General features: G+C 38.7%; 57 protein-coding genes (1 of these 57 running past the window's edge). 18 read left to right on the top strand and 39 right to left on the bottom strand.

The window, feature by feature from the left end:
• From HC179_RS21195 to HC179_RS10180, 7 genes are all read right to left on the bottom strand, one after another.
• Window positions 1–4203, bottom strand: the beginning of a protein-coding gene (locus HC179_RS21195) for a S8 family serine peptidase (RefSeq protein WP_168864240.1). 4554 nt of this gene lie to the left of the window's left edge; the window shows 4203 of its 8757 coding nt (coding positions 1–4203); the start codon lies at window positions 4201–4203; its stop codon lies off the left edge, out of view.
• A 1294-nt stretch (window positions 4204–5497) separates the two neighbouring features.
• Window positions 5498–6877, bottom strand: a complete 1380-nt coding sequence (locus tag HC179_RS10205) for a sugar transferase (protein WP_168864239.1) — start codon at window positions 6875–6877, stop codon at window positions 5498–5500.
• 171 nt (window positions 6878–7048) lie between these two features.
• On the bottom strand, window positions 7049–8155 hold the full coding sequence (locus tag HC179_RS10200; RefSeq protein ID WP_168864238.1) for a glycosyltransferase family 4 protein: 1107 nt from the start codon (window positions 8153–8155) through the stop codon (window positions 7049–7051).
• 28 nt (window positions 8156–8183) lie between these two features.
• Complete coding sequence (locus tag HC179_RS10195) at window positions 8184–9437, bottom strand: O-antigen ligase family protein (RefSeq protein WP_168864237.1); 1254 nt, start codon at window positions 9435–9437, stop codon at window positions 8184–8186.
• Window positions 9430–10899: an oligosaccharide flippase family protein gene (locus HC179_RS10190; RefSeq protein WP_168864236.1), complete on the bottom strand. Its 1470-nt coding sequence runs from the start codon at window positions 10897–10899 to the stop codon at window positions 9430–9432. Before HC179_RS10190 ends, HC179_RS10195 begins: the two co-directional genes overlap by 8 nt.
• A 35-nt stretch (window positions 10900–10934) precedes the next feature.
• The gene (locus tag HC179_RS10185; RefSeq protein ID WP_168864235.1) at window positions 10935–11564 is read right to left on the bottom strand and encodes a polysaccharide biosynthesis tyrosine autokinase; all 630 of its coding nucleotides are present in this window, start codon (window positions 11562–11564) and stop codon (window positions 10935–10937) included.
• Window positions 11557–12282, bottom strand: a complete 726-nt coding sequence (locus tag HC179_RS10180) for a YveK family protein (protein WP_168864234.1) — start codon at window positions 12280–12282, stop codon at window positions 11557–11559. Before HC179_RS10180 ends, HC179_RS10185 begins: the two co-directional genes overlap by 8 nt.
• A 291-nt stretch (window positions 12283–12573) precedes the next feature.
• Here HC179_RS10180 and HC179_RS10175 point away from each other — a divergent pair, with 291 nt between their 5' ends.
• Entirely contained in the window at window positions 12574–13512 is a 939-nt protein-coding gene (locus HC179_RS10175) for a DMT family transporter (protein WP_168864233.1), read from the top strand.
• A 23-nt stretch (window positions 13513–13535) separates the two neighbouring features.
• Window positions 13536–14231 carry an N-acetylmuramoyl-L-alanine amidase gene (locus HC179_RS10170; protein ID WP_168864232.1) on the top strand — a complete coding sequence of 232 codons (696 nt, stop codon included), beginning with the start codon at window positions 13536–13538 and terminating at the stop codon, window positions 14229–14231.
• Between the two features lie 43 nt (window positions 14232–14274).
• Here the strand turns inward: HC179_RS10170 and HC179_RS10165 are convergent, their stop codons facing one another.
• The 7 genes from HC179_RS10165 to HC179_RS10135 all read right to left on the bottom strand — a co-directional run bounded on the left by HC179_RS10165 (window position 14275) and on the right by HC179_RS10135 (window position 19944).
• Window positions 14275–15225 carry a TRM11 family SAM-dependent methyltransferase gene (locus HC179_RS10165; protein ID WP_168864231.1) on the bottom strand — a complete coding sequence of 317 codons (951 nt, stop codon included), beginning with the start codon at window positions 15223–15225 and terminating at the stop codon, window positions 14275–14277.
• A gap of 29 nt (window positions 15226–15254) precedes the next feature.
• Window positions 15255–15494 carry a glutaredoxin family protein gene (locus tag HC179_RS10160; RefSeq protein ID WP_168864230.1) on the bottom strand — a complete coding sequence of 80 codons (240 nt, stop codon included), beginning with the start codon at window positions 15492–15494 and terminating at the stop codon, window positions 15255–15257.
• Window positions 15495–16179: 685 nt separating this feature from the next.
• Window positions 16180–16812 carry a response regulator transcription factor gene (locus HC179_RS10155; RefSeq protein ID WP_168864229.1) on the bottom strand — a complete coding sequence of 211 codons (633 nt, stop codon included), beginning with the start codon at window positions 16810–16812 and terminating at the stop codon, window positions 16180–16182.
• Between the two features lie 6 nt (window positions 16813–16818).
• Complete coding sequence (locus HC179_RS10150; protein ID WP_168864228.1) at window positions 16819–17862, bottom strand: sensor histidine kinase; 1044 nt, start codon at window positions 17860–17862, stop codon at window positions 16819–16821.
• Window positions 17859–18584 (bottom strand): cell wall-active antibiotics response protein LiaF, encoded by a 726-nt coding sequence (gene liaF / locus HC179_RS10145; RefSeq protein ID WP_168864227.1) that lies wholly within the window; start codon window positions 18582–18584, stop codon window positions 17859–17861. The genes HC179_RS10150 and liaF overlap by 4 nt, the downstream gene beginning before the upstream one ends.
• A gap of 336 nt (window positions 18585–18920) precedes the next feature.
• Entirely contained in the window at window positions 18921–19574 is a 654-nt protein-coding gene (locus HC179_RS10140; protein WP_168864226.1) for a PspA/IM30 family protein, read from the bottom strand.
• 22 nt (window positions 19575–19596) lie between these two features.
• Window positions 19597–19944, bottom strand: a complete 348-nt coding sequence (locus HC179_RS10135) for a lmo0954 family membrane protein (RefSeq protein ID WP_168864225.1) — start codon at window positions 19942–19944, stop codon at window positions 19597–19599.
• Window positions 19945–20219: 275 nt separating this feature from the next.
• On the opposite strand from HC179_RS10135, the gene HC179_RS10130 reads away from it, so the two are divergent.
• Window positions 20220–21194, top strand: a complete 975-nt coding sequence (locus HC179_RS10130; RefSeq protein WP_168864224.1) for a S8 family peptidase — start codon at window positions 20220–20222, stop codon at window positions 21192–21194.
• A gap of 36 nt (window positions 21195–21230) precedes the next feature.
• Here HC179_RS10130 and HC179_RS10125 read toward each other — a convergent pair whose 3' ends face one another.
• Together HC179_RS10125 and HC179_RS10120 are read right to left on the bottom strand one after the other, a co-directional pair.
• Entirely contained in the window at window positions 21231–21779 is a 549-nt protein-coding gene (locus HC179_RS10125; RefSeq protein ID WP_168864223.1) for a DUF6944 family repetitive protein, read from the bottom strand.
• A 24-nt stretch (window positions 21780–21803) separates the two neighbouring features.
• Window positions 21804–23363 carry a multicopper oxidase family protein gene (locus HC179_RS10120; RefSeq protein WP_168864222.1) on the bottom strand — a complete coding sequence of 520 codons (1560 nt, stop codon included), beginning with the start codon at window positions 23361–23363 and terminating at the stop codon, window positions 21804–21806.
• Window positions 23364–23526: 163 nt separating this feature from the next.
• Between HC179_RS10120 and HC179_RS10115 the strand changes: the two genes are divergently transcribed.
• Window positions 23527–24921: a YjiH family protein gene (locus HC179_RS10115; protein WP_168864221.1), complete on the top strand. Its 1395-nt coding sequence runs from the start codon at window positions 23527–23529 to the stop codon at window positions 24919–24921.
• Window positions 24922–25164: 243 nt separating this feature from the next.
• On the opposite strand, the gene HC179_RS10110 is transcribed toward HC179_RS10115, so the two are convergent.
• The 12 genes from HC179_RS10110 to HC179_RS10055 form a co-directional block, all read right to left on the bottom strand.
• On the bottom strand, window positions 25165–26607 hold the full coding sequence (locus HC179_RS10110) for a DEAD/DEAH box helicase (protein ID WP_168864220.1): 1443 nt from the start codon (window positions 26605–26607) through the stop codon (window positions 25165–25167).
• A gap of 3 nt (window positions 26608–26610) precedes the next feature.
• Window positions 26611–27681, bottom strand: coding sequence for a metallophosphoesterase (locus HC179_RS10105; RefSeq protein WP_168864250.1), 1071 nt, complete (start codon window positions 27679–27681; stop codon window positions 26611–26613).
• A gap of 275 nt (window positions 27682–27956) precedes the next feature.
• Window positions 27957–28256, bottom strand: coding sequence for a DUF3817 domain-containing protein (locus tag HC179_RS10100; protein ID WP_168864219.1), 300 nt, complete (start codon window positions 28254–28256; stop codon window positions 27957–27959).
• 134 nt (window positions 28257–28390) lie between these two features.
• Window positions 28391–28807 carry a hypothetical protein gene (locus HC179_RS10095; protein WP_205825286.1) on the bottom strand — a complete coding sequence of 139 codons (417 nt, stop codon included), beginning with the start codon at window positions 28805–28807 and terminating at the stop codon, window positions 28391–28393.
• Window positions 28804–29109: an antibiotic biosynthesis monooxygenase family protein gene (locus tag HC179_RS10090; RefSeq protein ID WP_168864218.1), complete on the bottom strand. Its 306-nt coding sequence runs from the start codon at window positions 29107–29109 to the stop codon at window positions 28804–28806. Before HC179_RS10090 ends, HC179_RS10095 begins: the two co-directional genes overlap by 4 nt.
• A 260-nt stretch (window positions 29110–29369) precedes the next feature.
• Entirely contained in the window at window positions 29370–29507 is a 138-nt protein-coding gene (gene sda, locus HC179_RS10085; protein ID WP_168864217.1) for a sporulation histidine kinase inhibitor Sda, read from the bottom strand.
• 395 nt (window positions 29508–29902) lie between these two features.
• Window positions 29903–30640, bottom strand: a complete 738-nt coding sequence (locus HC179_RS10080) for a LytR/AlgR family response regulator transcription factor (RefSeq protein WP_168864216.1) — start codon at window positions 30638–30640, stop codon at window positions 29903–29905.
• Window positions 30641–30668: 28 nt separating this feature from the next.
• On the bottom strand, window positions 30669–32333 hold the full coding sequence (locus HC179_RS10075; RefSeq protein WP_205825285.1) for a sensor histidine kinase: 1665 nt from the start codon (window positions 32331–32333) through the stop codon (window positions 30669–30671).
• Between the two features lie 595 nt (window positions 32334–32928).
• Window positions 32929–33963, bottom strand: coding sequence for an alpha/beta fold hydrolase (locus HC179_RS10070; RefSeq protein ID WP_168864215.1), 1035 nt, complete (start codon window positions 33961–33963; stop codon window positions 32929–32931).
• The gene (locus tag HC179_RS10065) at window positions 33956–34399 is read right to left on the bottom strand and encodes a hypothetical protein (protein ID WP_168864214.1); all 444 of its coding nucleotides are present in this window, start codon (window positions 34397–34399) and stop codon (window positions 33956–33958) included. Before HC179_RS10065 ends, HC179_RS10070 begins: the two co-directional genes overlap by 8 nt.
• Before the next feature lie 31 nt (window positions 34400–34430).
• Complete coding sequence (locus tag HC179_RS10060) at window positions 34431–35207, bottom strand: SDR family oxidoreductase (protein ID WP_168864213.1); 777 nt, start codon at window positions 35205–35207, stop codon at window positions 34431–34433.
• A 488-nt stretch (window positions 35208–35695) separates the two neighbouring features.
• Window positions 35696–35893 carry a cold-shock protein gene (locus tag HC179_RS10055; protein ID WP_060665583.1) on the bottom strand — a complete coding sequence of 66 codons (198 nt, stop codon included), beginning with the start codon at window positions 35891–35893 and terminating at the stop codon, window positions 35696–35698.
• A gap of 464 nt (window positions 35894–36357) precedes the next feature.
• Here HC179_RS10055 and HC179_RS10050 point away from each other — a divergent pair, with 464 nt between their 5' ends.
• Entirely contained in the window at window positions 36358–37518 is a 1161-nt protein-coding gene (locus tag HC179_RS10050) for a dicarboxylate/amino acid:cation symporter (RefSeq protein ID WP_168864212.1), read from the top strand.
• A 54-nt stretch (window positions 37519–37572) separates the two neighbouring features.
• On the opposite strand, the gene HC179_RS10045 is transcribed toward HC179_RS10050, so the two are convergent.
• On the bottom strand, window positions 37573–37758 hold the full coding sequence (locus HC179_RS10045; RefSeq protein ID WP_168864211.1) for a hypothetical protein: 186 nt from the start codon (window positions 37756–37758) through the stop codon (window positions 37573–37575).
• A gap of 399 nt (window positions 37759–38157) precedes the next feature.
• Window positions 38158–38343, bottom strand: coding sequence for an H-type small acid-soluble spore protein (locus HC179_RS10040; RefSeq protein ID WP_148989290.1), 186 nt, complete (start codon window positions 38341–38343; stop codon window positions 38158–38160).
• Between the two features lie 131 nt (window positions 38344–38474).
• Between HC179_RS10040 and HC179_RS10035 the strand changes: the two genes are divergently transcribed.
• Both HC179_RS10035 and HC179_RS10030 read left to right on the top strand, forming a co-directional pair.
• The gene (locus HC179_RS10035) at window positions 38475–38723 is read left to right on the top strand and encodes an atypical membrane-integrating protein (Mistic protein) (RefSeq protein ID WP_168864210.1); all 249 of its coding nucleotides are present in this window, start codon (window positions 38475–38477) and stop codon (window positions 38721–38723) included.
• Window positions 38724–39734 carry a potassium channel family protein gene (locus tag HC179_RS10030; protein ID WP_168864209.1) on the top strand — a complete coding sequence of 337 codons (1011 nt, stop codon included), beginning with the start codon at window positions 38724–38726 and terminating at the stop codon, window positions 39732–39734. It begins immediately after the preceding gene.
• On the opposite strand, the gene HC179_RS10025 is transcribed toward HC179_RS10030, so the two are convergent.
• From HC179_RS10025 to HC179_RS10015, 3 genes are all read right to left on the bottom strand, one after another.
• A complete protein-coding gene (locus HC179_RS10025) occupies window positions 39731–40138 on the bottom strand; it encodes a YugN-like family protein (RefSeq protein ID WP_168864208.1) in 408 nt (135 codons plus the stop codon). The two genes, HC179_RS10030 and HC179_RS10025, sit on opposite strands and share 4 nt — an antisense overlap.
• A 296-nt stretch (window positions 40139–40434) precedes the next feature.
• Window positions 40435–41784 carry a glucose-6-phosphate isomerase gene (locus HC179_RS10020; RefSeq protein ID WP_088019341.1) on the bottom strand — a complete coding sequence of 450 codons (1350 nt, stop codon included), beginning with the start codon at window positions 41782–41784 and terminating at the stop codon, window positions 40435–40437.
• A gap of 187 nt (window positions 41785–41971) precedes the next feature.
• On the bottom strand, window positions 41972–42220 hold the full coding sequence (locus tag HC179_RS10015; RefSeq protein ID WP_168864207.1) for a hypothetical protein: 249 nt from the start codon (window positions 42218–42220) through the stop codon (window positions 41972–41974).
• A gap of 345 nt (window positions 42221–42565) precedes the next feature.
• Here HC179_RS10015 and HC179_RS10010 point away from each other — a divergent pair, with 345 nt between their 5' ends.
• Genes HC179_RS10010 through mnhG form a run of 7 tightly spaced genes read left to right on the top strand, consistent with a single transcriptional unit; the run spans window position 42566 to window position 48357 of the window.
• A complete protein-coding gene (locus tag HC179_RS10010; RefSeq protein WP_168864206.1) occupies window positions 42566–44977 on the top strand; it encodes a Na+/H+ antiporter subunit A in 2412 nt (803 codons plus the stop codon).
• Entirely contained in the window at window positions 44961–45386 is a 426-nt protein-coding gene (locus HC179_RS10005) for a Na(+)/H(+) antiporter subunit B (protein WP_205825284.1), read from the top strand. Before HC179_RS10010 ends, HC179_RS10005 begins: the two co-directional genes overlap by 17 nt.
• Window positions 45386–45727, top strand: a complete 342-nt coding sequence (locus tag HC179_RS10000; protein ID WP_168864205.1) for a Na(+)/H(+) antiporter subunit C — start codon at window positions 45386–45388, stop codon at window positions 45725–45727. The genes HC179_RS10005 and HC179_RS10000 overlap by 1 nt, the downstream gene beginning before the upstream one ends.
• A complete protein-coding gene (locus tag HC179_RS09995) occupies window positions 45720–47201 on the top strand; it encodes a Na+/H+ antiporter subunit D (protein WP_168864204.1) in 1482 nt (493 codons plus the stop codon). Before HC179_RS10000 ends, HC179_RS09995 begins: the two co-directional genes overlap by 8 nt.
• 6 nt (window positions 47202–47207) lie before the next feature.
• On the top strand, window positions 47208–47684 hold the full coding sequence (locus HC179_RS09990) for a Na+/H+ antiporter subunit E (protein ID WP_168864203.1): 477 nt from the start codon (window positions 47208–47210) through the stop codon (window positions 47682–47684).
• Window positions 47685–47981, top strand: coding sequence for a Na(+)/H(+) antiporter subunit F1 (locus tag HC179_RS09985; protein ID WP_168864202.1), 297 nt, complete (start codon window positions 47685–47687; stop codon window positions 47979–47981).
• Window positions 47965–48357, top strand: coding sequence for a monovalent cation/H(+) antiporter subunit G (gene mnhG, locus HC179_RS09980; protein ID WP_168864201.1), 393 nt, complete (start codon window positions 47965–47967; stop codon window positions 48355–48357). The genes HC179_RS09985 and mnhG overlap by 17 nt, the downstream gene beginning before the upstream one ends.
• A 48-nt stretch (window positions 48358–48405) precedes the next feature.
• Here the strand turns inward: mnhG and HC179_RS09975 are convergent, their stop codons facing one another.
• The gene (locus tag HC179_RS09975; RefSeq protein WP_168864200.1) at window positions 48406–49569 is read right to left on the bottom strand and encodes an iron-containing alcohol dehydrogenase; all 1164 of its coding nucleotides are present in this window, start codon (window positions 49567–49569) and stop codon (window positions 48406–48408) included.
• A gap of 183 nt (window positions 49570–49752) precedes the next feature.
• Here HC179_RS09975 and HC179_RS09970 point away from each other — a divergent pair, with 183 nt between their 5' ends.
• Window positions 49753–49986: a DUF378 domain-containing protein gene (locus HC179_RS09970; RefSeq protein WP_060665566.1), complete on the top strand. Its 234-nt coding sequence runs from the start codon at window positions 49753–49755 to the stop codon at window positions 49984–49986.
• A 498-nt stretch (window positions 49987–50484) separates the two neighbouring features.
• Here the strand turns inward: HC179_RS09970 and yugI are convergent, their stop codons facing one another.
• Complete coding sequence (gene yugI, locus HC179_RS09965) at window positions 50485–50892, bottom strand: S1 domain-containing post-transcriptional regulator GSP13 (protein WP_060665565.1); 408 nt, start codon at window positions 50890–50892, stop codon at window positions 50485–50487.
• A gap of 287 nt (window positions 50893–51179) precedes the next feature.
• Here yugI and HC179_RS09960 point away from each other — a divergent pair, with 287 nt between their 5' ends.
• Complete coding sequence (locus HC179_RS09960; RefSeq protein WP_168864199.1) at window positions 51180–51542, top strand: helix-turn-helix domain-containing protein; 363 nt, start codon at window positions 51180–51182, stop codon at window positions 51540–51542.
• Window positions 51543–51666: 124 nt separating this feature from the next.
• On the opposite strand, the gene HC179_RS09955 is transcribed toward HC179_RS09960, so the two are convergent.
• Both HC179_RS09955 and HC179_RS09950 read right to left on the bottom strand, forming a co-directional pair.
• Window positions 51667–52827: an aminotransferase gene (locus HC179_RS09955; protein ID WP_168864198.1), complete on the bottom strand. Its 1161-nt coding sequence runs from the start codon at window positions 52825–52827 to the stop codon at window positions 51667–51669.
• Window positions 52824–53324, bottom strand: coding sequence for an Lrp/AsnC family transcriptional regulator (locus tag HC179_RS09950; RefSeq protein WP_168864197.1), 501 nt, complete (start codon window positions 53322–53324; stop codon window positions 52824–52826). Before HC179_RS09950 ends, HC179_RS09955 begins: the two co-directional genes overlap by 4 nt.
• Before the next feature lie 164 nt (window positions 53325–53488).
• Here HC179_RS09950 and HC179_RS09945 point away from each other — a divergent pair, with 164 nt between their 5' ends.
• Complete coding sequence (locus tag HC179_RS09945; protein WP_168864196.1) at window positions 53489–54328, top strand: alpha/beta fold hydrolase; 840 nt, start codon at window positions 53489–53491, stop codon at window positions 54326–54328.
• An 80-nt stretch (window positions 54329–54408) separates the two neighbouring features.
• Here the strand turns inward: HC179_RS09945 and HC179_RS09940 are convergent, their stop codons facing one another.
• The gene (locus HC179_RS09940; protein ID WP_168864195.1) at window positions 54409–54672 is read right to left on the bottom strand and encodes a DUF1871 family protein; all 264 of its coding nucleotides are present in this window, start codon (window positions 54670–54672) and stop codon (window positions 54409–54411) included.
• Window positions 54673–54777: 105 nt separating this feature from the next.
• On the opposite strand from HC179_RS09940, the gene HC179_RS09935 reads away from it, so the two are divergent.
• Window positions 54778–55947, top strand: coding sequence for a MalY/PatB family protein (locus HC179_RS09935; RefSeq protein WP_168864194.1), 1170 nt, complete (start codon window positions 54778–54780; stop codon window positions 55945–55947).
• 267 nt (window positions 55948–56214) lie between these two features.
• Here the strand turns inward: HC179_RS09935 and HC179_RS09930 are convergent, their stop codons facing one another.
• Window positions 56215–56820: a histidine phosphatase family protein gene (locus tag HC179_RS09930; protein ID WP_168864193.1), complete on the bottom strand. Its 606-nt coding sequence runs from the start codon at window positions 56818–56820 to the stop codon at window positions 56215–56217.
• Between the last annotated feature and the right edge of the window lie 851 nt (window positions 56821–57671).

The following is a 57671-nucleotide window of genomic DNA, read 5'->3' as shown; positions in this document are numbered from 1 at the left end:
ATCGCTTGCATCCATTGTAACCGCATAAGTGCCGGCTGTATTTCCAAGCCATTCAACGGTGTTCATGCTAGTTGTAGGATTATCGGTTATAAAGGAATTATCATTTGCATCTGTTACCGTAACTTTTGCACCTGATTCTACTGAAACGTTCATGTAAGCACCGCTAAGCGTATTCACTTTGAATCCTTCTGCAAATATACCACCAGAAAGTATAGAAATTGGTTGTTTCAAATATGGCCAGTTTGCCATGAAGGCAGGAACCTTCGTATCTTTACCTGATAATGTTAAACTTGATTTTTTCACTTCAAATTCCCAAGGTCCTGTAAGGGCTTCAGGATTGGTATTTGTCACATCTACTTCTATTATGTTCATATCTTGATTTAGTGCACCAGCAGCATCAATACCAGATATTGTAATATCTATGTTATTTGATGAGCCAATACTTAAATCTAAATATGGATCACTCACTGTTATAGTCGGTGTAATCCCTTTGCTATCTAAATATTGTTTATATTCATCTGAAAGTCGAACATTACTGAATTCGTACACTTTATTATCATTAAGAGTAAACGTACCACCTGTCATGCCCATACCATTTTTCGTTGCGATTGTTGCTTTAAACGCTTTATTCGGTTCCACTACAACCTTACCTTGACTTTCAAGTTCTGAGTCAACACCACCTGAAGATGTAAGCGTTACATATGGTGAACCTTTTTTGATAAAATAAAAGCGTTGCTGTGAATAGATATCTCCAGCCCCAGAATAGTCAGCTGCATACATCCGAACCACACTACCATGACGGGTAATGTCCTCAGGGGCAAGTCCAAATTGAAAACGACCATTCGCATCTGGTTTGAAAGAATGAGTTGGGTAAATCTGATCTTGGTAAGCCCAAACCGTATTCAGACTTTGGTCTGCAGGCACAAATTTAGTAGAATCACTAAGATCTGGTACCGAAGTATCACCATTATTTTTCATGACCTCGATATTTGAATCGTAGACAGTACCATAAAATCTCTTAATCTCTTGACCTGGTTGATAGCCTGCAGGGTCGATTTCATAAATTCCTGGTTGTGAATCTGGATCCATTGTAAGAGTTGGCACATGATAGTCAACATAAATTGTATCTTCATCTCTATATTGGTTACCCGCAGCATCGATTGCAACCATCTCGACTGAATAGGCACCATGTTTGGCAACAGCTACCTCTGTTGCAAGTCCGGATTGATCCAGTGATCCGTTATACGGCTTTGTAAATGGAAGATATCTTCCGCTTATAAGCATTGGGTTTCTAGTGTAAATAACACCTGGATTCTTATGACTGATTCCAGATTCATTTTGAACGATTCCTAAATAATTTCCTTCATTGTCTTTTAACAACAGATACATACTTTCCATTTGACTATTGACAGTGTATCGATAGCCTAATCCAGGCGCACCACCATTTGGATTAAAGTAACCTGAATCTCTAAATAAAACTGTCGTTGACTTGATGTCTGCAACAAAATCAATCCCTTTTTCTGCGATTGAAATGGTGAAAGGAATGCGATAAGACTCGGTTGAGTCGGAAGCATTTACAAGATAAATATACCCTTCATAAGTGCCTTCCATAGCATTTGATGGAATCGTAATGCTTGCTGTTGCTTTAACTGTACTAGCTCCGTCTACCTGAATGCTTGTCCTATTGTCATTATTAACGGAAACATCAACTTTCACATCATTTCCTGTTCCAGGACCTACTTCATTTGATTCAGCAAATTTTGTTGAAATAAATGTTGTACTCACATTAAAGGTCTTACTGCTAGTTCCTTGATTGATTATGTTAAAGTCTTTAGATGATACTACATCATCAGATCCATCGGTTGCGCCTTCTCCCCTACCTTTAAATCCGAAGAAAATGCTTCCTCTAATATCATCAATTTGTTTCATTATAGGGTCATTCTCATAAATATATCTTGGGTCATCATAATGATTTGCTTTGTCTAATACTTGGATTTTCACATCCGCTTTTATTGCTCGAGCAGGATCAACACGTCCAGCTCCAACTTGGTATACACTATACGTCGTTGATTCTGTGTTAACATCCTTCGCCGTGTTCATTAAAGCTGTTTTAATATCTGCCGGTTTATAATCCGGATTAGCAGCTAAAACCAAAGCGGCAATCCCTGTGACATGTGGTGCTGCCATAGACGTACCGGACATTGATTGATAAGCATACGTATAATCATGTGGTTGACCTTCCTGAGGCTCCCATGTATCAAATGGCATGGTGGAAATAATGTCAACACCAGGTGCAATAACGTCTGGCTTTATATCATAGTTATTAACCGGACCTGTAGAACTAAAGCCAGCCAATTCATCCGCTTGTTTCATGATTGGTGTATCTAGTGTAGATGGGAAAGTAATGGTTGTTTCTTTACTTGGATTATTGGCAATCACATCTAAAAGAGCTTGGCCTTGTGATTGTGTCAATGAAACGGCATAAATATTGTCCATGCTTGTGCCTAAGAAAGCAGAAATATAACCTTGGTTTTCTTCATCTGCGGCATTATTCCAAATAATCATTCCCTCTGCGCCAGCAGCCTTGGCATTACCCATCTTTTCTGTCAATGTGAACCCTCCACGTTTCACGAGGGCAATTTTCCCTGACAAATCCTTTCCATTGTAATTTGATGGTTTCCCTAAACCAACATCTACTATAGAAAATGTCTTTCCTGCAAATGCATCATCACTGTGTGTAAAACTTTTACCAAATAAACGAACTTGGTAAGGAGTTGTACCATTTTTAATCGTCATTACCGGTATCTCAACTGGAATCGTACTGGCACCAATTGTTATAGCTAGCGCTGCAGTTCCCGGAGAACCTACAGTGGCCGGACTTGGCCCTGCATTTCCTGCTGATACAACACATGTAACCCCAGTTAATGTAGCATTGTTAATGGCGATACTTGTTGGGTATAATGGGTCATTATTAAGTGAACCAAGAGAAAGATTGATGACTTGCATCCCATCTTTCACTGCTTGATCAATACCATTCAAGATAGCGTCCGCAAAACCTATTCCACCTGGACCAAGCACACGATAGCCATGAAGCTCCACATCTGGTGCAACACCATTAGCTGAATAGATTAGGTTGTTATCTGTAGTATTTGCAGCAACTGTCCCTGAAACGTGTGTTCCATGCGCTGTAATATAATTTTTATAATCCGGTGTCGCCGGATATAGTACTGATGATGGATTTTCCTTCGCATGCAGCCAGTCTGAGTAAATCGTTTCCATCGGGTCATTGTCATCACTGAATACGACAGTACCATCTGAATTGACCACTGCATTAATAAAGTCATGTCCACCATATCGTTTTCCGTTTTCATCGTGTGTTACTTTGTATAAATCAGGGTGATTGTAGTCAATACCAGTATCTAATACACCGACCTTCACTTTCTCCCCTGCATTAGGACCTGATTTAATAATTCCTGTATGTCCTTCTGCTTGAAGCTTATCAAGACCCAATAATTTAAGCCCTGACGTAGGTTTACCTGCCATACCACTTGTCTGTGCAGCATCTGCTGTGTTAGTTAGTTGTGGAACTTCAAATGTTTCTGAAGTCCAAATCGATGCAACATTTTCAAACTCTGCAATACTTGTAACGAGGTTTGCAGGTAGTGATAACGCAACACCATTGAATGCTTCGGAGAATTCTCTCGTAATACTCATACTATTGTTAATAGTTTGTCCGCCAATGATTTGCGTTTTGGGCTGCGAATTTACAAAGCTTTTAAATTGTTTGTGAGATTCTTCCACCCTTTTTTCTGCTTCAGCATAATCTGTAGCAAACTCTTGGTTATTGACAGTAGCTCCACCATTTGCTAATGCTTGTTTAATCATTTGGATTTTAGCTGGATCCACTGTAAATTGAACGATTACATTCAAATTTTTTGAACTACGCAGATCACTAGGATCCACATGGATTTTTTTCGCATTTTCTGCTCCAGTGAGCTTATTGATGTTTGCTTTTTGTTCAGAAGTAAGACCGGCAAGAATACGGTTTACTTCTTCTGCATTAAAAGTTTCGTCTGATGTTTGATTCTGATTATCAGATGCTGTATTGGCTAGTGTTAAATTTGGCAACGCAATGTTAATAAACATTGCAATCAATAATAATATAGATAACACTCTCCTGGTTTGTCTCTTTCTCTTACTCATTTTTCCCCTCCTATGAAAATATAATATTAAGTTGCTGGCAAAATCCTAAAACCTTTGGTTCAAGATTAAACCTGCTATATCATAAGGATTTTCCTCTCATATAATTGTGAGGAGACCTTAATGAACAAAATTCCAAACTCCTATTTATTAGCTGAAAAGTATCACCAAAAAGTTTTGATAAAGAATAGAATTGGAAATTACATACACTTAATGAATTTATTTTTTTGCGTTTGGAGATACTTGTCTAAAAAAGAAGAATTAATTAACTTTAAATAACATTCTGTATTTTCTCTGTTTTTTATTGTACTGGTAATCTATTTCGAAGTGTATTGTGGGAATTCAATGCATAGTAATCAAAAAACGAGAATTTTTTAAGCTATATAAATCTAGAAAACTCTATATTTTCTTCAATTTCATTTTGTTTTTTAGGAAATATAAATTGGGGGAATTAGATAAACTGAATAAAAAAAAGCCTAGTTAGATAGGGGTATATAGTTTTGTAAAAAATTCCATTGGGGATTTCACATAGTTTTCAGGAAGAATTGTGAAAAATTTGTCGTTTATATTAAACAAAAACAACGATTGCGAACAGAATAGAAAAACGAATAATGGGGAAATTAGGGGAAACCTTCCTTATAGGAGAAAAGAGGGGGCTGTAATGAAAGCTGACCGTTCTTTGGACAGCAATGAGAATTCACTGGCAGCGAAGGGGTCGTGGGTTCGAATCCCATCCGCTCCATACTTAGGGCTGGGACAAAAGTGTTTTAGTCTAAATAAAACCCGAACTAATTTAAAATCTTATATTAGTTCGGGTCTTTTTTCGTTTAAAAGATACATTTATTTTTTGGGTTGCACCAGCTGTTAATTGGAGCAAAAGGCGAATACTCCTGAGGGAGATAGCGGTAGCTTGAGACCCCGCAGCGGGGCGAGGAGGCTCAAGCACCGCCCCTAGGAAAGCGAAGCCATTTGTGGAGATCAACAGCGGTATTTAGAGCCAATACCTATGACACCTAAATTGTTCGTCTTTTATTAGGCTTCTTTAGTTTTGTCCCAGCCTCTTTCCTTTGCCATTAAACCGTTTATGGACTATCAACTTCTCTCTAAGGCGCCTTTAACTTTTGGGTTTCCACATTTTCCTTTTTTCAATCATAATTTTTTTATAGAAACCTAAATTGTTCTGAAATGCTTTTTGACTGCATGAACGGAATAGTTTACCAAGGTTATTTGTTTGCCATTTATCATAACTTTCTAATAATGCAATGAACTCTCCATTAGCTGCATTTTCTCATTTAATTCAATTGTGCTTGGCAATCGTAATACCACGGTAATTGGTTTTACGTTCTACTTCAGCATTCATTACACCCTTTGCTTGATCTCTTTGTAAGACTACGCGAATGGTTTGCATCAATATTCTTATATCAATGGTAAAGGAGCAACTTCTTACATACATAAGGTCATATCGAAGTTTTTCCTCAACTGACGTACCGTAATTTGCAGAAATCTGTGCAAGGCCAGTGATTCCAGGTTTGACGTCAAAACGTTTCATGTAATCAGGAACTTCCTTTTTAAATTGCTTTACAAAGAAAGGTCTTTCTGGTCTCGGTCCAATCAGACTCATTTCACCTTTTATAACGTTTAACAATTGAGGTAGTTCATCAAACCTGATAGCCCGTAAAACCCTTCCTATTGTTGTAATACGTGGATCTTTTTCTAATGCCAGTACTGGTCCAGTATTTTTTTCGGCATCTTCTACCATGCTTCTAAATTTCACTATTTGAAATGGCTTCTCATTCAATCCAACTCTTTCCTGCTTAAAAAAAGCTGGTCCTTTTGAAGTGAGTGGAATGAGAAAATATAGAGCAATCATTACTGGACTTAAAACGATAAGCAAAACCATGGAAATAACTATATCCATAGTCCGTTTCACTACTTGATGTATTCCGTTGAAGTTGTTAGAAGGAATAGAAAATACCATCATGTCATTTACCTGTTGAATTTCTGCCTCTTTTAATGCAAAATCAAACATTCGGGGCACAATCAGCACTTCTTTTCCGTATCTTATACACAGGTTCGTGACACTAGATTGCATACTTCTCTCCACTTCCGAGCTGAGAATTACTACATCCGCTTGTTTTAAATACTTCTTGATAGAGCCCCTATGTTGGGTCGTGACAATGTCCATAACTTGGAACCAACCTTTATGATGGTGGTGAAATTTTTCTGCTATTGTATGACCATCCATATTGGACTTTGAAACTACTAATACATTTTTCATACCATGTCTAAATCTTGCTAAATGCCACATTGCTAATCTTGCTGTTACAATAAAAATAAACTGAAAAAAAGAAGCGAATAATACTAGGTGGACGGTGGAAGTCCAAGAAAGTAAAAGACCAATAAAGAAAGATGTTACTGTGAATAACGCCAATGCGAGAAAAATACTACATACTAAGTTAGTTGAACTTTTTCTCTTCCAGCTTCCATAGAGGTCAAACATATAGAAGGTGAGAAGGCCTATCAAAGTTAGCGTTAGAAAAACACTTGAGTTTGCCTCCAATCGGGCAATTGGGTAGGGGACAAACCAAGCCGTAAGATAATATCCCGTTAATATAAAGGATAAATCCATCCCAATCATGAAGGATTTCTCTAATCGTTTACTGAAATGGTTACTCATTTCACTAAACTCCTTTCTTTACTTCCGTTAGTATCTGTAAAGTTAATATTCATACACCTTATCAATACAAATCATTCTTAATTAAGAACAGGGAGGTCTGAAAACCCCTATCCTATTCCCTTTACCTGCTAGAATTTCAACATGCACTTTTCTGCACCTCCTTTCCTAGTTTTAAAAGGGTTTATGCATTTTCTTATCACTGGTGGTGTTTCCTTTCTTCTCATTTAAAACTAATAAATATTCATTCAAAGTAAGTTGAATCATTTTCTGTAATGAAAAAGCTGTTTCCACTTTTTTTCTCGCCTCTTTAATAAATTGCAGTCTTTTTAAATCATTGGAAAGTAATTCCTCTATCTTACAGCTGAATTCTCGTTTTGAATGCTCTTGAAGTAAGTAGCCGTTTTTATCATTTTCAATTGCTTCATTTATCCCACCTCTATTAATAGAAATGATAGGGGTGCCAACTGCCATTGATTCAAGTACCACCATAGGAAAAACCTCTCTATGGGAAGTGACTAATAATACATCCATGTCTTTAAGAAATCTTTCAGGTGTATGAACGGCACCTATCATTTGAACTTTGTCCTCTATCCCTAGTTTAATTATTTGTTGCTGTATTGATTGATAGTCAGGACCATCACCAGCGATGTAAAAAATCAGGTCAGGGTGATGGAGGCAAGCTTCTGCCACTTCTAGAAAAAAACCTTGATTTTTTTCCTTCGAGATTCGGGCCAAAATACCAACTTTTTTGGGAATTTGATTTTTCTTCCGCTGAAAAGCAAATTGTTGAAGATCTACCCCATTGTAAATCGTCTTAATTTTTCTGCTATCTATTGCCAAATCAATTAACTGAAACTTTTCAAAATCACTTACAGTAATTATTCTTTTTATGAATCTGTTCAATATCTTTCTAAAAACTAATGGGAGATATTTTTCTAACTGCGTTACATTGTGTTTGGTGTAGAAAATATGGAGCCTTTCTTTCATAAACCATTTTAGTACCAATCCATAAAAGACCATCCTTAAACTATTTGCATGATAGATTCCAATACTGTTCTCCCTTATTATTCTTTTCAATACCCATAGGTTGTGTAGGTGGTTTTTTCTAGAAAGATTACTAAATTTCTTTTTGTTTTGAAGGTTAACGCATAGTTCACCCTCTGCCGCAGCGTAGTAAAAATCAATTTCCGGATGAGAGAGTTCATTTTCCAACTTGCAAAAATAATTCTCTGCACCTCCCATATCAAGCTTATCTGTTACAACTAGGACATTCATCATACACACCTCCCTTAACTTATGGAAACAGCTAACTGATTTGTTTATGAATATTTGAATATGGATCATTACTTAATCTTGTAATGCTTTTCTCTTTATGTTGTTGAATGGAATGAAGGAAAGTTGAAAGGATGGCAATATACATAAAAAACATATCGTTGATAATGACAGACAAAAACATCATCTGCAGCACAAAACCAATATACGTTAAGAATAAATACTGTCGTACCCTATGGACATTGAACCTCCATAGCTGTATAAACACCAAATAGATAAATATTAGAAAAAAAGTAATACCGACAAGACCGGATTCAGATAGAATATCCAAAAAAGTATTATGGACCGTCAGTGTGTCGTTATGGTAGAAAAAATTATACTCTGAGAAATTGAATGCCCCGATTCCAAAAATCATATTATCAGCGAAAAACGTCCAGGCGCGTTCCCATAATTCAAACCTGCCGCTTCCACCATCATTTGAAAAGTCTTCAAATCTAGCATTTACGATTTCTAACAAACCGAACTTCAATTGTACTGTTACAACATATACCAAGAAACTCAACGATAATATGGTACCGACAGCTATTTTCATCTGTTTTACAGGTTTATTTAACACAAGGTAAACGACAAACATAATAACTAATGCAACTATTCCGCCCCTTGAAAATGTTAATAAATTGGTTGCGATACAAAGTAAAAGACCTACCCTGTTTTTCCATGAGTTAGGATGACATAAATAATAGGCAAAGAATATCGTGTTATAAAACACAAAAAAGTTAGGATCTTCCAATAAGCCAATCAATCTTGGATAACTCCTATCAAACAGGACACCTAATACCGTCACACTTTCCTCTTCGAATTCAAAATTTGCACTTCTTAGTCCTAAAACATATAAGATGAGGCTTGCAGTATTGAAAAATATCCCTGTATTGGCTATTCCTTTTTCCACCACATTTATATTGGAATAACTTAGGATTGATTTCATAATGAAATAACACGTCAGATATAAAGTAGTACCAAGCAAAATTCTCAGACTTGAATCTGCATGAAGCGCAAATACCCCAGAAAAACAATAAGTGAGATAAAATAAAAGCATGGCCACTTCAAAGGATTGCAGTCGTTGAAAATAAAAGGAGGACAGATGGAAAAAGATGAATAAAAGCAAAAAGATCATGTATGGCTTTAATGAAAAGCCTAATGATATGCCGTAATTAGCCAACGTTACAAGCAATATCATGAAAAATATGGAGAGATGATACCTCTGCGGTTTCTGCAATACATTATCCATTTCCCATCCCCCTTTCTTTCTCATTTCCATTGACCAATTTATTCTGTATGGCTCTTTTTACAAGAGATAAAAACTTCTCCTTCAATTCCCTATCAAATAAGATAAATAAAAGTAAACTGCTTAAATGCATAGTCATGGCAAGTATTGGATGTGGTTGTAAGAAATATTCCAACAGAAGGAAAGTTGCTACAAAAAAAGTCAGGTATGGTACAAGAACACTTTTCGCCACCAACCATTTTTCAGATAGTAAAATCCAGAATCCAATAAGAGTGATAACTTCTATCGTTAAACCCGCCACTGCTGCTCCAATCAAGCCGTAATGATTGCTATTAAATGTATAGAGGAAAATACCGATGATCAATGCAATCAACTGGACAGAGGTACGAAATATTTGGCGTGAGCTAGTAGTCAGGCCATCAGCTAACGAAATATTAATAGCTTGTAGCGTCAATAAGATGGATAGAACTTTTAATGGAATGGCTGCTTCTAGCCAACTCTCTCCAAACAGTAGAGAAATGATGGATGAAGATAGGTAATAAAACGGAATGGTCATCGTTATTCCAATCAGTGCCATAATTTTTGTTTGGGTTATTAACAAAGCTAAATGCTCTTTCAGTTGTTTATGGTTAAAATAACGGAATAATACTGGATAGTAAGCTCCAGCCACGATAAAGGGAATCTGTTGCAAGGCTTGGGGAATGCGATATGCCACAGCAAACAGCCCTACTTCCTGAAGGGTAAGCGTTCTCTCTAATACGAGTGGACCTAGATGCGGCAATAGGACAAACAATAAACCTCCAAGTGTGAACGAACCAAGTTTATGAAGTAGTCCCTTATGAAACTTCCCTTTCCAAACTATTCTCATATTTTTGCAAAGTAACCACATTCCTATCACTCCCGCAGCCAGATAGGAACAACCATACAAAAAAGAGATCGTGATAGGACTTAATGAAAAAAACATCCCAATTATTATGGTGGATAAGAGACAAACAGCTGAAGTTATCCGGATTATTCCACAGTACTGCATTTTCTCCTTTAATTGAAAAAAAGTAATACCAATACTTTGCATAGCAACTCCAGTTACCATGGGAATTACCAGACAATAAGCTGTTACAATTAATTCAGTGTTTTTAGAGTGCACACTCTCAATTATTATGAAACCAATGATGAAAGTGATTATTAACAAACTTGCACGCATTTTCACATAGGATGAAATGACAGTGGTCACATCCACCCCCTCAACAGACCCTTCCCTTAATACAATTGCACTTAATCCCGCATCCGTGAAGTATGCCATGATCATCGCGAACGCCAATACCACACTGAATAATCCATAGTTATAGGATTGAAGGTAATAAGCAAGTAAGATAAGTGAGCCTGCATTCAGAGTACTGGTGAGGGCGGTGCTGTAGAATAAATGAAAGATATTGGTCGAAATGGAGTTTCCTTTGCTTGATTTCATTTATATGTGCCCCTTATAGTCACAGCTTCCCATATTTAAGCTGTTTGATAGATCACACCAACAATTTTTTTGTTTGCTCTTTCTAGATAGTGCTTTGTTTGAAGTGCGTCATCCTTTTTGGTGCTGTGTTCTTTCATTACAAGAATAACTCCGTCACATTTCCTAGATAGAATATGGGCATCGGACGACTTAAGGAAAGATGGAGTTTCTAACAGGATGACATCGAAAAATTGACTCCATTCCGTCATCTGTACTTCCGCTTTATTCAACAACCCTGTATGAGAAACACTATCTATAGAAGTACCTGCAGGAAGAAGAAACAGATTAGGGGTAGAGGTGATTTTGGCATATAGGTTGATACTCCCCTTTTCATTGATGACGTCTACTAACCCGCTTGAATTGTAAATATTGAAATATTTATGAAGGGAAGGCCTCCTTAAGTTAGCATCTACCAAAAGCACTTTCTTTCCAAGTTCGGCAAAAGAGATTGCCAATTTTGCAGATATCAAAGCCTTTTGTTCTTCCAAATTGGGAGACGTTATTGTCAAAAAGACACTTTCCTTCTGCAATTCATCCTCTATATTTGTGCGAATGATCCGGATCTGGTCGGTACTAATCATGTTTTCCTTTAATGACAGCCTTTTTCCCCATCTATTACTAAACACGTACTTCCCTCCTGTTTTTCGATTTCACGTTTTTTTTCGTACGGCCACTTTCATCCAATACTATTGGTATCCGATTCTTTTGCTTTAAATTGATGGTTCCTAGAACTGGTAAGCCAATCATTTCCTCTACTTCCTTGGAGTTTTTGATGGCATCATCAAGGTCTTCACGAAGAATTGCCATTCCGACTCCGAAAAAGATGCTTACGACAATGCCTATTCCAAAGTTCAAAGCAACGCTACCAACTTCCTCAGGTTCTATATCCGTGGCATTCAATACTTGAATATCTGCTACATTGAAGGAGTCCATCATGAACGTCACAGCTGTTGAGGAGATATTATGCGCAATTTCCTTAGCCATTTCCGGATCGTTATCTCTTACCACCACATTGATAATTTGGGAGTTTTTGTTATTTTGTAAAGAAACCTCTTCTTCAAGGTCTGTTGTGATGTTCATATTATTTTTTACTTCATTTAATACAATTGGACTTTTTAACAGGTCCATTGTCGATGCCAGTAACATATTAATTTCTCCTTGCGCCCCTCCTTCTCTCTCCAGTTTTCCCACAAGGATGGTGGAGGTTGCTTCATAGGTAGGTTTAATTAAGAATAGAGAAGCTACCGCTGTGAGTAAAAAAAGGCAAAGGAACGTTATCAAAATGGTTTTGAGTCTGCGTCTTAAAACTTGGATGAATTTTTTTATATTCATTCTCTCGTCCATAGTTTCCTCCTTTAATAACTAACTACTAAGTTTTATTCGTTATAAAGAACATAATGTTTAAAAAAAATAAATTATTTAAAGTACACTTATAATTCCCCTCTTTTTCTTCCACTCCTGTTCTTTATAAAGAATCATTTATTTGATTATACTACACTTGATTAGAAATAACATCTATGCATGCTAAATTTACTAAAAATTTACGACTTTCCACTTGATGTACATAAGTATATCTTCCAACAGGACAAGCATACGATGGTAGAGATAGTCCGTTGAAAGAAGGTTGATAGATAAATGATTCCCTTTAGAAAAACCTTTACTGCCTCCCTTTATGCCACCATGTCCATCAGTTTTTGGGGTATTTCATTTGTTTCCACTAAAGCTGTCCTATATAAGCTCGATCCTTTTACATTATTGGTGATGCGATTTGGCATAGGGGCCTTGTTTTTGTTCCTTTTATTACTTTTAACACGAGAAAAATTCCATATTTCCATTAAATATATACCCCATCTAATCGTACTAGGTATATTAGGGGTTTTTGTCCATCAGGTATTGCAGGCAACCGCTCTATTGACCATAGATGCTTCTTCTGCAGGGTGGCTTATTTCCTTCTCGCCAATATTTACAGTACTCCTGTCTATGTTTTTTTTGCATGAAAAAATGACACTTTCAAAGGCTGTAGGGATGATTCTCTCCATATTGGGTGTATTGCTTATCACTTCTGCAAGAAACGGGCAGCCCCTTTCATTAACTATTAACTTAGGCTTTCTATTAATGATTTTAAGTACTTTGAATTGGGCTATCTATTCCATTCTACTGAAAGGTCTTCGTATTCCATATCCAGCACTAGTTGTGACCTTTTATATGAGTTTAGTGGGATTCATTCTTACTACTCCATTTCTGGTGCGAAATAAGGGATGGGAGTCTTTAAAGCTATTATCTCTTAACGAGTGGGCCCATCTTGTTTTTCTTGGAATTTTTGTGTCTGGTATTGCATATTGGTACTGGGGAAAAGCACATGAAGTAATGGCGGCATCAAGAGTTTCTATGTTTCTATATTTAGAACCGCTTTCTACTTTAATAGCAGCAGTTGTTATTTTACAAGAAAAGATTCTTGTACATGGTGTTTTAGGTGGGCTGATCATAATTATTGGAGTAATAATTGTTAATGGACATGGGTTACCAAAATTAATAGAAGGATTTCCTCTTTTCAAAAAGAATTATTATAAGTGAAGTCTATATAAAGAGGAAAAATAATGCTAAAAGCTACTTACTTATTTATTACTATATTCTTATTGATTGGTTGCGCCAAGCCGACTGTTCATACCGAAAAAGAGTTGGATAACATAACACCGATTACAGCACCAGCAATTGGTGTGCCTCCAGAACCCTCAAACCTGGAGATGGAGGAATGGCTCCTCCCAAAAAAAAATTCAAGAGTCAGAGGTGCCCCTATCACACACGTCATGCTCCACTTTACAAATAACGCTCTTCGTTCACCTGAAGACCCTTATGATTTGGAAGAAGTCTATGCACTTTTTGAAGAGTATGAGGTTTCAGCTCATTATATGATAGACCGGGATGGAGAGATCTACCTTATGGTACCTGAAGAACGCGCAGCCTTTCATGCTGGAAAAGGACATCTATTAAACTACCAAGAGTATGAAAGTGGTTTGAATGACTATTCAATTGGAATAGAATTGCTGGCGATCGGAACGAAGGAAGAGATGCTTTCGATAATGCCAGAGGATATTTATAATTCCATATCTCCTACCGATATTGGGTACACGGATGCTCAGTATGCTTCATTGAAGATATTATTAGAAGATATTTTGAAGCGCAATCCATTAATTCAGAACGACCGGGAACATATCATTGGCCATCACGAATACGCTCCTGTGCGGAAAAGCGACCCAGGTGAATTGTTTGATTGGTCCAGAATAGGTTTTTAAATGCACGAAAAAAGAGACCAGCCTAATGGTCTCTTTTCCGCTTTCATTCACATACTAAAATTTCTCTTGTAAAATAGCCCTTTTGGGTCTCACAACGATCGACAATGCTAAACCCAGCTTCCTCCACCATGTCATCCATCGTCTCGATGGTAATGACGACGACTTTCTTTGCGAAACGTCGTGCATGCATCAAGATGGATAATTGATCTTCCGGTGTAGCATGAGTATAAAGGTTATAAGGCATATCAATAACCGCCACATCATAGTTATCCGTTACATCCGATATAGGTCCTAGCGTAACATTTCCTGAGAGACCGAAATGTTCAATATTTTCCCTTGAACCGTTTACCACTAACGGGTTTATGTCTCTTCCATCCATATCTATCCCCATGGATAACGCCTCAACAAGTACCGTTCCAATCCCACAGCAAGGATCGATCGACTTTAACCCATCAGGATTTGGGACAGCAATATTGGCAACAGCCCTAGCCACACGAGTGCTTAGAGCAGTTGAATATTCTCTGGGCTTTTTCGTATGCTGAAGCCATACTGCTTCACTTTTCAAATAATGACCAAAATACCAGCATTCACCAACAGTGGCCACACCGAAGATATGATCAGGTTCATGGACATCAGCTTCTCCTTCTATAACCCAGCCGATAGCACGTTCGATATCACGACGTTCTTGATATTCAATCGTATGTGGAGCTTTCCTATCATTTATTTTGGAGAAAATAACTTTGAAAGATTGATCGCCCATCGCTATTCCCTTCACTTGATCAACGATTTCCTGCAATGAAGCTCCTTCATATATCACTTCTATTCTTTCGCGGATAAAAGGACTTCTGCTCGGATTAATCCTTGTAGTACTTTTAATAATGTTATCGTCTGTTGCCATGCTAAAAAAAGAACGCATCTCCAAATGGCACAGGGAGCGCTCTTCCTTGCTATATGCGTACGTATATATAAATGCCGGTTTCTTTTGCTCTGCCAATCATTTTACTCCTCTGTTTGCCCCGACCTTCACTTTACAAGATCTATCAGCCTATTTAGTTCCCCTGGGTTAAATCCTTTTACCGCCTGGTCACCCACAGCCGTAACCGGAATTCCCATAAATCCAAACTTTTCTACTTCCTGTTGGTATTCTCTGTTTGCCAATAAATCTCTGACTTCAAAAGATACTTGATTTTCCTTTAGAAATTCCTTTACCAATTCACAATCTCTGCAGCCTGGTGCTGAGTAGACGATAAGCTGTTTGTTCATGTAAGGTTCCCCCTAAGATGAATTTTGTCTCTATTATAAATAGTATCATAAAAAACACCCGGCAAAAACCGCCCGGTTCTTTTATTGCATTAAACAATAGTTAAAGGAATTAGCCGCTGTTCCTTTCCGCTAATGGCTTGGCTTTCCGCGGGACGGTGTTTGAGCCTCCTCACTTCGTTGCGGGGTCTCATCCAACCGTTACTCCCCCGCTGGAGTCTTCGCCAATTGCTCCAATCCACAGCTAGGAGATAGTGAGAACGAATTGTTAGTGTTATTACAGTTAATTATGTTAGATTATCTCTCAGAACCTTAAAGTAAATAAAGCCACCTATTGATTGGAGTGGAAGGCGCCCAGACGCCAGCCAGGTGCGACCCCGCAGGCACAAGCTAAGCCACTGAAAAGCTGAAATATTATGTGCTAGTGAATATCTAGCTGTGGATTGGAGCAAAAGGTGAAGACTCCTGAGGGAGATAGCGCTAGGTGGAGACCCCGCAGGCGTAGCCGAGGAGGCTCCAGCAGCGCCCCTAGGAAAGCGAAGCCATTTGTGGAAATCCACAGCGGTGTATAAACAACCGCTTAAATCAGAGACATTTTCAGTGGCTTCAGGGCAAGCGGAGGAGGCTCGCGAAGCGCCGGAAGGGAAATCAACTGCATCTTATTCTTTCTTGTCTAAAAAAACACCCATTAGTTTACTAATGAGTGCTTAAATGCATAGATGACTGCCTGTGTTCGGTCCTGAACCTGAAGTTTTGCGAGGATATTGCTTACATGTACCTTTACAGTTTTAAGCGCAATAAACAGCTCATCCGCTATTTCTTGATTTGTTTTTCCTTGTGTCATGAGAAGGAGGATTTCCATTTCTCTATTGGTCAATTCCTCATGAGGAAGGATTTCAGTCTTTCTACGCATCTTCTGCATCATTTTCCCGGCCACTTCCGGCTCCAAGATGGATTGCCCTTTATATGTAGACCGAATTGCATTGGCAATTTCACTTGCTTTGGAGGTTTTTAGCATATAGCTGGTAGCTCCCGCTTCGAGGGCTGGATAGACTTTTTCATCGTCCAGAAAGCTTGTAACGATAATAATTTTCGCTTCTGGCCATTGTTCAATAATTCTTCTGGTAGCTTCTATTCCATCCATTTCTTTCATTACAAGATCCATTAATATAATATCAGGTTTATGTTCAATAGCGAGTCCTACTGCAACAGATCCATCATCTGCTTCTGCAACAACTTCTATATCAGGTTGTGCAGAGAGATATGCCGTAACACCAATCCTTACCATTTCGTGATCATCAACAAATAATACTCTTATCATTATTGGTCAAGCCTCCTCTACGTCCAGTTTAGGAACTTTTACTTCCAGTCTTGTTCCTTCATTTTCCACACTTACTATTTTTAAAGTGCCACCTAGTTCAACGGCACGTTCATGCATATTTTGCAAGCCATAAGAACCAGCCCTAGCCTGCTCGACATCAAAGCCGATCCCGTCATCGACCACTCGGAGTATGATGAAGTTCTCTCTTTGAATAAGTAATACCTCCACCGCATTTGCTTTGGAGTGCCGTAATGTATTGGATAGTGTCTCTTGGAGGATTCTAAATAGATGATCCTCCACACCCTTATCTATAGAAAAACGTTCAATTTTCCACGTAATGCTCATCGGAACTTTTTGGATAAGCTCTACTAATAACTCCTCTGCACCTTCTTGCAACGTTTTTCCTTTCAATGCCACAGGGCGCAAATGAAGGAGCAATGCCCGCATCTCCAATTGAGACTGGTGAATCATCTCTTCCACTAATTTTAGTTGCTTTGTTTCATTGTTATCAGTACCAGATTCTTCCCTCGTTTCCGTTAATGCAGACATTAGCATCGAGGCTGCAAAGAGCTGCTGACTGACTGAATCATGCAGCTCTCTTGCCAGCCTGTTTCGTTCTTGTGAAACGATTTCCTGGATCCTAATCTCTAGGTCCTCCGCCTTTTCGTTGGCTATTTTTTGGGAGATTTTTGCTTGTTCCTGTATTTGACTGTGCAATTTCCATATGACTTCTTCCATTAAAGCTAACTCCTGAACATTGCTTCCTGGTGCTTCCGACAGGGTTCTCCCCTGTTCCACTGCTTTTAACTCCTCATAAACAGTGTTTATTTGCTTCTTCCAATACAATCCGGAAAACAATCCGAAGAGGATTCCCAAACCAAGACTGACAATAAATAAAAACAAGATGAACGGAAGATCCATTACCTTTAGCACCCAAAGAGCTTTCAAACTGATTACCGGAAAAAAGAAATAGGTTATTGTGCCTATAACTAGGAAGCTTATTAAAGATATACAAGTTGCCCACAAAACTTGCCTTTGCAATGTACTCATACTCTCTTCACCTCTATGCTGCCGACGAAGATCGAGGTGACAATTTTCACTTTATGGGTGGCTTCTCTATAATTAGCTGTTTGGTAATGAACAGTCTGGTTAAGGATGCTTTTCTCTTCTTGCTCTAGGATATTAATGGAACCTACCATGCCAGAGTGAACGATACTAAATTCCAATTCATAGGGAACCATTATCTGGATGTTTCCTATTACATTACGAATAAAGATGATGGCTTCACCTTTGGGCAGTACCGTATAGCTCAAATCAATCTGAGTATCACTGATTCCACATTGGATGTTTACATCATCCCATGTATAAGAATGTTCAGGTGTCTGTTGTCTTCCAAAAAGCTTGTTAGTGAACCATTTTTGCTCATTTCTAACAACATGATCTTCCTGTTTAGGCATTATAGACGGCTGCATTTCTACAGGCTGTTTTTTGGCTTGCAGGAATCTGTACAAGAAATACAACACTGTTGCCAAAATTAGAAAGTTGAAGGTCATCATATTGAATACGGTAAAAGTAAAGGACAACCCCCCAATGACAAATAGGGCCTTTCCTATTAACCAATGCCATTTCTTCTTCCCTATATACATTAGGAAGCCTGAAAACAAAAAGGAAAAAATAAGGCCCGTATTGAAAAAGAGAATTTCGAACAGAAAAATGAAGCTAGCCACTACGATAATAAAACTAAGATAATCAGATTTCATTTTGTTCAACATGCGCCTTATCCCTCCTTTTTATTTAAATTTTTAGCTCTGTTAAACACCGCTGTTGATTTACGCACTAGGCTTCGCTTTCCTAGGGGCGTTTGGGGAGCCTCCTCGGAAAAACGCCTGCGGGGTCTCCCCTAAACGCTATCTCCCTTAGGACAAGGAAGGCTTCGACAGCGATACATCGCACGAAGAAAATGCGTAGCATTTTCGAGGAGTCTTCGCCTATTGCTCCAATCAATAGCTAGGTTGCTGAAAAAATCAACAGTATGCTTTAACAGAGCCAAACTTTTAAACATCCTACCTAAAAAGGCGCAAATGTACGCCTTTTTAGAATAGCAGTTTTCATTGTGAAAGAGAATGAGTTTTCTCCTCTGTTTGAGGAATTTCTTTTTCTAGCTGGGCAATACGTGCATCAATAGTATTGCGGTGATAGTCGGAATTTACTTTGTGCTCCAAACGATTTAAGTAAGATTCCATTTCATTAAATTTTGTGTAGGAATACTCTGCTTTGCTAGAATCCACCACCTGATTCATTCGATGTGTGGCACGGGCAACATTCTCCCTTCCCATTAATTCCATCCGCTTGATATACATATCCTTAAGTCGGTGCTTCATTTCTTCATATTTTTGCTCTAGAGATGTCAGATCCGCCGAAACCTTATCTAAAGAAAGCTTCAAGTTGTTTGCGCGTTCCTCGTATTGTTGATGCTCGCGTTTTGCAAATGCCTCTAGTTCAGTTTCACCAGCCTTTTGGGCAATGCCCGCTTGGGAAATTCGTTTTTCCGCTAGAATTCTTGCCTCTTGATATTCCCTTACAAATTCTTCTTTAAGTAAATTCTGACGTTCTACTAGCTTGCGCACTTTTTCTACTTCTTTTTCACAATCACGTAAATACTGATTCAACATAGTGATTGGATTTTTCTGCTCCTTTTTATCCAAAGCCTCGTGGAAATCTGCAGAAATCGTCTGTTTAATTCTTGAAAATAAGTTAGTCATGATAACATTCCTCTCCTTTAATTTATTTGTTCAATGAATTCCACTGTTTCTCGAAATTAGTGAACGGGTCGCCAGTTTCAATGATGGTGTTGTTTTCTTTCTCTTTGTTCCAATTCTTATAAACAATATATAAGATATATGCTGCCACTACTGCTAATACGGCGGGTACATTTGCTATTGAAAATGCGATGGCAATAAAAGCAATGATCCCCCATAGAATTTTCGTGCCAGTAGAATCCGTTTTTATGAATTCTTTTACCGCATAATAAGTGACTACCAAACTAACAGCCAACCCTAAAAGTGGACCAATGTTTGCAAGCAAAACAAAGAATGCAATGACACCTACTATAAACAATCCAAATTTTTTCATTCGTTGTTCCTCCCTTCTATATCTTTATCTTACCTTCGTTAAAGGTTTCGTATAATGAGCTTCAGCCATATTTTGAGTTAAGACTTGGGGCTTAGAGAAGATAAGACCTATTAGAACCGTTCCCATTTTGCGGTTTACCATCCTTCACTAGACTATTAGCCCCTTGAATTTTTACAGGATTATTGATAGAATCTTCAGAAAGTAACACTGCAACACGCAACACCTTCTTTCTTTTTCACATTTGTTTGAAAATAATGATTAGGAGGCGTTTTTGTATGCAAAAAGAAAAATTAGTTCATTTAATTCCTTACAAGTTTGAAAACCAGTTATTTGAGACCCAACAAATCCCAGAAGGCGTTGAATTAATTCAAGCACCTGCTATTTGGCAAAATGGGTATAAAGGAGAAGGTATCGTCGTTGCGGTTATTGATACCGGATGTGATGTACAGCACCCTGACCTTGCAGGAAGGATCATAGGAGGGAAAAACTTCACAGAGGACGATAATGGAGATCCAGATAATTTCAAAGATTATAACGGTCATGGCACACATGTTGCAGGGACCATTGCTGCGATAAACCCTGGTTCAGGTGTAGTTGGAGTAGCTCCTGAAGCTAAACTACTAATCCTTAAAGCTCTTGGCGGTAAAAATGGTTCTGGAGAATATGAATGGATTATTAACGCAATAAACTACGCCGTTACCCAGAATGTAGATGTAATATCGATGTCACTTGGTGGCCCAATAGATGTCCCAGAACTTCACGATTCTATTAAAGCAGCAATCGACCATAACATCCTCGTCGTTTGCGCTGCTGGTAATGAAGGGGATGGGAATCAATATACAGAAGAATTCTCTTATCCAGCTGCCTACCAGGAAGTGATTTCTGTCGGTTCTATTAATCTTCAACGTAAATCCTCTTATTTTACTAACTCGAATAACGAAATTGATCTTGTAGCACCTGGCGAGAAAATTATCTCTACAATACCAGGGGGAAGATATGCCGTATTCAGTGGTACTTCCATGTCAGCCCCACATGTCGCCGGAGCGCTCGCTTTAATTAAAAAGCTTTCGGAAAATGATTTCAGCCGAACACTCACCGAGGCGGAACTTTATGCACAACTAATTAAAAGGACCATCCCCCTCGGCTATCCTAAAAGCTTAGAAGGTAATGGGCTTGTCTATTTAACAACTCCTCAACTTCTGGCAGATTATTTAAGGCAGTCAAATATAGCCGAAAGCATCGGCGTATAACATGATACATCCCCCGATATGGGAAATATCGGGGGATTATTCTATCCGTTCATAAGTCAAACCAAGTGCAAGAATGATGGTACCAAGTGCTTGCATCCAGCTTCCGAGTGCAATGACAGCTTCATTACTTTGCTCATTTTGCTTAGACTTATGAGTTTCCTCTCTTAACTCTCGACTACCTCCTACTGCTTGCAACGAGTTTCCAATTGCTTGAAGGAAATTACCAACTACCATGTATGGTTGGCTGACACTGCCTAATGCAGTTATTGCTCCCAATGCTTGTATTAAATCTCCACTAATGACAAGCCTTTCTTCTGTTTCTCCTGCAAAATCAATGGCCAAGCCGGTGCTGACCGTTATATTACCTGTTGCTTGTATTATATTCCCTAATTTTCCATAAGTCAGTTCTTTTTGTGAGTCCGCTTCAAGACCGTTTCCTCCTGCTTGAAGGACATTCCCGACCAAACTTAACCCTGTTCTCCCCTGCTCATGGATGGGTACGGACGGGGTACTGCCAATCGCTGCAATAACCGTACCTATTGCCTGAGTCCAGACACCAACAAATTGTTTCGTATTTTCTCCCATCAAGTATTCCGCCTATCTTCTCGGTTACCTTATCACTATATACGGCCGCATCATTTCATAATCTTCATGTTCCAGCATATGACAGTGCCATACATAAAGTCCTGAATAAGGACCAAATTGCATGATTAATCTTGTAATCTCATTAGGATTTGCCCTTACGGTGTCCTTTCTCCCCCTTTCCTGTGGTTCTGGTAAGAGACTAGGCCCTAGGTATTCAATCACTTGTTCATTGTTGTATTTCTCTACATTAAACTCTCGTCGGTCAAGTATCTGAAAATCTATTAAATGAATATGGATGGGGTGGGTGTCTGGTGTAAGGTTAATAAGATACCAGATTTCAGTCGTTCCAAGTCTAGGATTTTCAGAAATAGGCGCATCCCAACCTTTATTATCTAGCAACATGAGCTCTCTTCCATACTCATCCTTCAAGTGATCAAGCGTTAATAACCTTTTTCTTACCACACTCTTTTCAGACAAAATAGGTAGTTGTTCCAATTCTGCAGGAATGCTGCTGGTATCAATATACATAGCTTTGGAGATTACCCTGAACTGCATGACATCCCTTACTTCATTTTTAGCCTCTCCACTTGGGAAAGGAGCAGGTGCGCCATTTATTAATGAAATTTTCCTCCCTTCCAAATTAGAGAAATCGATGATAATATCCGCCCTTTCAGCAGGTGCTAGAATAATTTCCTTTATTCCTATCGGTTGAGGCAAAAGTCCTCTATCTGTCCCTATCTGAAACATAAGTTGATCTCTATCAAGCTTTAATCTATAGAATCTACTGTTTGAGCCGTTCAGCATTCGGAATCGATATTTTCTAGGTTCCACCTCCAAATAAGGCCATACTTTTCCATTAACCAATATTGTTTCTCCGAAGAACTCAGGCACAATGGACGTTACAAGTCCTGGCACTGGTTCTTCTGGCTGTTTGGGATAATAAAGCGATCCATCTTGATTAAATGTCCGATCCTGTATCAATAATGGAATATCATATTCTCCTGCTGGCAGATTCAATGATTGTTCTCGTTTACTTCTTACTAAAAAGAAGCCGGCGAGGCCTGCATATATGTTTAACCTGGTAATTCCAAGTGCATGGTCGTGGTACCAAAGGGTACAAGCATCCATATAGTTGTCATATTGATAGACTTGTTTTACAAACTTCTCTCCCACCTGTTGATATCCATTTGTAAACCAGGCATCAGGGTACCCATCACTCTCCGGTTCTACAACCGCCCCGTGCACATGAACTACTGTCCTTACCTCGGGGACGTCACGATGAGCACCATGGACGGTAAAATCTATTGGCAAAAGATGCACAGGTGGCAATTGATTCTTCCACTTGATATACACCCTTTCCCCACTCTGCACTTGAATGGTCGGTCCTGGGAATATCCCTTCATAGCCCCACATAACCGTCTCGGGCAATTCACTATGCACCGAAACCTTGCATTCCTTCATACATACCTCGTAATATGTATAATCTTCCCCTTTATATAGGTGCTTTAAAACTGGTGGAACGGGGAGCGCATCCTTATATTTGGTCAAGTTATAAGCTGTTTGCTTCTGGTTTCTAGACAACATGCAATCCCTCCTTTCACTTACCCTCGGTTTAACATATTCCAAGAAACCGATGAATATCCGAAAAGAGAACCTATTTGAAAAGATAGGGTTGTATAAATATACGCATAGTGTTATTTTTATTTATATTATACTATCTTAATAATTAAAAAAGGAGACAAAACGTATGCGTACTCAATCCGCCAAACAAACTACCTACTCCAAACAAACAGATGCCCCAACCTATTCAACTTTACAAATCTTGAAATTCGCCATTCCTTCTTTAATTGGTATACTTCTTTTCCTAATTCCGGTTTCATTCAACGGAAATGTAACCATTGGTCTTGGAATAATGGCTGACTTGGTTTTGACTACTTTTGGTGGGGTTATTCCTTCCTTCATGGCAATTGTATTAGTTGTTTCAGCTATTAGCAGTTTGGTAGTGAGGTTTATTCCCTTACCATTCATAAAAAAGGATAGCTTTCTAGACTCCCTTTTGAACGTAGGAAGTATATGGCTTGCACTGCGCGTATTAGGTGCGGCATTCGCTGTTATGACGTTAACGAAATTTGGACCAGAAATGATTACATCAGAATTTACAGGTGGCATTGTCTTATATGACCTTATCCCAGTTCTAACTGTATGGTTTCTTTTTGCAAGTCTCTTCATGCCACTTCTGTTAGAGTTCGGTTTAATGGACTTCGTTGGTACATTGGTTAGAAAAGTAATGCATCCTCTCTTTAAGCTACCTGGTCGTTCGTCTATTGATGCAATGGCTTCTTGGATGGGAAGCGGGACCGTCGGGGTGTTGTTAACCACGCAACAATATGAATCCGGCTATTATACGAAAAGGGAAGCAGCTGTTGTAGCAACCAACTTTTCCATTGCTTCCATTGCTTTTAGTCTAGTTATAGCCAAGTTTATTGGAATTGATCATATGTTTGTACCCTTCTACTTTACAGTAGTCGTTACTGGAATTATCGCAGCAGTTATATGCCCAAGAATTCCCCCTCTTTCTCGTAAAAAAGATACATATTACGAGCCTGTTGGCCAGAAAATAGATGAAAATGTTCCAAGAGGATTGTCGAGCTTTCAATGGGGACTGCAGCAGGCCGTAGATAAAGCGGGGCAAGTGAAGAGTATAAATCAAATTGTAAAAAAAGGGATTTATAATGTAGTGGATATTTGGATGGCACTCATTCCACTTGTGATGGCTTTAGGAACAATTGCCTTGGTGGTGGCAGAATTTACGGAAGTCTTCAACATTCTATCTTATCCATTCATCCCGTTTCTTCAACTGTTGCAAATTCCAGAAGCCCAGGCTGCAGCACCAGCCATGATTGTAGGGTTTGCGGATATGTTTCTTCCAGCAGTTATTGGAAGTGGGATAGAGTCTGAGCTTACGAGATTTGTTATTGCCGTTATGTCATTGACTCAATTGATTTACATGTCAGAGATTGGCATTCTTTTAATAAAATCAAAAATTCCTCTATCCATATGGGAACTGTTCATCATCTTCTTGCAAAGAACCATCATTACATTGCCTGTTGCAGCACTAATGGCTCATTTGTTCTTTTTCTAATAATAACGCTCTGTTATACACCGCTGTTGATTTCCGCACTAGGCTTCGCTTTCCGCGGGGCACCTTGAGCCTCCTCGGGCTGCGCCCTGCGGGGTCTCAACATTGTCGCTACTCCCCCGCAGGAGTCTTCGCCCTTTGCTCCAATCAACAGCTAGGTTGGTCCAAAAATCAACAGTATACTTTAACAGATCCAATAATAAAAATAAAAGCTCGCCAAATCCCAATAGGAATTGGCGAGCTCTATTAGTTTCGTGCCTCATGCACTTTCAGTTGTTTGCCTTTAACGGTGCGGTTTTTCATTTCTTTTAATACTAAAGGTCCCTTTCCATTTAAGATATCAATATACGTCTGATTCTCCTGAATAGAAATAATCCCTATATCTTCTGGTGTCATACCATCTATTTGGCAAATGGTCCCAACGAAGTCCACCGCTCTAATTTTCTTTTTCTTACCGCCATTAAAATAGAGTTTCATAATATTCCTCGCTAATTTAGCGCCTTTTTCTTCTTTCTTTGTTGGTTTATTTTTCATCTTCTCTAAAAAAGAATTTTCAGCTCGGGATATAGTATCTCTATTAGGAACTTCACTTTTTAAAATCTTATATCCAATATAATTCTCTATTTCTTCTAATTGATGATTTTCGTCATTTGAAATAAGCGTAATGGCTTTACCAGATTTTCCAGCTCTTGCTGTTCGTCCGATACGATGTACATATCGTTCCTTATCAGAAGGAATATCATAATTGATGACTAAGCTTATATCTTCAATGTCAATACCTCTTGACGCCACATCCGTTGCGATCAGATATCGGAATTCTCCTCGTTTGAAAGCATTCATTACAGAAAAACGGTCTTCCTGTACCATGCCTCCATGCAACTTTCCGCAAGGATACCCACTGCGATGAAGTTTACGGTAAACCCTCTCCACTTCTTCTTGCGTTGCGCAAAAAACGATACAGCTATCAGGGTTTTCCACTACTGTAATGTCTTTCAGTAAAAGAAATTTCTCCCCTTCCTCCACCTCATACCAGACATGCTTTATTCGATTTGTCGTCAAACCACTTCTTTTTATTTCAACAAATGCAGGTTCTGTCATATATCGATTCGATAGTTGTTTAATATCTTGGGGCAAGGTGGCTGAAAATAACATGGTTACCCTATCCTTAGGTAGCTTTTGAATGATTGCTTCTACTTGATCAATAAAGCCCATATTTAACATTTCGTCCGCCTCATCAATGACAAGATACTTGAGTCTATTCACTTCAAGCGTACCCTTTTCAAGATGGTCCAGCACCCGTCCAGGTGTACCCACCACTATATGAGACTTTTGCTTCAATTCTATTTTTTGCCTTTGAAAAGATTGTTTTCCGTAAATAGCGGTTGCCTTAACTCGTTTAAAGCGCCCAATGTTTGTTATATCATCCTTCACCTGGGCGGCAAGTTCCCTGGTTGGAGTCAATACCAAGGCCTGTGGCTTATTTTCTTCCCAGTGGACAAGTTCACAAAGAGGGACGGCAAATGCAGCTGTCTTCCCGCTTCCTGTTTGTGATTGTACAATGATATCCATCTTCTCTAGAGCTTTTGGTATCACTTCTTCTTGGACATTTGTCGCTTTTATATAGTTAAGACTACTTAAAGCCCTGACAATGTCTTCTCCTAGATTAAATTGCTGAAAAGTTCTATTCATTCGTTAATAACCTTCTCTATCTTCAAATTCTACGACAATTTCCAATACTTCCGACCTGCTTCCTATTCTAAGTGGCGGCCCCCAGAAACCGAAGCCAGAGGAAACAAATGCATGTAACTGACCTTTTTTCAAGTAACCCCAATCCAGCTCAAACAGCCTTTTGGTAATAAAGTGGTTTGGCGCCATTTGACCTCTATGGGTATGACCCGATACGATGAGATCAACCCCACATTCCTGCGCTTCTTTCAGCTCTGCAGGCTGATGATCCATTGCTATTAATGGCAAGGAAACATCTATATCACTATCCTTTACCAGCTGTTGGAACGACTTTCTTCTTGAGTCTGTTTTATCTTTTCTGCCTAGCAAATAAAAACTATCTCCAACTTGAATAACCTCATCCATCAAAATACGGATATCAACCTTTTCCATCTCTTTTAGAAACTGAGGGATCTCTCTTCCATAGTATTCATGGTTACCTAGAACCCCAAAAATACCTAGTGGCGCATCGAGTTGTTTCATGATAGCCCCCATTTTCTTTTTTTGAAAATGTTCGGGCTCGTCATCAATAATATCACCAGGAAGCAGAATGATATCCGGCTTGATGCGATCTATCATCTTTACAAGCCTCTTGGCATGGGCGACGCCTGATAGCTTACCGAAATGCATGTCAGAGGCAACCGCAATATGAATTTTTTTCATTTCGGCTTTTTTTGGTATGGTCACCTCATATTTTCTGATTACCGGGCTGTATGCATTGTAGAGGCCAGTGATGAAAATAAAAGCAATCATGATAGCTGTTACGGTCCCAACCATTACAATGGAAGTCTGCGCTGGAACTCCCGTTATGTCAAGTATCCAAACAATAAGATTAGCTACCGGAAATAAAAGAAGTCCGTACTGAATATATCCAAACCATATTGAACCAACAATCGACAACCAGGAGAGCGGTTTAACCAACCTGCCAAGAATATAGGCATAAGAAAAAATGGTGATGCCTAACCAATATACAGTTTCTTGTTGGAACGAGAAGATGGCTTTTAACCAGACTAAGCCGTTCCAGCCAAGATAAAACATCAAAATATTATATAATGAGAAAAATGCGACGAATGATAATATCCGACCAACGTTCACGAAAGCAACTACTCCTTTAGTACGATAAATCTATACAACTCATTATAGCGAAGAATGATGGAAGAAGGGAAATGACAAGTATTTAGAATATGGTATTGTTTCTAGCTTTTCTATAAGACAGTCCCATGGGTTTCGCTTCGGGCTATTAATAACCATAGACCACTAACCTACACCATGATTAGCTCCTTACAAAAAAACTGACCCCCATCGAGAGAGAGTCAGTTCACAAAAGAAGATTTCTTCAAATAGTTGTCAAATACGATATTCCCAAATGGAATGAAAGCAACAGCTACAGCACCTGCCGCCCACTTTAGGGACCATCTTATCTTTAACGTGATATATGCAATGAATAGGACATAAGTGATGAACAAAAAGCCATGTAACGCTCCAACTACACTTACTGCTTGCGGGATGTCAAACCCATATTTCAAAGGCATTGCTATAAAAAGAAGGACAAGCAATGATCCGCCTTCTATTAACCCCATCATTCGGAATCTTCCCATAGTAGTGTTTGTCATTAACTATCAGCCTTCCTTATCCAACATGATTTCTTCTATTATAAATCACTTCTTACGTGCCTCTTTCACATACTCATGACAATCCTGTGAATTTACTAAAGACAGTGCCCGTCCACACTGCCTTTCCCAGAGCATTATTCGCTTTCTTGCTTATATTCCTTAAGCGCCTGAATGCCTTCATCCAGATAGATAAAAAAGCTTTCTTCTACTTCTCTATCTAACATTCCTGTCATATTTTCTTGTATTTTTTCAAAGTTATAGATGATCATATCTGTTTTCAAGCCTCTACTTACGAGTACACTATTAAGCCACATCACATAGTCCACGAAAGTTTGAGTGTCATTTAGCTTGTACGCCGTGTTGAGATATAAAAAGTGATAAAAGTTGTCCTCTATGGTTCTTTCTCTTCCTTTTTCCCCAAACTTTTCTTCAAGGAAAGGAAAATCATTGTAAATGGTTTTCACCACTTTTTCTACAATAGGCTCTACGTCCAAGTTACCTATGTCTGCTTTAATCTTTTGGACGGTTGAAGATTGTGTGGGAATGTTCATGTTGCCACCACCTTAAATTTTGTAATGGTTGGGATTATAGAGGCGAGCTCTTGGTCTGGGTATTTCTTTTCCAGTTCATGTATTCTTTTATAATCTTCACTGGTTACCCAAGAGATAAATTCTTCTTTTGAATCCCATTCCATGAAAACTGTAAGCTCCCCTGCTTTGTTTTCATTTTGTAGAAGAAGAAAGCGCTGAAAACCTTTCGCCTGTTCTACTATCCTAGATCTGTTATGATATATAGAAATAACTTCATCTGCTTTTTCAGGTGGAACTATAAAAGTTGAATGAACAATGTACATACTAAGTTTCTCCTTTTGTGTTAATTTTTGCAGCAACCTAGCTGGTGATTGGAGCAATAGGCGAAGACTCCTAAGGGAGATAGCGTTTTAGGGGAGACCCCGCAGGCGCTTTTCCGAGGAGGCTCCCCAAACGCCCCTAGGAAAGCGAAGCCTAGTGCGGAAATCAACAGCGGTGTTTAACAGAGCCATAAAGAAAAAAGATGCTGACTACGATCATCACATCTCTATCTGTGTTCTTCTATTGTTTTATCGCGTTATCGTTATATGTTGGATACAGGTATATCTATTTTTCTCCGCTTCATTTCATCAAGAATCAGCTTCAAGAACTCTTCATTCAAGTCATTTGTTATCGCTGCTTCATAAACTTCCATCAAAGATTCATCACTTAACAAATCCATTTAAACCCCTCCCATATAACGGTTATTTTAAGAATTGGATGTTTGCCACTTATTTAATTTTCAAAACGATTCGATTAACCATAACAAAGTATGTTTGTGTTTATTTTAAATAAGATAGCTCTTCCTCATCTTTTTAAAATTCCCATCATTTATATGTGAAGTAAAAGGATTCGTCATTTAGATTGATGTACAAAGTATCTTTATCTAGCATTCTAACGAAACATATTCCCTTTTGTCCAATTTCTCTTATACTTTTGAGCATTTCATTATTGCTTTTCGGCGCACTACTTTGCCATTTCAACCGTAAAGTTTCTACATTTAAGGACCATTATTGGAATTTTTATGAAAATATTACATTGTAAAAAAGAAAACTCAAACCACGAAATTCTATAGCGTTAAGATTTCGTGATTTGAGCCAATAGCTCTTGTACTTCATTTATTTTCAATTTGGAAATGTGTGCATATTTCTCATGATTACTAAAGTAGGCAAAATACGTTTCGTTCTTAGGTGTGATATGTGATAGCATCCTCAGGTTCACAATATAGGATCGATGTGTCCGGTAAAAATTTTGATCCAATTGTTTATAAATGTCACTAATATTTTCATAGGTTTCAATGGATTGGTTAGTTGTATATATGATACATTTCTTTCCTGACTTTTCAATGAAAATGATATCCTCGAAAGGTATATAGTAGAAAGAACTATTGGAACGAACAGATAACCTTTTGTTATGGTTTTTCTGATTTGTATCCGCCACCTCAGTAAGTAATTGGGCTTTTGCCCGCTCTAAAGCTTTATATAATCTAGTTTTTTCCATGGGCTTTACAATATAGTCAATTGCAGAAATAGCAAATGCCTCTACTGCAAATTCATTATAACCTGTTACAAATATAAACTTTAAACTAGGGTAAAACTCAAGGCATTCTTTTATTGCATCCAAGCCGCTTTTTTCAGGCATGTTTATGTCCGCAATAACAAGATCTACCTTGTTTTTCATGACACTATCAATCAATTGTTCTCCACTTTGACATGTATCTACAATTTGAAATTCCGTTAGATCTCCAATAAAAAAATTCAGTATTTCAAGAGAATCTTGATTGTCATCAACAATGACTACATTTATTGGTTTCAATCGAAGAAAACCCCTTTCTTTCGATGTATTATATTGGCACCTTCACCCAGAAGGTACTCCCTGTTCCCTCTATACTTGAAACGCCGACTGTTCCCTTCATTTCTAAAACATTCTGCTTTACGAGAGTCAAACCAATGCCTGTCCCTTCAATCCCTGGTATGGCATGATTCACTCTGTAAAATGGTTCAAAGATATTCTCTTGGTGTCTTTGTGGGATTCCAATTCCCGAATCTTTAACAAAGATAGCTAAATATCTGCCATCTACTCTCCAATAGAGGGTAACAGCACCATTCTTTTTATTATATTTAATGGCATTATTTAATAGATTGACCATGACTTGTTGAAAACGTATAGGATCAATTTCAATGGCAATATCTTCTACATCTTTTTCGATGTGAAGAGAAATCCCTTTATCCTTTGCATTATTACTAACAGAATGCAAGCTATCCCAAACAGCATCTTTTATATGAACTGATTTTACATTTGTTTTAATTGTTTCTGGTTTTGTATCAATTCTAATAAGCTCTAAGATGTTGTTGATTAGTTGCAGTAGATGCCTGCTGGAACTTAATATTTTGGCCAGCCTAGTTTTTTGCTTGTCTGTGAGAGGATCTTTTTGATCATTCTCTAAAACTTGACTGTATCCAATAATAGAGTTCAATGGCGTCCTCAACTCATGACTGATCATTGCCAGGAAATTCGTTTTGGTATTACTCTCTCTCTCTGCTTCATTTCTTTCAATGATAAGCCGTAACTTTTTCTCATTTTCTTTAAGATGCAGATTTGCCACTTCCAATGTTTCTGTGTTTTGAGTCAACTCGTCCACTTTTGTCATTCGATCTAAAACGATGGTTACCTGATGACAAATAGAATGAATTAAATCAAGTTCTTCTGATGTAAAAGAAGAACGTTTCTTAGAACCAAAGGAAATGGTACCAACAAGCTCTCCAAATGATAGTAAAGGTTCACACACATATGCTTTTATTCCTAAAGGACGGATTAAATCTAACAGCTGATCCTCGCACTCATCGACATTCTCAAAAACCATTCTTTTGTTATATTTTGCAACCGTACCACACACAGCAGATCCTTTTTCAAGATACCTGAAAGTTTCCACTTCTTCTTTGCCAATACCTTGATGGTTTGTTAACACAAGACAATTCTGCTCCTTGTTCCAGCTATAATTAATATAGATATCAAGGTCCAACACTTGTGATAGTTTATGAAATAGGGAATCTAGTAGTTCTTTCGGATCCTTTATTGAACTCAACATGGCAGCAGATTCATTTAACACGTTAAGATTATCAGTCTGTTTGCTAAGCTCTGCTTCCAACTCTTTCTGCCTTGTAATTTCTAAAAAGAGCATAGAAAAGTGACTTGCATCTATAGGGTAGATAATCACCTTAAACCATTGAATCGGATTTTCAGAAAGTTGTATTTCGTGTTGCGCGAAAATGCCTTCTTGTATTACACTGTATGTATATTTAAGTAATATATTAAATGCATCTTTATTCATAAGTTCAGAGAGTAATTTCCCTTTTACCAAATGATTTGAGTTTCCAAGTCCAAGTAAATTCATCGCCCCATCATCCATTGTATTTACTTTGAGGTCCGAATCAAAAAGGATAAATCCCTTAGATACATGAAGAGATTTACGTTCACGTTGTATTAAATTAACCCCGATTATCTTCAACCTCCTTATCTTTTCTTATTAAAGGATGTACTACAATCATATAAGAAACATATTATCAACATGACTTACCTCATATAAGAAAGTTTAAAGGTAGGTGATAGTCATAACCACACAAGCCTGTATTTTCTATGTAATAGCACATTAGAACTTGTACTATATGCATTATATCTTTTATACTCAATTATTTGAACCTAAATGTTTCTTATATTCATTATGTATGCTTAGCTATTTTACATCTAAACACTATTGAACAACCACTCAAAATAGCACTTTTCATGTAGCTATTCTGCTCCTTTCAAACCAATATACCCTTATTTCATAAGCTTTTTTCTACTTTTTGATAAATTACATAAAAATAAGATACCTTTTATTAAAATAATGTATCTCCTATGAAAACTTTACAATATTTACCGAGCTTAACATTCATTTTTGAATAAAAAAGAGAGAAGCAAAAAGCTTCCCTACTACTATTTTTCTTTTAGGCCTATAAGAAATTGAATAAAAACAGTTGCTCCAATTCCCATGTATTCTACATAGGGGCTCATGTCCCATTTTGAATTCTCATGTAAAACATTCATTAATCTATCCCTCCCATTTATGAATCTAGCGGTTCTGACCGCTCATGCAACCAACTATCCAAATAATCTGGGAGTCTACCATTTCTAACAGAAGTCCCTGTATGTCCGCCTGTTAATACGTGTGCTGTTTTATCAACACTTGCCACCTCATCCATAATAGGAAAAATGTGATTAAGCGGCACAAGCCGATCTCCTTCTGTCCCTACTACAAGTAGATTTGCTTTAATATTGGATAGCTGGGCTTGTTGGCCATTGATTTTACTTTCATTATTAATAAGCTTGTTTCCCTTTGTGAAATCCTCGATGATTTGCTTAGCAACACCACTTGTTAAAGGGATATGTCCTTTAGTCCATGTATTAAAACGGTGCCATTTCTTAACATAGGCTTCATCACCACTATTCAGCAATAGAGATAAATAAGGAGTAAGATAAATAGGCGATGTCATCAAACGTATACCTGCCTCAACATAAGATGGTGGAATAATTCCGAGCTCATCGATATAACGAGCGGGGTCCATATCCTCTTCCCTCAATGCTTTTACCCATTTATCAAAATAACTTGGGTTGCTGAAATCAACTGGAGTCACAAACAGTATCAGATTTTTTATTGGTTCCTTTGCTATAGATGCATACATAGCTGCAAGTGTGCCACCAAGGCAATAGCCCATTATGGTCACCTCTTTTGCAGAGGAGTGTTTGATTGCAGCCCTTACTCCAGCTTGAATATACGTTGTGATGTAATCATCTATGGTCATGCCCCTATCCTCTAATCCCGGCTTGCCAAAATCAATCATATATACATCAAACCCTTTATTAACAAGCGCTTCAATAGTGCTTCCTCCAGGTAACATATCTAAGATAAAGGGCTGATTAATCAGTGAATAAATGATAAAAATAGGCACATTATATTTTTTAGAAGGTGTTTTGTAATACCAGAGAGTGGCTTTGTTCTTTCTCCAAATCGCTTGTCTGTCCGTTACTCCATCCTTATATGGTGTTTCATTGTAATGAGTCATTTCCTTTTTCCATGCATCCAACTGAAAATCATTCATCTTGATCACTGACCGAAGAACGGACAATCTTTTCATCATATCCAAGCAAGGAAGATACTATCGCTTGACGTTCGGCCATATCTTCCAAGATTACTTTTACTATTTTCTTTTCTTGATTTTGTCCCGAGGGGGTTTTCTCTTCCTGTAACTGTACCTCTAGGCGATCAATTTTTTCTTCTATTTGGATAAGCAGCCTAGCAATATTGGCAACATCGTTTTTAGTAGGAAAATTATATTTCAACGAAAGCACTTCTACCAGTTCCCTCATCTTTCGTAATTTTTCTGCTTCTAACTCGCTTTCTAGGCCAACAATGCGAAATACCGACTCTTTGTTCAGTCCTGCCTTTATTGCTTCATTCCATGCGTTTTCCATCTTTATCGCTTTAACCTTTACCTTTTTTTTCCTTTCATCTTTTTTATTGCTTGAATGCAACATGGTTGATTCACCCTTTCATTTCAATTCAACCTCATATTAAGGAGGTCATCCCTCCATCCACCACCAAAATGTGTCCCACACAGTAATCCGATGCATGAGAGGATAAGAAAACAACTGCCCCCTTTAAATCGTGTTCACGCCCAAAACGTTTTGCGGGGATCTGTTCCTTTAACATTGGAGCGGAGTGTTCTATTATTTTTTCGGTAATTTTAGTAGGAAACATGCCTGGTGCGATGGCATTGACTTGTATGTTATAAGGAGCAAGTTTTACAGCAAGGTCTTTTGTAAATGTAATGACTCCTCCTTTGCTTGTGTTGTAAGCAATGGTGTCCATTAGTTTTGGGTCTGTCCCACCCATTCCGGATACAGATGCAATATTGATTATTTTTCCGTTACCTTGCTTTTGCATGACTCTTGCCGCTTTTTGACTAAATAAAAATAATCCCTTTAGATTAACATTCATTACTTTATCCCACTTGTCAGCCGGCAAGTCTAATGTTGGCGCCATCCAAGATGTTCCACTGTTGTTTACAAGGATGTCCAACGTTCCAAAGTGTCTTACCGTTTCCTCGATTACATGTTGAATTTCTTCCTCTTTTGTAACATCACACGCATATGCAAGTGATTTCACACCTTTTTGTTTCAAGTCCTCGCTTACTTTTTGGCAGGATGCCAGGTCACGCGAACATACAACAACGTTCGCCCCCGCCTCAGCAAGGGCATTAGCCATTTGTTCCCCAAGCCCCTTTCCTCCACCAGTCACAATGGCCGTCTTGTTCTTTAGATTGAACAAATCTTTTATATCCATAATGTGTCCCCCTCTGTATGCTAGTTTCCTATTTCAATCTAGTAACGATTAGTAGATTCCATATAGTATAGTAGCGAACTATTCAAGATGTGTATAAAATGATGAAATGGTGGAGGTGGAAAATACAATAACTATTAAAGGTAAAAAAACTGGCCCCCCAGTTCCTTTTTAGTTGCTTGGTTATGCTCCGCTATTGATTTCCGCAAATAGCTTCGCTTTCCGCGGGACGGTGTTTGAGCCTCCTCGCTGCGCTGTGGGGTCTCAAACTACCGTTTCCCCCCGCTGGAGTATTCGCCTTTTGCTCCAATCAAAGCTATAGATTACTAGAACGAAACGTTTGTGCTTTTACAGTTAATGCGAGTAAATACCCTCTTCATAATGCCCTAGGTAAATGAAATCACTCGGATCATTTACTCTCTTATCTTTAAAAAAAAGCATAAAAAAAAGACCCTCCATATGGAGAGCCTTTTTCTCAACTTATGTCAAAATTACTTTTGAACGTTAGTTGCTTGAGGTCCACGAGCGCCTTGCTCGATTTCGAAAGTTACTGTTTGACCTTCTTCTAAAGATTTGAAACCTTCGCCTTGGATAGCAGAGAAGTGTACGAATACATCGTCTTGTCCTTCAACTTCGATGAATCCGAAACCTTTTTCAGCGTTGAACCATTTTACTTTACCTTCTAACATTATGTTTCCTCCTACAGTGGAACAGTCCACAATTGTATTACCATTCTTGCTCTGCATAATCTTTCAAGACGAAAAACATTGAAGTAAATTCCTTCTATCAGCCTTACCGAACAAAAACAATTAACTTAATCATAGAGGTTATATATCAAAAAATCAAGTTTTATTTGGTTTTGCTAGTAACTTCCATTAGAAAAGTGTACTTTGTTACGGGTGAAGACATACAAGATTTGCTGCATCGATGGTGATTTTCTGTAGTAGTGTACCCATTATTAATCTTTTTATAAACCTATTTTCCTGAAAATTTTTCTTTCTATTACCTTTACATATTTGAAGTAAGCGTTTACTGGAAAATACTTTTTAAAAAATATATCATTTAGTACTTTTCTTTTTTTATTTGTTTTTGTAAGATAATACAATATTCACAAACCATATACAAATGTATTTACAGGGAGGACACTGACATCATGAGGAAATTCGGACTTTTACCCAGAATTATTCTTGCCATTATTTTAGGTGTGACTATTGGAAGTTTTGCACCAGAATGGTTCGTTAAGATATTTGTTACGTTTAACGAGATATTCGGAAACTTTTTAGGATTTGCAATACCTTTAATTATTATTGCATTCATTGCTCCAGGCATTGGAGAAATTGGAAAAGGAGCAGGAAAGTTTCTTGGTTTGACTGCTTCCATTGCTTATCTATCTACCATAGCAGCAGGAGTCTTGGCCTTTTTTGCTACGAGTAGGTTATATCCTACTATATTAAAGAACGCAAGCCTGACAGGAACAATGGAAAATCCAGAGGAAGCATTATTAAAACCTTTCTTAGAACTGGAAATCCCAGCACCATTTGAAGTGATGACTGCACTAATCATTGCATTTACACTAGGTTTAGGTATGTCAGCAATAAAAGGGCAAGCGTTAAAGACTGTCATGATAGAGTTCAGAAGTGTTATTGAACTTGTCATTTCTAAAGTGATCATTCCGCTTTTACCAATCCATATTCTGGGTATTTTTGCAAACATGACTTACGGTGGACAAGTTCAAACGATTATCAATGTGTTTGCAAAAGTATTTGTATTGATTATCTTATTGCATGTAACTATGTTAATTCTTCAATACTCCGTAAGTGGTGCCATGACACGAAAGAATCCTTTTGTGATGCTTAAATCGATGCTGGCTGCTTATTTTACCGCACTTGGAACACAATCATCTGCATCAACAATTCCAGTTACCCTCGAGCGAACCAAGAAGATGGGGGTAAAAGAAAAGACAGCAGATTTTACTGTTCCATTGCTTGCAAATATACATTTGTCAGGTAGTACCATCACAATTGTATCGTGCGCGATGGCGATCATGTTTATTAATGGAATGGATTACTCTCTGCTCATTGTATTCCCTTTCATCATGATGCTTGGTGTAACCATGATTGCTGCTCCTGGCGTACCTGGTGGAGCTGTGATGGCCGCTATCGGGCTATTACAGTCAATGCTTGGGTTTGATGCTACAATGGTATCCTTGATGATTGCTCTTTATCTTGCCCAAGATAGTTTTGGTACAGCATGTAATGTAACTGGTGACGGAGCCATTGCAAATGCCGTTGATAGACTTACAGCGTCTAAATAAATCCATAAAAAGGTGGTTCCCAAGTTTCTCTATTGGGGCCACCTTTTTTGTCTATCATTTTAGAGAACAAGCGACTCTATCGTAGCCAAATTGCTCCAAGAATTCGTTATACGCTTCTATTTTACCAAGGATTATGTCATGTTGAATGTCTCCTGCCGTAGTGGTCTCCATTTCCTTGCAATACTCCTCTATCCTCGATTTCACATAAGAAATAATCGCTGTTTCATTAAAAGAAGTCATTTCCTATCACCTCACATATTGATAGTAGATAGATACCCTTCTTCTAAATACAACAAACAAAAGCAAGCACATTCGTTAATAAAAACAAGTAGTACTGGCTTATCAGCCGCTGTTCCTTTCCGCATATGGCTTCGCTTTCCGCGGGACGGCGCTTGAGTCTCCTCACAGCGCTTCAGGGGTCTCAACCTACCGTTACTCCCCCGCTGGTGTCTTCGCCATTTGCGGAAATCAACAGCGGTGTCTTAACAACATCTAAAATCAATGACTATTTCAGTAGCCTCAACGGAGTCGGGGAGGCTAATGGACCGCAGGCAAGCGAAGCGAATGGAATGGAAATCAACCGTATTATATGTTTTCATTTAATTAAAAAAAGAGACTCAAATTTGAGTCCCACTCTAGTTATTCTCCTAATTCCACTAAGTCGGAAACAGCAACTTGTGTACGCTCTTCTCCAGGTCCACGAAGATGAACTGTTGCAGTCTTTCCATCCTCACTTACTGAATCAATCCATACCTTTGTCCCTTCAAAGGTCACCTCTATTGTTGCGGAAGAGGATAGTATTTGTCTTGCACGTGCTTCATCCATTCTCGTCACTCCCTATACATTATTCATTCATCATGTCATTCCCACTTATTTTTCCAATAATAAACCATTTTATCCCTTTTAAGTTTAAGTTTGAAGGTATTTTGTCAACAATGAAATAAGAGGTGAAGGAGATGAAGATAAGGAAGGAAGAAAAAGAACAATTGAGCGAAGCCATCGATCAGATGAATGAAAGTCTAGACAGGTTTATTGAATTCTATAATGAGTCTGAAGAAGATAAACCTATTATTTCTTTTAATGATGATGTCATTCAATTGATAGAAGCAGGAAAACAAAAGTACGGGGAAGAGGCATTGAACCAAAAAATCAATTCCATTGTTAAAGAAGTGCTCTCTTTTATATCTTCAGGGGATGAGCAATAGATGGATAGAATCAAGGAACAGACTTCCCTCATTTTTAGGTTTGTACATTGGCCTTTAATAGCAAGGATATTAGTCATCATAATTGTCATCAATATTACTTTCGGTTTTCTTATTCATTTTATAGAACCAGATGAATTTCCTTCCATTTTCGATGGAGTATGGTGGGCGATTGTCACTACTGCTACTTTAGGTTACGGAGATTATGTTCCTGTTACTGTCACGGGGAGATCATTAGCTATTATTCTCATATTATTTGGTACAGGTTTTGTCACTACATATTTTGTATCACTGGCTGCAAGTGCCATCGCAACACAAAATGATTACTTGGAGGGCAAAGTGGATTATCGAGGATCTGAACATATTATCGTTATTGGTTGGAATGAGCGGGTAAGAGAAACTTTAAGGCAAATTAATTCCATGAGCAATAAACCTTTATCAATTGTACTTATTGATTCAACGCTAGAGAAAAACCCTCTTCATGACCAAAACGTACATTTTATTAAAGGAAACCCCTGTAATGATCAAACATTACTTTCTGCCAATGTGAAAAGTGCTGGATTTGTTGTCATCTCTGCCGATCAAAGTAAGGATGAAGTTCAAGCGGATATGAGCTCCGTGTTAACATTATTGGCTGTCAAAGGGTTAAATCCTGAAGTTTACACAATCGTTGAGATTTTGACTTCTACTCAAGTCAAGAATGCTCAACGTGCTGGAGCTGACGAAGTAATCCAAACAAATATGTTTACAAGTTATGTGATGACCAACAGTATGATGTCTAATGGTATGTCCAATACTTTGTTAAATATGTTGAATCAGCTGAAGGGAAGCAAACTAAAGTATTTAGAAGTGGAGAAAGAGATGGTAGGAACAACATTTGAAAAACTAAGCAATCAGATGCTACAGAAGAAAATTCTCATTATAGGTATAAAAAGAAGAGGAGACACCATGGTCAATCCTCCTCTTTACACGTTAATTCAAGCAGATGATTGTTTACTTGTCATTAAAGACTAATTTCTGCCAAGCACTGCTTCTAATTCATGTACTAGTGTATGACCGAGTTCAATAAACTCTTTTGGAAAAGTGGCATCTGGATCTTCCGGTTCTGAGAACTGGTCAAATGATGCCGTTCTGTTCCATACGTGTACGTTGTCATCTATTCCAATCTGGTATTTGTGGGAGAGCAGGAACGGTCTTCCGAGCTCCACTGTGGTACCTTGTGAATCCAATTGCCCGTCCACAGATTGAAATGGGACTCTCAAAAATTGATAGCCGACCTCATCGTCTATTTTATAGTCAAAGTAGCCGTGGTCGTAGTCCCAGTTTCCCCCGATGGAATATCCAATGGCTTTTAGTTCTTGCTCTAATTTATACAGTTGAAACTCCGCACCTTCGATTTTTGAAGGAATAGGAATCATAGCAATCCCTCCTTTTATAAGGGTAGGTTTCCCTGTGGAGGGGTTTTCATGCATATTGAAAAAGGGATAGTTCCTTACAACCTGGTGGTCGTAGGAACTATCCCTTTTATGAATTTGGATTGGTTATAACCCCGCTGTTGCTTTCCGCAAATGGCTTCGCTTTCCGCGGGACGGTGCCTTGAGCCTCCTCACTTCGTTGCGGGGTCTCAAGCTACCGCTATCTCCCTCAGGAGTCTTCGCCTTTTGCTCCAAGCAACAGCGGTGGTGTACATAATCCAACATATAAGCTTTATAGCTTATTTTAAGCGTTTTTCTAGTTCTGCTTTGACTTCTTCGAAACCTGGTTTGCCTAGGAGTGCGAACATGTTTACTTTGTATGCTTCTACTCCTGGCTGGTCAAATGGATTTACTCCAAGAAGATAGCCGCTCATTGCGCATGCTTTTTCAAAGAAGTAAACAAGATAGCCGAATGTGTATGCGTCCATTGCTGGAATGTTAACCACAAGGTTCGGTACTCCACCATCTGTATGAGCAAGGAGTGTTCCTTCGTATGCTTTCGTGTTAACAAAGTCAACTGTTTCTCCCGCAAGGTAGTTTAAGCCATCCAAATCAGCCGCTTCTTCTTCTACTGTCAACTCATGACGAGGAGTGTCCACTTTAATAATCGTTTCGAAAAGATCGCGACGGCCTTCTTGTACATATTGACCCATTGAATGTAGGTCTGTTGAGAAGTTGGCAGACGCTGGGAAGATACCCTTTTGGTCTTTCCCTTCACTTTCACCGAATAATTGCTTCCACCATTCGGAGAAGTATTGAAGTCCTGGTTCATAGTTGATCAACATTTCAATCGTTTTTCCTTTGTTGTAAAGGACATTACGAACAGCTGCATATTGATAAGCTGGGTTTTCTTCCAACTCCGATGTAGAGAAGTCACGGCTTGCATCTGCAGCACCTTTCATCATTGCTTCAATATCTGCTCCTGATACAGCTATAGGCAATAATCCTACTGCTGTGAGTACAGAATAGCGTCCACCTACATCATCTGGAATGATAAAAGACTCATATCCTTCTTCAGTAGCGAGTGTTTTCAAAGCTCCACGGGCTTTATCAGTTGTAGCGTAGATACGTTTTCGTGCTTCTTCCTTTCCGTATTTTTCTTCTAAGATTTTACGGAAGATACGGAATGCCAATGCTGGTTCAGTTGTCGTACCAGATTTGGATATCACATTAATAGAGAAATCTTTTCCTTCTAACAGGTCCATTAGGTCTCGCATATAAGTAGAACTGATATTATTCCCAACAAACACAACCTGAGGAGTTTTTCGTTGCTCCTTTGTTAATGCGTTATAGAAGGAGTGATTTAGCATTTCAAGAGCTGCCCGTGCACCAAGGTATGATCCTCCGATACCTACAACTAACAAAATGTCTGAATCATTTTTGATCTTTTCTGCACTTTTTACAATTCGTGCAAACTCTTCTTTGTCATAATCTGTCGGCAGGTCAATCCAACCAAGATAATCATTTCCCGCTCCAGTTTTTTCATGTAATGAATGATGGGCAACCTTTACCGCATCACGTAAGTATGTAATTTCATGTTCGCCAAAAAAAGATAATGCCTTTTTATAATCAAAGCGAATATGTGTCATATAATAACCTCCAAAAAACATATTTGCATGCCAATTTTCACTTTACATAATACTGTCCGATAATTCAAGGATTCCTACGCCCTGTAAGCGGATACACCTAAAAATATTATTTCCTTTTGCTTACTCTCACAAGAAAACGGCTATACATAGTGTATAACCGCTCTCCATTTTCACATTGTCTCTACCATCAAGTCGGTTCGACTTCCACTTCTTCTTTTTCCTTTTTTGCCACGACAATTCGGATATATTCCCGTGGTTTAAATGGTTGGATGACATTCGAGCTTTCCTGTTGATTAGACCCAATGAGCACTATGGAAGAATTTCCATTGTAATAATGGTCCACATAATCTCTTTTTTGCTCAACATTCAACCACCATGCACCAGCAAACAAAGTAGAAAATATGGATAATGCAACAGCTGCTTTTCTTTTCACCATATCTACCACCACCTACGACTAGGATGGCTAAAATATCGACATTTTATGCAATTGGAAAAAAATTTTTTAGGGGCGTTTTGACTAGTTTCTATCATATTTAATATGCAGGACAAAATCGGTCCATACTAACAAACAGTAAGGATGCAAGCGCTTATGATTTAGTATATAATTTGATTTAGTAATTTTTCTTTACAAATAATAATTCCTTTTCACTTGCAACAAGGCAGGTACCAAACCGTTAAGGTGATACTACCTCATCTTAGAAAAAAATGGTATTTGGCGTTGTTTTCTTATGTTTTGAAGGGAATACTATTATTTATAGAAGAAACAGAGGAGGTTTGTGTCTTGTCACTGATTCATTTAGTGATTCTATCGCCTTTTTTGTTGGCGATTCTTGTGCCTTTTGCGCATAAGTACTTTAAAAACATACATACAGGGTGGTTTGTACTGGGCTTGCCACTCGTTTTGTTCATTTACTTTCTCCAATTCTTAAGCACCACCATGAACGGCGAAACGTACACAAGCACCATGAAATGGATTCCTTCCATAGGGATAGATTTTGTTGTTTATTTAGATGGGCTAGGTTTGCTTTTTGCTCTGTTAATCACAGGTATTGGCGCCATGGTCGTTTTATATTCCATTTATTATCTTTCCAAAGAGAAAGAAGCCCTAAATACGTTTTATGTTTATTTACTCATGTTTATGGGTGCGATGCTAGGTGTTGTACTCTCTGACAACCTACTTGTTATGTATTCCTTCTGGGAGTTGACTAGTATTTCTTCCTTCCTGTTGATCAGTTACTGGTACCATCGCGAGAAGTCTCGCTATGGGGCACAGAAGTCGATGTTGATCACAGTGTTTGGTGGACTAGCTATGCTCGCTGGAATCATCCTCTTATACTTAATGACTGGCACGTTTAGCATTCGAGAAAACATCGCCAATGTGGATCTTATCACTAGTCATGAACTATTTATACCGGCACTTCTTTTGTTCTTGCTTGGTGCCTTCACGAAATCAGCACAATTTCCATTCCATATTTGGTTACCGGACGCAATGGAAGCACCAACACCTGTCAGCGCATATCTTCATTCTGCTACCATGGTTAAGGCAGGTATTTATCTTGTAGCACGTATGAGTCCTGTCTTTGCAGGTGCACCAGAATGGTTCTGGCTTGTATCTGGATTCGGTATAGCCACTTTATTCTGGGGTTCATTTTCAGCGGTCAAGCAGACTGATTTGAAAGCAATATTGGCTTTCTCTACTGTCAGTCAGCTAGGATTGATTATGTCCTTGCTTGGAGTAGGAAGTGCAGCAGCATATTATGACTACATTGGAGAAAATGCTTATACGATTGCAACCCTTGCAGCCGTGTTCCACCTAATAAACCATGCGACCTTTAAAGGAAGCCTGTTCATGATTGTGGGAATTGTCGATCACGAAACAGGCACCAGGGATATTAGAAAGCTCGGCGGTCTGATGAATCTGATGCCGATTACTTTTACCTTGGCTATAATTGGGGCATTCTCTATGGCTGGTTTACCCCCTTTCAATGGATTCCTGAGTAAAGAAATGTTCTTTACAGGCATGTTGAAGGCATCGGAAATAAGTGCTTGGAATATGGAAACGCTAGGTATGATTTTTCCGGTACTTGCTTGGATTGCAAGTGTATTCACATTTATCTATAGCATGATTTTAGTTTTCAAAACTTTCACAGGAAAATACCAGCCTGAAAAGCTGGACAAAAAACCGCATGAGGCACCGATTGGCATGCTTATTCCACCAATCATCTTAGCTTCATTAGTTGTTATCTTCGGTTTCTTCCCTATGTTGCTAAAAGGGGTGATTGAACCGGCATTATATTCCATCCTTCCATCAAATGTTTTATCGGTGGAAGTGAAAATTTATCATTGGCATGGCTTTAATACCGAGCTTTTTATGACCATTGGAGTCATTTTGGTAGGGATTCTTCTCTACCTTACCGTTGCGAAGTGGGGGAAAATCTACGAATGGTTCCCACAGAGACTTACACTTAACAAATTATATGACGGTGGGTTAGTAGCATTAGATAGAGGTTCTTCTGCATTTACTAAGTCGCACATGACCGGTTTTATCCGTGACTACCTTGTGATGATTTTCGGATTCATGATTGTTTTGTTAGGAATTCTACTATTTGCAACCGATGCATTTAATGTGAATCTAACTAACGTAGCACCCGCGGGAATTTATGAAGTGATTTTAGCTCTTGTTATGGTAATTTCAGCAGTTACCATACTATTTGTAAAATCCAGACTAGCTGCTATCATTGCGCTCGGTGCAGTGGGTTATTCCATTTCCCTGTTTTTCGTATTGTTTAGAGCACCGGATTTGGCATTAACGCAGTTAATAGTCGAAACAGTCTCGGTAGCATTGTTCTTGTTATGTTTCTATCACCTTCCGGAGCTATCAAAGAAAATGGACAAACTTCGCTTTAAAGTGACAAATTTCATTATTTCTCTAGGCGTTGGTCTTGTCGTCATCTTTATCGGTCTTTCCGTTAATAGCTCAAAGCTGTTTGAATCCATTTCTAGTTATTTTGAGGCTGCTTCCTATAAAGAGGCTGGTGGAAAGAACATGGTAAACGTGATACTTGTTGATTTCCGTGGCTTTGATACATTATTTGAAATTGCGGTGCTCACCATAGCTGCATTTGGGATTTACGCCATGATTAAGCTAAGACTTACAGATAAGAAGGGAGGAGTAAATGGTGAAAGTAAATGATTTAATCTTACAAACCACCACTACACTTTTAACTTTTATCATCTTAATCTTCTCTGTCTATCTTTTCTTTGCTGGGCACTATACGCCAGGCGGAGGTTTTATTGGCGGGTTGATGACATCTGCTGCTCTGGTATTGCTTTTACTTGCTTTTGATAGAAAAACTATACAAAAAGCACTTCCATTCAATTATCTATCGATTGCAGCGGTTGGTTTAATGATATCCGTCATTACAGGGGTCATTGCTCTTTTCTTTGACGTACCATTTCTAACACATACCTTTGGCTATGTAGAATTGCCCCTACTCGGGGAAACTGCATTAACTTCTACTTTACCGTTCGATTTAGGTGTTTATTTAGTTGTAGTAGGAGTTGCAATGACCATTATTCAAACGATAGGAGAGAGTGAATAATGGAAATTATTATGACGATTGTGGCGGGTGTACTTGTCGCAACCGCTACTTACTTGATGTTATCCCGAAGTATTTTACGGATTATTATTGGAACAGCACTATTATCCCACGGAGCCCATTTGTTGTTATTGACCATGGGGGGATTAAAAAGAGGAGCTGCACCTTTACTTGGCCAAGAAGCAAATGCTTATAGCGATCCTTTGCCACAAGCCTTAATTTTAACAGCTATCGTTATTGCATTCGGTGTTACTTCCTTCTTATTAGTTCTAGCTTATAGAGCTTACCAGGAACTAAAAACTGATGATATGGATCAATTAAGGGGAAATGAAAATCATGAATAACTTAGTTATATTACCGATACTGATCCCTTTAATTACAGCAACACTCTTATTGCTGATACCTAAAAAGGTGAAGCTTCAGAAAGTGATCAGCGTCATTTCATTAACGGCTACAACCATTGCAGCAATGGTTCTTGTCCATAATGTATATATGAACGGCATTCAAACATTGGAAATAGGAAGTTGGAGGCCACCATTTGGAATCGTGCTAGTAGCAGACATGTTTGCCGCCCTACTTGTATTAACTGGTGTAATTGTGAGTTTCACTTGCGTACTATTTTCCTTTCGTAACATTGGGAAGGACAGAGAAAACTTTTTCTTCTATGCATTTACACAATTTTTAATTACAGGAGTTATGGGAGCATTTCTTACAGGCGACCTGTTTAACTTGTTCGTATTCTTTGAGGTAATGCTAATGTCCTCCTATGCATTGATAGTACTTGGAGGCACTAAAATTCAGCTAAGAGAGTCTATCAAGTATCTATTAGTTAACATTATTTCTTCTGCTTTATTCGTTATAGCACTAGCATATCTATACGGATTAGTCGGCACACTGAATATGGCAGATGTTTCGGATAAAATTGCACAATCAGGGCAAACAGACATCGTGACAATTGTGGCCATCCTTTTCTTAATCGTATTCGGATTAAAAGGTGGGATTTTCCCATTATACTTCTGGTTGCCTGGTTCCTATCAAGCTCCACCGTATGCCATTACTGCCATTTTTGGTGCACTATTAACAAAAGTCGGTGTGTATTCCATCTATAGAATATTCACTTTAATCTTTTATCACGAGCCGCAAATCACTCATCAAATCATTGCTGCATTGGCAATTATCACCATTCTTATTGGTGCTATCGGAGCAATCGCATATTGGGACGTTAAGAAAATATTGATTTATAACATTGTTACAGCAGTTGGAGTGATCATTTACGGAATCTCCATTGCTACTGAAACCGGTTATGCAGGTGGGATTTATTATCTTGTTCATGATATGGTCATAAAAGGAGCTCTGTTTTTATTGGCAGGAGCGATGTTTACCATTACAGGGACTGATAATATAAAGAAAATGGGTGGATTAATTAAACGTCATCCGCTATTAGGATGGATGTTCTTCACTGCTTGCCTGGCGCTTGCCGGCATTCCTCCTTTAAGCGGGTTCGTTGGAAAAATACTACTAGCTCAAGGCGGTTTAGAACAGGAACATTATATATTCGTTGCCGTGATGCTTTTCAGTAGTTTGTTGGTATTGTATTCCGTTATGAAAATATTCATGAACTGTTTCTTTAGGGAAGAAGTGTTAAGTCCAAAAGAAGAAAAAGGTACAACCAAGGGCCTTGTTTATCCATCGGTTATTTTAATCGCACTCTCTGCTTTCCTTGGTCTAGGAGCAGAATTCGTATATCCATACGTTTTTGAGGCGGCAGAAACATTGATGGATCCATCCATCTATATCCAAGCAGTTTTAAAGGAGTAGTTTCGCATGGCTTTTCAAATTTTGATAAATGTAGTAATTGCATTCAGTTGGATGTTTCTTAAAAACCAATGGGCCATCCCCGACTTCATCATTGGATACTTTTGGGGGCTTGTTATCTTATTTTTAATGAGAAGGTTTCTTCCCGGCCGGTTTTATTTTGAACGGGTACTTGCGGCCGGACGACTATTTTTCTTGTTTTTACGGGAGCTCGTTCTTGCAAACGTACAAGTAATCCGCGATATTCTGCGCCCTAAACTAAAAATTGAACCTGGGATTTTCGCCATGCCGACAGAGCTTAAAAGTGATTGGGAAATTACGTTACTTTCCCTTTTAATAACTTTAACTCCAGGTACATTGGTAATGGATATATCTGATGACAATAAGATTCTTTATATCCATGCCATGAATATTCCTGATACAAATCAGGCAATAGCAGAAATAAAAAACACCTTTGAAAAAGCTATTATGGAGGTGACCCGATAAATGATTGAAAGTACGTTTGACTTATTACTATCTATCAGCTTAATGATCCTTTCCATTGCAACTTTAGGACTTGTGTATCGGGTTATTAAGGGGCCTTCCGTGCCGGACCGGGTAATGGCATTAGATTCTATTGGAATCAATCTAATTGCCATTACAGCCATTACGTCTATCATGTTAAGGACAGATGCCTTCTTAGAAGTCATACTTTTAATCGGGGTCATTGCTTTTGTAGGTACGGTCGCGTTTTCTAAATTTCTGCAAAAAGGAGAGATAATTGAGTATGACAGAGACAATTAACATATTTATTGGCCTTGTCGTACTACTAGGCTCTCTTCTTAGCTTAGTAACGACCATTGGCTTGATTAGACTCCCGGATGTATATACACGCAGTCATGCAGCATCCAAGAGCGCTACACTTGGTGTCTTGTTAATTCTAATTGGGGCTTTACTATATTTCTGGTTTGCGGACAATTATTTTAGTGCACGATTGGTACTTGGAATAGTGTTTGTATTTATTACAGCCCCTGTTGCAGGTCACCTAATATCAAGAGCAGCCTATTATACAAATGTTCCACTATGGGAAAAGACCGTTCAGGATGATCTAAAGACAAAAGAACGTCCTAAAACAAAAAAAGAAGTAGAAAAAAGACAAAAAGTCCATACTGAGGCATAAGCAAAAAAACTGGCAGAACCGTATCCGGTTCTGCCAGCTTTTTTTATTTTATAGAGATGCTTTCAAGATAGAAGTGACATCCTCATGTGATAGTGATTTAAAGTTCCCCACTGCACCTCGTGACATAACATGCTCAGCCATTTTGTCAATGTTCTTACCATCAATATCATAATCGGCTAATCTTGTTGGAGCTCCAAGGCTTGACCAGAATTCGCGTAGTCTGCGGATGCCCTCCAAAGCTATTTCCTTGTCAGATGAGCCATTATCCTGCACGCCAAACACTCTTACAGCCAACTGTTTAAATCGGCCAAGATTCGCATCCATTACATGCTCCATCCAATTTGGGAACAGAATAGCCAATCCACCTGCATGCGGAATATCATAGATGGCAGAAACAGCATGCTCAATGCCATGAGTTGCCCAATCCCCACGATAGCCCATCTGTAGCATACCATTAAGCGCGATAGTCCCATTAAACAGTATTGTTTCGCGGTGTTCATAGCTTTCCAGATCTTCTAAAAGCTTGGGAGCCGTTTCCATCACGGTAGTTAGAACTGCTTCACACATACGATCTTGCAGTGGTGTATTGGTTGTCTGATGAAAATACTGCTCTAATACATGTGACATCATGTCAACAATACCATAAACAGTGTGATCTTTTGGCACAGTAAATGTATTAACTGGGTCTAGAATAGAAAACTTGGGGAACGTCACAGGACTGCCCCAACCATATTTCTCATTCGTTTCCCAATTTGTAATAACAGAGCCTGCATTCATCTCAGAGCCTGTTGCAGCTAGAGTCAATACGGTTCCAAATGGCAGGGCTTCTGTAGCAATATGCTTTCTAAGTACAATATCCCATACATCGCCATCATACTTGGCACCTGCAGCGATTGCTTTTGTACAATCAATTACACTACCTCCACCGACTGCTAAAAGGAAATCAATTTGATTTTCATTACAAAGTTCGATTCCTTTTCTGACTGTGGATAATCTAGGGTTAGGTTCCACACCTGCAAGCTCCGTTATTGTTGCGCCTGCTTTATGTAAAGTATTTATCACATTATCATAAAGCCCACTTCTTTTAATGCTACCTCCACCATAAACAAGGAGAACATTCTTGCCGTATGCCTCCATTTCTTGAGGCAATGTTTCAAGTTGCCCTTTTCCGAATATTAGCTTTGTTGGATTATAAAAAGTAAAATTATCCATTACTATTACCTCCCTTTTGCCATGATTATGGATGATTTTTTCATTGCTTGCAAAGATTTAGCTTCGAGGCCGTGATTGCCCACTGTTATCATGCTTCAACTAAAAAATTTTATAAATGAATAATTTCTGCTCATTTACAAAATATATGAGGGAAAGCACTTATATTCTCAAGGAGGGAATGTTATGAGTACTATTCAACGTATTGCACTAGTATTGACTATTGTCGGAGCTATTAACTGGGGATTAATCGGATTTTTCCAATTCGATCTAGTAGCAGCAATCTTTGGTGGCCAAAGCGCAGCCTTGTCCCGAATCATATACGGTCTAGTCGGAATTGCCGGACTGATCAACCTAGGACTTCTTTTCGTGCCATCTGAGCAGCATGAAAGTGAAGTTGAGCCAAGAACAACTCGATAATGAACCTAAGGACCGCCTCCCTCACAGGGGCGGTTTTCATTTTTTTAGCGAAGTTGTGGCACATGGGAGGGTATTGTAACTTTTCGGAGGTTGATTGTAACTAATTTCAAGGTTATTGTAACTATTTTGGCTATGATTGTGACTTTTTTATGGGTTATTGTGATAATTCGGTATGCGAAAGAATTGGACGTTACAAGGATAAATGATAATTGTTTGGTTAATTACCGCTGTTCCTTTCCGCAAATGGCTTCGCTTTCCGCGGGACGGTGCTTGAGCCTCCTCACTTCGTTGCGGGGTCTCAACCTACCGTTACTCCCCCGCTGGAGTCTCCGCGATTTGCTCCAATCCACAGCTAGAAATTACGTTTAAGAATTGTTAATGCTTTTTAGCTAACTCATTTAGACTCCTTTTGTCTAAACAATTTCAAAAATCAAGGACTTTTTCTCTATCATTAAAAAAAGACACCCCTCACAGGATGTCTCTCTCACTTAATCAAGATTACTTCTTAATTAGGTCGTTACGGTTGGATTGCTCAATCCACTCTTCTAATTTGTCTTTAAGCGTGTTGAAACCACCAGGAGCCTCTTCTGTGTGGTTTTTCACTACAGTAGCTTGGCGCTTCTTAGGCTTTCTTTGTGCAGCTGCTGGAGCTTCAGCAGGCGCTTCTTGAGTAGCTTTGATAGACAAGCTAATTTTGTTAGACTTCTCGTCAACAGAAAGAACCTTTACTTGAACCTCATCGCCCATTTTCAAATGTTCGTTTACATCTTTCACATAACCGTGCGTAATTTCAGAAATATGAACAAGACCTTGAGTTTCTTCGTCAAGCGCAACGAACGCTCCGTAAGGTTGAATACCTGTTACTTTACCAGTTAATACACTTCCAATTTCGAATTTATCAGACATGAAAACACTCCTAAATAATTTAATTTTTATACACATTGAACGCAATAAAAGATTATACCACAAATTCGATACTTTATCAAAAATACTTTTTTGGATAATTGGAGTCCTCATTATTATTTGTGCATTTGGTCACTAATATCCTTTAAATGTAGAAAATAACCTTTTGTTCATGAATTACGCAAATATTTATAAACTAATGATGAAAGAGTAAAAATATGTTCAAACTTTCTCTAGATTAAACATGGTATGATAAAAGTAAGAAATTGCTTACATTGGAGGTAATCGGAATGAGAAATATTGGGGAAAACATCCGTTTTTATCGGGAACGAGCAAAAATGTCCGCTGCCGAACTTGCTCTCAAGATCCGCGTTGGAACAGGCACCATTGAAAAGTATGAAGCTGGTCTACAAACACCCGACATGCAAACCATCCTAAAAATTTCTACGGTTTTAGATGTACCTGCTTCTGAACTACTAGAATCCTTTACTTCCAAAAACACTACAGGTCTAGATCCAGAACTAGAGGAATTAATTAAAGAAGTAGGGGTTAAAAGAGCCAAGTTAATTCTCAGAAAAGCCAAAGATTATTCAGATGAAGACTTCTTAAATGTCATGCAAGTATTGTACGAAAAAAAATATAGCACTCAATAAAGAATTTTCTAAAAATCATGTTTTAAAAATAATTTAGATGGGAATACTTATACCATCAAGGCTTTCTAGTATTCCCCCTTTTGTTAGGACCAAGTCCACGTTGGACTTGGTCCCTTTTTTTGTACTAGCGATACTTTGTTACAAATCGCTCCATCCTTTTAATCGCTTCTTGTAGCTGTTCCAAAGACGATGCGTATGAGCATCTCACATACCCTTCACCGCTTTTTCCAAACACATCTCCAGGTACCACTGCCACTTTTTCCTCTAACAGTAATCTTTCTGCGAATTCCTGAGAGCTAAGTCCAGTATGCTTGACAGATGGAAAGGCATAAAATGCACCACCAGGATTGTGACAATCAAGTCCTATCTCATTTAGAGAAGACACAAAATAGTTGCGTCGTCTACGGTAACTCTTTTTCATTGCTTCAATATCCTGACGACCATTTCTTAACGCTTCTATGGCGCCATACTGTGCCATAGTAGAAGCACACATCATCGCATACTGATGGATTTTTAGCATGGCTTCAATAATGTCGGTGGGTCCAGCTACAAAACCTAATCGCCAACCCGTCATTGCAAAGCCTTTTGAGAAACCTGATATTAGAATGGTTCGTTCCTTCATTCGGGGAAGAGTGGCAAAGCTGGTAAACTTCTCATCAAAGCTTAATTCAGCATAAATTTCATCTGATAAAACGAGCAAATCATGTTTTTCAACAAGTTGACTTACTTCCATGAGTTCGTCCTTTGAAAGCATTGTACCGGTCGGATTGTTAGGAAAACAAAGAAGTATTGCCTTCGTCCTGTCTGTAATGGCCTGTTCTAATTCATGGAAGTCGATACCGAACCCTCTCTCAGCATCTGCTCCTACTTTAACCGCAGTGCCTCCAACCAATTCAATGAGGGGGGCATAGGAAACGAAACACGGTTCAATCACAATCACTTCATCACCAGGATCAACAATTGCGCGTATCGATAGATCCAACGCTTGACTTGCTCCCACCGTGACGATTACGTCGGTTTCCGCTCTGTACTCTACTTCAAATTGCTCGACTAAATAACGGCTGATTTCTTTTCTTAATTCCAGCAATCCTGCATTTGCTGTATAGGACGTATGTCCATTATGTAAAGAAGCAATGCAGGCTTCCCTCACTCCCCACGATGTTACGAAGTCTGGTTCGCCCACTCCTAAGGAGATAACACCTTCCATATTCGCAGCTAAATCGAAAAATCGACGAATCCCGGAAGGCTGAAGGTTTTGAACATGTTTTGCGACTCTGTTTCTCATGGCGACACCACAATTCGACGATCATCTTCTCCCTGATCAAAAATCGTTCCATCATGTTTATACTTTTTTAAGATGAAATGGGTAGTCGTCGAGATGACCGAGTCTAAGGTAGAGAGTTTTTCAGAAACAAAATTTGCAACCTGAGAAAGTGACTTTCCTTCTATTACGACTGATAAATCATATGCCCCCGACATTAGATATACTGATTTGACTTCTGGAAACCGGTATATATTTTTTGCAATTTCATCGAAACCGACCTCACGCTTTGGTGTCACTTTCACGTCAATCATCGCTGTCACACCTTCGAAATTGTCGACCTTTCGCCAATCAATGACTGCCCCATATTCCACGATCACTCGTTTTTCTTCCAACCTTTTTAACATACTATCTGTTTCTTCTTCTGTTAGTTCCATCATTTTGGAAAGTACATCTATATGGATCCTTCCGTTTTCTTCAATAATTTGAAGCAAATCCAATTCTTTTTCTGTTAATTGCATACGCTCATTCCATCTCCTTCATATAAACATTGACTCATTATAGCAAATATTCCGCCTAAATGTATTACGATTATTTTACAGAACATATTCAAGAAAATACAAAGGTTTGAAATAGCAAGGAGAGGATAAAATACCTATAACAATTCAAACCAGGAGTGACAGAGATGAAGACCAATCAATTCACGACCAATATTGGGGGGATCAATGTGTTTTATGAGTTTCACCATGACTCAAACTCTCCCTTTACCAATAAACCAACACTTGTCCTTATCCACGGGTTTCTTTCGTCTTCTTTCAGCTTTCGCCGCTTAATCCCATTGCTAACAAAAGAATACACGGTTCTTGCCATTGATTTACCGCCATTTGGGAAAAGTGGGAAATCCAAAAAATTCGTGTATTCCTATGAAAACATGGCGAAAGTCGTGATATCCCTTCTAGATAAGCTAGGGATTAAACGCACTGTTTTAATTGGACATTCAATGGGTGGACAGATATCCTTGAACATCAGTAATCAGAAACCTGAACTCGTTGAAAAAGTGGTCCTGTTGTGTAGCTCAGGTTATTTAAAAAGAATGCGCAGGTCCATCATTTATTCATCACGCATTCCATACTTCTATGTATGGTTAAAATATTGGCTGGCAAGACAAGGCCCTATCCAAAATTTATTGAACGTGGTGTATGATCATTCTTTAATTGATGACGAGATGATTGCGGGCTATACAGAACCTTTTTATGATGACCAAATTTTTGTAGCACTAACGAGAATGATACGCGATCGAGAAGGAGATCTTGCTGAAGAGATATTAAGAAAGATTGAAACACCAAGCCTATTGATTTGGGGGGAAGAGGATAAAGTAGTTCCTCTTGAGGTCGGGAAAAGACTCCATAAAGACTTGCCGAACTCCCGGTTAATCACTTATAAAAAAACCGGTCACCTACTTCCAGAGGAAAAGCCGCAAGATGTGCATAATAATATTTTAGACTTTTTGCAAACCTCTCCATAAGAAAGGAGAAAAGCTCTCACCGGCTTTTCTCCTTTTTATGAGGAAGCTTATTTTCATGACAATTAAGAATCAAGGGCTTATTATAAAGAACAAGAATCCTCTTCGTTTTTTATGACCAATAGCTCTATCGCCTTTTCTTTACATTTGGATAGCGGAATAAATTCCTCAAAAGAAAATTCATAAATATCTTGGATTTTTTGTGCTAATATTTCTGTATCGTCAAGTTCATGCACAGCTTGAACAACGTCCACACATTCCGTATCATAGGCATCAACACCATAGCCCAGTGGATCCCATTGCAATAAGTTTTCCATTAATCGAACATTCACACTTGCTTTTATCATGATACTTCCACCTTGCTTTCAACAACATTTACTGCATATTATACCTTGTTTTTTGGAAATTGTTTAGTAGACTCAGGTCGAATTGATTGGAGGCGATGAACATTTATGAAAACCTATGATTTCAGCGAACACATCAGCAGAAAAAATACTTCCAGTGTCAAATGGGATGAAACTGCTCGGGTTTTCGGAAGTAGTGATGTATTGCCCATGTGGGTGGCTGACATGGATTTTCAGGCACCAAAAGAGGTAACCCAAGAAATTATGGAGAAGGCACAACATGGTATTTACGGATACACTTCCATTTCCCCATCTGTCAATGCTGCCGTTGTAAGCTGGTTTCAAAAACAACACAACTGGAAGCTTAAACAGGAATGGCTCACCTATATTTCTGGTGTGGTTCCAGCATTGAGCGCGACCATCCAAACCTTTTCCAACGCAGGGGACAAGGTTATCGTTTTTTCTCCTGTCTATTATCCTTTTTATGACATGGTAACTTATAATGACCGGAAATTAATTACTAGTCCTATGGAATATAGAGATGGTCGGTATCATATGGATCTTCATCACTTTGAAGAACAACTAGATGGAGATGTAAAGCTTCTTTTATTATGCAATCCTCATAACCCAGGTGGCACAGTTTGGTCTCGGAAGGAATTAAAGAGCCTTGGGAAGCTTTGTGTAAAGCACAATATAATTATCGTTTCCGACGATATACATGCTGATCTAGCATTCAATAATCACAAGTATTATCCCATTGCATCTATTTCTGAGGACATTGCTACGCAGACTGTTACTTGTATTGCTCCGACCAAAACCTTTAACATCGCTGGATTACAGGCGGCCGCAATGGTCACTTCAAACCAATCACTTCGTGAAAAATTGGAGTTTTTCTTAAAAAAGCAGGGCCATTTCTTGTTGAATATGCTAGGTGTCTCTGCAATGGAAGCAGCTTACAGGTATGGGAAACCGTGGCTTGACGAAGTGTTGCATTATATAGAAGACAACATGGATGACGCAGTGGAGTATATTGATAAAGAGATTCCAAATGTACACGCACGCAAGCCGGAAGGGACTTACCTGCTCTGGATCGATTGCAGGAAGCTAGGTTTAGAAGAGGAAGAACTAAAGCGCCGCCTGCTTCATAAAGGAAAGCTTGCCCTTGAGTCCGGAAGCAAGTTCGGCAAAGAAGGAAACGGTTTTCTTCGCATGAATGTCGCCTGCACAAAAGCAACCTTGCAAGAAGGCCTTCTAAGACTAAAAACTGCCCTGAGTTAAGAAGATAATAATATAAAGAAAACCTAGCTGGTGATTGGAGCAAAAAGCGAAGACTCCTCGAAAATGCTACGCATTTTCTTCGTGCGATGTTACGCTGTCGAAGCCTTTCTTGTACTGAGTGAGATAGCGTTAGGTGGAGACCCCGCAGGCGTAGCCGAGGAGGCTCACGTCAGCCCCTAGGAAAGCGAAGCCATTTGTGGAAATCAACAGCAGTGTTATTTAGAACAAAAAATATGGGTTATGCAGCACAACGCTTGCATAACCCGATTACATATTATATAAGTGCTCTGAATCATTCAATGATACAACAGATAAACCTTCATCATTTTTCCTGATAATGTGCATTCCTGTATCTCCTGTCGGGAACTTAATGTTCGAGTGAACAGGTAACTGCAGCAGTGCTTTCAATAAATTAGAAGTAGTCCCCCCATGTGACACAATCGCAATTCTGACAACAGCAGAACTCTCTGATAAGATTTTTGATAACGTCATTTCGGCCCTCATGCGAAATTCAATTTCAGATTCTCCATTCTGGATCCTCTCATGTGGTTTTCTTCCTCCAGGCGGCAATGGATACTTAGTAGCTGCCACTTCTCGAGGTAAACCTGCCAGTACCCCGTTGTTATATTCCATCAGGCCTGGTTCCTTAATTACCATGCAACCTACTTCTTCAGCCAATATGGCGGCCGTTTCTGACGCTCTTTTTAATGTACTGGTCCATATGATATCTGGAGGACAATGCTCGTTTAATCGGCAAGCCAGCCTTTTTGCCTGCATCTTTCCAAGTTCCGTCAAAGGGTAATCTGCTCTCCCCTCATGAACTTGGAGAATATCTGCTTCTGATTGTCCATGCCTTATTAATAGTATCTCCAAAGATGCACCCCCCTTTTATCTATAAATTTAAAATTATCTCAAAACTATGAACTGTGTCAATAAGATTACGAATATTTCTTTAATAATACAAAGGAATTCGAACAAAAAAGGCAGTTCCCCTCAGCTAACTGCCAAAATTAAATTATGGTCCCAGGTCCTTTGAATATTGGGCGGACCTTCCCTTTGTGCTTCGATCTATAACGAATGAAGGCTTCTCTTGTTTTATTTCCTTGTCACTCAGGTCTTTATATCGACTATGAGGACTTCCCTACTCCTCTTATCTCGTCTTCGAGGTCTTCATCACGACTATGAAGACTCCTCTACTTCTTTTTCCTTGTCACCAAGGTCTTCATACTCGCCATGAAGACTTCCCTACTTCCCTTATCTCGTCTTCGAGGTCTTCATAACGGCTATGAGGACTCCTCTACTCCTTTTTCCTTGTCACCAAGGTCTTCATACTCGCTATGAAGACTCCTCTACTCCTTTTTCCTTGTCACCAAGGTCTTCATACTCGCCATGAGGACTTCCCTACTACCCTTATCTCGTCTTCAAGGTCTTCATAACGGCTATGAAGACTCCTCTACTCCTTTTTCCTTGTCACCAAGTTCTTCATACTCGCCATGAGGTCTTCCCTACTTCTCTTATCTCGTCTTCGAGGTCTTCATAACGGCTATGAGGACTCCTCTACTCCTTTTTCCTTGTCACCAAGGTCTTCATACTGGCTATGAAGACTTCTCTACTCCTTTTTCCTTGTCACCAAGGTCTTCATACTCGCCATGAGGACTTCCCTACTTCCCTTATCTTCTCATCGAGGTCTTCATCACGGCTATGAAGACTCCACTACTCCTTTT

Source organism: Bacillus sp. RO1, assembly GCF_012524115.1.
Classification (GTDB): domain Bacteria; phylum Bacillota; class Bacilli; order Bacillales; family Bacillaceae_I; genus Sutcliffiella_A.
Note: the sequence above shows the minus strand (reverse complement) of the source record. Positions and strands in the feature narration are given on the sequence as shown.

Coding starts and splice junctions, on each gene's coding strand:
- HC179_RS10205 (WP_168864239.1), bottom strand. CDS start 6,877: ATGAGTAACCATTTCAGTAAACGATTAGAGAAATCCTTCATGATTGGG.
- HC179_RS10200 (WP_168864238.1), bottom strand. CDS start 8,155: ATGATGAATGTCCTAGTTGTAACAGATAAGCTTGATATGGGAGGTGCA.
- HC179_RS10195 (WP_168864237.1), bottom strand. CDS start 9,437: ATGGATAATGTATTGCAGAAACCGCAGAGGTATCATCTCTCCATATTT.
- HC179_RS10190 (WP_168864236.1), bottom strand. CDS start 10,899: ATGAAATCAAGCAAAGGAAACTCCATTTCGACCAATATCTTTCATTTA.
- HC179_RS10180 (WP_168864234.1), bottom strand. CDS start 12,282: ATGGACGAGAGAATGAATATAAAAAAATTCATCCAAGTTTTAAGACGC.
- HC179_RS10175 (WP_168864233.1), top strand. CDS start 12,574: ATGATTCCCTTTAGAAAAACCTTTACTGCCTCCCTTTATGCCACCATG.
- HC179_RS10170 (WP_168864232.1), top strand. CDS start 13,536: ATGCTAAAAGCTACTTACTTATTTATTACTATATTCTTATTGATTGGT.
- HC179_RS10160 (WP_168864230.1), bottom strand. CDS start 15,494: ATGAACAAACAGCTTATCGTCTACTCAGCACCAGGCTGCAGAGATTGT.
- HC179_RS10155 (WP_168864229.1), bottom strand. CDS start 16,812: ATGATAAGAGTATTATTTGTTGATGATCACGAAATGGTAAGGATTGGT.
- HC179_RS10150 (WP_168864228.1), bottom strand. CDS start 17,862: ATGAGTACATTGCAAAGGCAAGTTTTGTGGGCAACTTGTATATCTTTA.
- liaF (WP_168864227.1), bottom strand. CDS start 18,584: ATGTTGAACAAAATGAAATCTGATTATCTTAGTTTTATTATCGTAGTG.
- HC179_RS10140 (WP_168864226.1), bottom strand. CDS start 19,574: ATGACTAACTTATTTTCAAGAATTAAACAGACGATTTCTGCAGATTTC.
- HC179_RS10135 (WP_168864225.1), bottom strand. CDS start 19,944: ATGAAAAAATTTGGATTGTTTATAGTAGGTGTCATTGCATTCTTTGTT.
- HC179_RS10130 (WP_168864224.1), top strand. CDS start 20,220: ATGCAAAAAGAAAAATTAGTTCATTTAATTCCTTACAAGTTTGAAAAC.
- HC179_RS10125 (WP_168864223.1), bottom strand. CDS start 21,779: ATGGGAGAAAATACGAAACAATTTGTTGGTGTCTGGACTCAGGCAATA.
- HC179_RS10120 (WP_168864222.1), bottom strand. CDS start 23,363: ATGTTGTCTAGAAACCAGAAGCAAACAGCTTATAACTTGACCAAATAT.
- HC179_RS10115 (WP_168864221.1), top strand. CDS start 23,527: ATGCGTACTCAATCCGCCAAACAAACTACCTACTCCAAACAAACAGAT.
- HC179_RS10110 (WP_168864220.1), bottom strand. CDS start 26,607: ATGAATAGAACTTTTCAGCAATTTAATCTAGGAGAAGACATTGTCAGG.
- HC179_RS10105 (WP_168864250.1), bottom strand. CDS start 27,681: ATGTTTTATCTTGGCTGGAACGGCTTAGTCTGGTTAAAAGCCATCTTC.
- HC179_RS10100 (WP_168864219.1), bottom strand. CDS start 28,256: ATGACAAACACTACTATGGGAAGATTCCGAATGATGGGGTTAATAGAA.
- HC179_RS10095 (WP_205825286.1), bottom strand. CDS start 28,807: ATGAACATTCCCACACAATCTTCAACCGTCCAAAAGATTAAAGCAGAC.
- HC179_RS10090 (WP_168864218.1), bottom strand. CDS start 29,109: ATGTACATTGTTCATTCAACTTTTATAGTTCCACCTGAAAAAGCAGAT.
- sda (WP_168864217.1), bottom strand. CDS start 29,507: ATGGATTTGTTAAGTGATGAATCTTTGATGGAAGTTTATGAAGCAGCG.
- HC179_RS10070 (WP_168864215.1), bottom strand. CDS start 33,963: ATGAATGATTTTCAGTTGGATGCATGGAAAAAGGAAATGACTCATTAC.
- HC179_RS10065 (WP_168864214.1), bottom strand. CDS start 34,399: ATGTTGCATTCAAGCAATAAAAAAGATGAAAGGAAAAAAAAGGTAAAG.
- HC179_RS10060 (WP_168864213.1), bottom strand. CDS start 35,207: ATGGATATAAAAGATTTGTTCAATCTAAAGAACAAGACGGCCATTGTG.
- HC179_RS10055 (WP_060665583.1), bottom strand. CDS start 35,893: ATGTTAGAAGGTAAAGTAAAATGGTTCAACGCTGAAAAAGGTTTCGGA.
- HC179_RS10050 (WP_168864212.1), top strand. CDS start 36,358: ATGAGGAAATTCGGACTTTTACCCAGAATTATTCTTGCCATTATTTTA.
- HC179_RS10045 (WP_168864211.1), bottom strand. CDS start 37,758: ATGACTTCTTTTAATGAAACAGCGATTATTTCTTATGTGAAATCGAGG.
- HC179_RS10040 (WP_148989290.1), bottom strand. CDS start 38,343: ATGGATGAAGCACGTGCAAGACAAATACTATCCTCTTCCGCAACAATA.
- HC179_RS10035 (WP_168864210.1), top strand. CDS start 38,475: ATGAAGATAAGGAAGGAAGAAAAAGAACAATTGAGCGAAGCCATCGAT.
- HC179_RS10030 (WP_168864209.1), top strand. CDS start 38,724: ATGGATAGAATCAAGGAACAGACTTCCCTCATTTTTAGGTTTGTACAT.
- HC179_RS10025 (WP_168864208.1), bottom strand. CDS start 40,138: ATGATTCCTATTCCTTCAAAAATCGAAGGTGCGGAGTTTCAACTGTAT.
- HC179_RS10020 (WP_088019341.1), bottom strand. CDS start 41,784: ATGACACATATTCGCTTTGATTATAAAAAGGCATTATCTTTTTTTGGC.
- HC179_RS10015 (WP_168864207.1), bottom strand. CDS start 42,220: ATGGTGAAAAGAAAAGCAGCTGTTGCATTATCCATATTTTCTACTTTG.
- HC179_RS10005 (WP_205825284.1), top strand. CDS start 44,961: ATGGTGAAAGTAAATGATTTAATCTTACAAACCACCACTACACTTTTA.
- HC179_RS10000 (WP_168864205.1), top strand. CDS start 45,386: ATGGAAATTATTATGACGATTGTGGCGGGTGTACTTGTCGCAACCGCT.
- HC179_RS09995 (WP_168864204.1), top strand. CDS start 45,720: ATGAATAACTTAGTTATATTACCGATACTGATCCCTTTAATTACAGCA.
- HC179_RS09990 (WP_168864203.1), top strand. CDS start 47,208: ATGGCTTTTCAAATTTTGATAAATGTAGTAATTGCATTCAGTTGGATG.
- HC179_RS09985 (WP_168864202.1), top strand. CDS start 47,685: ATGATTGAAAGTACGTTTGACTTATTACTATCTATCAGCTTAATGATC.
- mnhG (WP_168864201.1), top strand. CDS start 47,965: ATGACAGAGACAATTAACATATTTATTGGCCTTGTCGTACTACTAGGC.
- HC179_RS09975 (WP_168864200.1), bottom strand. CDS start 49,569: ATGGATAATTTTACTTTTTATAATCCAACAAAGCTAATATTCGGAAAA.
- HC179_RS09970 (WP_060665566.1), top strand. CDS start 49,753: ATGAGTACTATTCAACGTATTGCACTAGTATTGACTATTGTCGGAGCT.
- yugI (WP_060665565.1), bottom strand. CDS start 50,892: ATGTCTGATAAATTCGAAATTGGAAGTGTATTAACTGGTAAAGTAACA.
- HC179_RS09960 (WP_168864199.1), top strand. CDS start 51,180: ATGAGAAATATTGGGGAAAACATCCGTTTTTATCGGGAACGAGCAAAA.
- HC179_RS09955 (WP_168864198.1), bottom strand. CDS start 52,827: ATGAGAAACAGAGTCGCAAAACATGTTCAAAACCTTCAGCCTTCCGGG.
- HC179_RS09950 (WP_168864197.1), bottom strand. CDS start 53,324: ATGCAATTAACAGAAAAAGAATTGGATTTGCTTCAAATTATTGAAGAA.
- HC179_RS09945 (WP_168864196.1), top strand. CDS start 53,489: ATGAAGACCAATCAATTCACGACCAATATTGGGGGGATCAATGTGTTT.
- HC179_RS09940 (WP_168864195.1), bottom strand. CDS start 54,672: ATGATAAAAGCAAGTGTGAATGTTCGATTAATGGAAAACTTATTGCAA.
- HC179_RS09935 (WP_168864194.1), top strand. CDS start 54,778: ATGAAAACCTATGATTTCAGCGAACACATCAGCAGAAAAAATACTTCC.